At 59.6% G+C, this 56,443-nt stretch carries 51 protein-coding genes and 3 tRNA genes (2 of these 54 cut by a window edge); 35 read left to right on the top strand and 19 right to left on the bottom strand.

Going from position 1 to position 56,443, the window contains the following annotated elements:
- On the bottom strand, window positions 1-67 hold the start of the coding sequence (locus HMPREF3149_RS03555; RefSeq protein ID WP_070536646.1) for a 3'-5' exonuclease. Its footprint begins 605 nt before the window's first position; 67 of the gene's 672 nt are visible here — the first part of the coding sequence; the start codon lies at window positions 65-67; the stop codon falls past the left edge of the window.
- A gap of 146 nt (window positions 68-213) precedes the next feature.
- Here HMPREF3149_RS03555 and HMPREF3149_RS03550 point away from each other — a divergent pair, with 146 nt between their 5' ends.
- Genes HMPREF3149_RS03550 through HMPREF3149_RS03535 form a run of 4 tightly spaced genes read left to right on the top strand, consistent with a single transcriptional unit; the run spans window position 214 to window position 5,077 of the window.
- Window positions 214-1,473, top strand: coding sequence for an ATP-binding protein (locus tag HMPREF3149_RS03550; RefSeq protein ID WP_070536726.1), 1,260 nt, complete (start codon window positions 214-216; stop codon window positions 1,471-1,473).
- Window positions 1,474-1,527: 54 nt separating this feature from the next.
- Window positions 1,528-3,552 carry an NAD-dependent DNA ligase LigA gene (gene ligA / locus HMPREF3149_RS03545; protein WP_070536644.1) on the top strand — a complete coding sequence of 675 codons (2,025 nt, stop codon included), beginning with the start codon at window positions 1,528-1,530 and terminating at the stop codon, window positions 3,550-3,552.
- On the top strand, window positions 3,549-4,319 hold the full coding sequence (locus tag HMPREF3149_RS03540; RefSeq protein ID WP_070536642.1) for an HAD family hydrolase: 771 nt from the start codon (window positions 3,549-3,551) through the stop codon (window positions 4,317-4,319). Before ligA ends, HMPREF3149_RS03540 begins: the two co-directional genes overlap by 4 nt.
- Window positions 4,316-5,077, top strand: coding sequence for an HAD family hydrolase (locus HMPREF3149_RS03535; protein ID WP_070536641.1), 762 nt, complete (start codon window positions 4,316-4,318; stop codon window positions 5,075-5,077). The genes HMPREF3149_RS03540 and HMPREF3149_RS03535 overlap by 4 nt, the downstream gene beginning before the upstream one ends.
- Here the strand turns inward: HMPREF3149_RS03535 and HMPREF3149_RS03530 are convergent.
- Window positions 5,074-5,733: an ACT domain-containing protein gene (locus tag HMPREF3149_RS03530; RefSeq protein WP_070536639.1), complete on the bottom strand. Its 660-nt coding sequence runs from the start codon at window positions 5,731-5,733 to the stop codon at window positions 5,074-5,076. The genes HMPREF3149_RS03535 and HMPREF3149_RS03530 overlap by 4 nt on opposite strands.
- Window positions 5,734-5,932: 199 nt before the next feature.
- Here HMPREF3149_RS03530 and gatC point away from each other — a divergent pair, with 199 nt between their 5' ends.
- Together gatC and gatA are read left to right on the top strand one after the other, a co-directional pair.
- Complete coding sequence (gatC, locus tag HMPREF3149_RS03525) at window positions 5,933-6,235, top strand: Asp-tRNA(Asn)/Glu-tRNA(Gln) amidotransferase subunit GatC (protein ID WP_042530563.1); 303 nt, start codon at window positions 5,933-5,935, stop codon at window positions 6,233-6,235.
- A 2-nt stretch (window positions 6,236-6,237) separates the two neighbouring features.
- Complete coding sequence (gatA, locus tag HMPREF3149_RS03520) at window positions 6,238-7,722, top strand: Asp-tRNA(Asn)/Glu-tRNA(Gln) amidotransferase subunit GatA (protein ID WP_070536637.1); 1,485 nt, start codon at window positions 6,238-6,240, stop codon at window positions 7,720-7,722.
- 712 nt (window positions 7,723-8,434) lie between these two features.
- Here the strand turns inward: gatA and HMPREF3149_RS03515 are convergent.
- Complete coding sequence (locus tag HMPREF3149_RS03515; RefSeq protein WP_070536635.1) at window positions 8,435-8,758, bottom strand: hypothetical protein; 324 nt, start codon at window positions 8,756-8,758, stop codon at window positions 8,435-8,437.
- 48 nt (window positions 8,759-8,806) lie between these two features.
- On the opposite strand from HMPREF3149_RS03515, the gene HMPREF3149_RS03510 reads away from it, so the two are divergent.
- The 6 genes from HMPREF3149_RS03510 to HMPREF3149_RS03485 all read left to right on the top strand — a co-directional run bounded on the left by HMPREF3149_RS03510 (window position 8,807) and on the right by HMPREF3149_RS03485 (window position 17,142).
- Entirely contained in the window at window positions 8,807-10,180 is a 1,374-nt protein-coding gene (locus HMPREF3149_RS03510; protein WP_070536633.1) for an MFS transporter, read from the top strand.
- Window positions 10,181-10,202: 22 nt separating this feature from the next.
- Window positions 10,203-11,234, top strand: a complete 1,032-nt coding sequence (locus tag HMPREF3149_RS03505; RefSeq protein ID WP_070536631.1) for a 6-phosphofructokinase — start codon at window positions 10,203-10,205, stop codon at window positions 11,232-11,234.
- 32 nt (window positions 11,235-11,266) lie between these two features.
- Window positions 11,267-12,865 carry an aspartate:alanine exchanger family transporter gene (locus tag HMPREF3149_RS03500; RefSeq protein WP_070536629.1) on the top strand — a complete coding sequence of 533 codons (1,599 nt, stop codon included), beginning with the start codon at window positions 11,267-11,269 and terminating at the stop codon, window positions 12,863-12,865.
- Window positions 12,866-12,908: 43 nt separating this feature from the next.
- The gene (gene gatB / locus HMPREF3149_RS03495; protein ID WP_042530574.1) at window positions 12,909-14,414 is read left to right on the top strand and encodes an Asp-tRNA(Asn)/Glu-tRNA(Gln) amidotransferase subunit GatB; all 1,506 of its coding nucleotides are present in this window, start codon (window positions 12,909-12,911) and stop codon (window positions 14,412-14,414) included.
- A 55-nt stretch (window positions 14,415-14,469) separates the two neighbouring features.
- Entirely contained in the window at window positions 14,470-15,525 is a 1,056-nt protein-coding gene (locus HMPREF3149_RS03490; RefSeq protein WP_070536724.1) for an NAD(P)-dependent alcohol dehydrogenase, read from the top strand.
- 204 nt (window positions 15,526-15,729) lie between these two features.
- Entirely contained in the window at window positions 15,730-17,142 is a 1,413-nt protein-coding gene (locus HMPREF3149_RS03485) for a YkvI family membrane protein (RefSeq protein ID WP_042530578.1), read from the top strand.
- On the opposite strand, the gene HMPREF3149_RS03480 is transcribed toward HMPREF3149_RS03485, so the two are convergent.
- On the bottom strand, window positions 17,139-17,828 hold the full coding sequence (locus tag HMPREF3149_RS03480; protein WP_070536627.1) for a LysE/ArgO family amino acid transporter: 690 nt from the start codon (window positions 17,826-17,828) through the stop codon (window positions 17,139-17,141). The genes HMPREF3149_RS03485 and HMPREF3149_RS03480 overlap by 4 nt on opposite strands.
- Before the next feature lie 70 nt (window positions 17,829-17,898).
- On the opposite strand from HMPREF3149_RS03480, the gene HMPREF3149_RS03475 reads away from it, so the two are divergent.
- From HMPREF3149_RS03475 to HMPREF3149_RS03450, 6 genes are all read left to right on the top strand, one after another.
- The gene (locus HMPREF3149_RS03475) at window positions 17,899-18,783 is read left to right on the top strand and encodes a LysR family transcriptional regulator ArgP (protein WP_070536625.1); all 885 of its coding nucleotides are present in this window, start codon (window positions 17,899-17,901) and stop codon (window positions 18,781-18,783) included.
- 28 nt (window positions 18,784-18,811) lie between these two features.
- Window positions 18,812-19,843, top strand: a complete 1,032-nt coding sequence (locus HMPREF3149_RS03470; protein ID WP_070536622.1) for a DoxX family protein — start codon at window positions 18,812-18,814, stop codon at window positions 19,841-19,843.
- 93 nt (window positions 19,844-19,936) lie between these two features.
- Complete coding sequence (locus tag HMPREF3149_RS03465; RefSeq protein ID WP_070536620.1) at window positions 19,937-20,374, top strand: hypothetical protein; 438 nt, start codon at window positions 19,937-19,939, stop codon at window positions 20,372-20,374.
- Window positions 20,371-20,691, top strand: coding sequence for a transcriptional regulator (locus HMPREF3149_RS03460; protein ID WP_042530587.1), 321 nt, complete (start codon window positions 20,371-20,373; stop codon window positions 20,689-20,691). The genes HMPREF3149_RS03465 and HMPREF3149_RS03460 overlap by 4 nt, the downstream gene beginning before the upstream one ends.
- An 83-nt stretch (window positions 20,692-20,774) precedes the next feature.
- Window positions 20,775-22,982 carry an acyltransferase family protein gene (locus tag HMPREF3149_RS03455; protein ID WP_070536618.1) on the top strand — a complete coding sequence of 736 codons (2,208 nt, stop codon included), beginning with the start codon at window positions 20,775-20,777 and terminating at the stop codon, window positions 22,980-22,982.
- A complete protein-coding gene (locus HMPREF3149_RS03450; RefSeq protein ID WP_070536616.1) occupies window positions 22,945-24,192 on the top strand; it encodes a glycosyltransferase family 87 protein in 1,248 nt (415 codons plus the stop codon). Before HMPREF3149_RS03455 ends, HMPREF3149_RS03450 begins: the two co-directional genes overlap by 38 nt.
- Here the strand turns inward: HMPREF3149_RS03450 and ilvD are convergent.
- Window positions 24,126-25,979, bottom strand: a complete 1,854-nt coding sequence (ilvD, locus tag HMPREF3149_RS03445; RefSeq protein ID WP_070536614.1) for a dihydroxy-acid dehydratase — start codon at window positions 25,977-25,979, stop codon at window positions 24,126-24,128. The two genes, HMPREF3149_RS03450 and ilvD, sit on opposite strands and share 67 nt — an antisense overlap.
- Before the next feature lie 2 nt (window positions 25,980-25,981).
- Window positions 25,982-26,515, bottom strand: coding sequence for a PH domain-containing protein (locus HMPREF3149_RS03440; RefSeq protein WP_070536612.1), 534 nt, complete (start codon window positions 26,513-26,515; stop codon window positions 25,982-25,984).
- 312 nt (window positions 26,516-26,827) lie between these two features.
- Between HMPREF3149_RS03440 and HMPREF3149_RS03435 the strand changes: the two genes are divergently transcribed.
- The 10 genes from HMPREF3149_RS03435 to HMPREF3149_RS03390 all read left to right on the top strand — a co-directional run bounded on the left by HMPREF3149_RS03435 (window position 26,828) and on the right by HMPREF3149_RS03390 (window position 39,284).
- On the top strand, window positions 26,828-28,648 hold the full coding sequence (locus HMPREF3149_RS03435) for an acetolactate synthase large subunit (RefSeq protein WP_070536610.1): 1,821 nt from the start codon (window positions 26,828-26,830) through the stop codon (window positions 28,646-28,648).
- Between the two features lie 5 nt (window positions 28,649-28,653).
- Window positions 28,654-29,169: an acetolactate synthase small subunit gene (gene ilvN / locus HMPREF3149_RS03430; protein ID WP_042530597.1), complete on the top strand. Its 516-nt coding sequence runs from the start codon at window positions 28,654-28,656 to the stop codon at window positions 29,167-29,169.
- Window positions 29,170-29,253: 84 nt separating this feature from the next.
- Complete coding sequence (ilvC, locus tag HMPREF3149_RS03425) at window positions 29,254-30,267, top strand: ketol-acid reductoisomerase (protein WP_042530599.1); 1,014 nt, start codon at window positions 29,254-29,256, stop codon at window positions 30,265-30,267.
- Window positions 30,268-30,388: 121 nt separating this feature from the next.
- A complete protein-coding gene (locus HMPREF3149_RS03420) occupies window positions 30,389-32,182 on the top strand; it encodes a GmrSD restriction endonuclease domain-containing protein (RefSeq protein ID WP_070536608.1) in 1,794 nt (597 codons plus the stop codon).
- Window positions 32,172-33,071 carry a hypothetical protein gene (locus HMPREF3149_RS03415; protein ID WP_246819930.1) on the top strand — a complete coding sequence of 300 codons (900 nt, stop codon included), beginning with the start codon at window positions 32,172-32,174 and terminating at the stop codon, window positions 33,069-33,071. Before HMPREF3149_RS03420 ends, HMPREF3149_RS03415 begins: the two co-directional genes overlap by 11 nt.
- 44 nt (window positions 33,072-33,115) lie before the next feature.
- A complete protein-coding gene (gene serA, locus HMPREF3149_RS03410; protein ID WP_070536606.1) occupies window positions 33,116-34,702 on the top strand; it encodes a phosphoglycerate dehydrogenase in 1,587 nt (528 codons plus the stop codon).
- 164 nt (window positions 34,703-34,866) lie between these two features.
- Window positions 34,867-35,886 carry a 3-isopropylmalate dehydrogenase gene (locus HMPREF3149_RS03405; RefSeq protein ID WP_070536604.1) on the top strand — a complete coding sequence of 340 codons (1,020 nt, stop codon included), beginning with the start codon at window positions 34,867-34,869 and terminating at the stop codon, window positions 35,884-35,886.
- A gap of 17 nt (window positions 35,887-35,903) precedes the next feature.
- Window positions 35,904-37,760 carry a DUF294 nucleotidyltransferase-like domain-containing protein gene (locus HMPREF3149_RS03400; RefSeq protein ID WP_070536602.1) on the top strand — a complete coding sequence of 619 codons (1,857 nt, stop codon included), beginning with the start codon at window positions 35,904-35,906 and terminating at the stop codon, window positions 37,758-37,760.
- On the top strand, window positions 37,761-38,384 hold the full coding sequence (locus HMPREF3149_RS03395) for an exonuclease domain-containing protein (RefSeq protein WP_070536601.1): 624 nt from the start codon (window positions 37,761-37,763) through the stop codon (window positions 38,382-38,384).
- Between the two features lie 90 nt (window positions 38,385-38,474).
- On the top strand, window positions 38,475-39,284 hold the full coding sequence (locus tag HMPREF3149_RS03390) for a fumarylacetoacetate hydrolase family protein (protein WP_210385398.1): 810 nt from the start codon (window positions 38,475-38,477) through the stop codon (window positions 39,282-39,284).
- A gap of 2 nt (window positions 39,285-39,286) precedes the next feature.
- Here the strand turns inward: HMPREF3149_RS03390 and HMPREF3149_RS03385 are convergent, their stop codons facing one another.
- The 8 genes from HMPREF3149_RS03385 to HMPREF3149_RS03350 all read right to left on the bottom strand — a co-directional run bounded on the left by HMPREF3149_RS03385 (window position 39,287) and on the right by HMPREF3149_RS03350 (window position 49,256).
- Window positions 39,287-40,390, bottom strand: coding sequence for an isochorismate synthase (locus HMPREF3149_RS03385; protein ID WP_070536597.1), 1,104 nt, complete (start codon window positions 40,388-40,390; stop codon window positions 39,287-39,289).
- 80 nt (window positions 40,391-40,470) lie between these two features.
- A complete protein-coding gene (locus tag HMPREF3149_RS03380) occupies window positions 40,471-41,799 on the bottom strand; it encodes a choice-of-anchor M domain-containing protein (protein ID WP_070536595.1) in 1,329 nt (442 codons plus the stop codon).
- Window positions 41,796-42,683 carry an anchored repeat-type ABC transporter permease subunit gene (locus tag HMPREF3149_RS03375; protein ID WP_070536593.1) on the bottom strand — a complete coding sequence of 296 codons (888 nt, stop codon included), beginning with the start codon at window positions 42,681-42,683 and terminating at the stop codon, window positions 41,796-41,798. The genes HMPREF3149_RS03380 and HMPREF3149_RS03375 overlap by 4 nt, the downstream gene beginning before the upstream one ends.
- The gene (locus HMPREF3149_RS03370; RefSeq protein WP_070536591.1) at window positions 42,680-43,408 is read right to left on the bottom strand and encodes an anchored repeat-type ABC transporter ATP-binding subunit; all 729 of its coding nucleotides are present in this window, start codon (window positions 43,406-43,408) and stop codon (window positions 42,680-42,682) included. The genes HMPREF3149_RS03375 and HMPREF3149_RS03370 overlap by 4 nt, the downstream gene beginning before the upstream one ends.
- Window positions 43,401-44,318, bottom strand: a complete 918-nt coding sequence (locus HMPREF3149_RS03365; RefSeq protein WP_070536589.1) for a choice-of-anchor M domain-containing protein — start codon at window positions 44,316-44,318, stop codon at window positions 43,401-43,403. The genes HMPREF3149_RS03370 and HMPREF3149_RS03365 overlap by 8 nt, the downstream gene beginning before the upstream one ends.
- A 20-nt stretch (window positions 44,319-44,338) precedes the next feature.
- A complete protein-coding gene (locus tag HMPREF3149_RS03360; RefSeq protein ID WP_070536587.1) occupies window positions 44,339-45,826 on the bottom strand; it encodes an anchored repeat ABC transporter, substrate-binding protein in 1,488 nt (495 codons plus the stop codon).
- Window positions 45,826-46,890, bottom strand: coding sequence for a choice-of-anchor M domain-containing protein (locus HMPREF3149_RS03355; RefSeq protein ID WP_246819929.1), 1,065 nt, complete (start codon window positions 46,888-46,890; stop codon window positions 45,826-45,828). Before HMPREF3149_RS03355 ends, HMPREF3149_RS03360 begins: the two co-directional genes overlap by 1 nt.
- 14 nt (window positions 46,891-46,904) lie before the next feature.
- Entirely contained in the window at window positions 46,905-49,256 is a 2,352-nt protein-coding gene (locus tag HMPREF3149_RS03350) for a choice-of-anchor M domain-containing protein (RefSeq protein ID WP_070536720.1), read from the bottom strand.
- 163 nt (window positions 49,257-49,419) lie between these two features.
- On the opposite strand from HMPREF3149_RS03350, the gene gltX reads away from it, so the two are divergent.
- From gltX to HMPREF3149_RS03330, 4 genes are all read left to right on the top strand, one after another.
- Window positions 49,420-50,919, top strand: coding sequence for a glutamate--tRNA ligase (gene gltX, locus HMPREF3149_RS03345; protein ID WP_141741441.1), 1,500 nt, complete (start codon window positions 49,420-49,422; stop codon window positions 50,917-50,919).
- 173 nt (window positions 50,920-51,092) lie between these two features.
- Window positions 51,093-51,164, top strand: a tRNA-Gln gene (locus HMPREF3149_RS03340).
- A gap of 56 nt (window positions 51,165-51,220) precedes the next feature.
- Window positions 51,221-51,296: transfer RNA gene (locus tag HMPREF3149_RS03335), tRNA-Glu, on the top strand.
- A gap of 55 nt (window positions 51,297-51,351) precedes the next feature.
- Complete coding sequence (locus tag HMPREF3149_RS03330; protein ID WP_070536585.1) at window positions 51,352-51,915, top strand: RBBP9/YdeN family alpha/beta hydrolase; 564 nt, start codon at window positions 51,352-51,354, stop codon at window positions 51,913-51,915.
- Here HMPREF3149_RS03330 and HMPREF3149_RS03325 read toward each other — a convergent pair.
- Entirely contained in the window at window positions 51,910-52,239 is a 330-nt protein-coding gene (locus HMPREF3149_RS03325; RefSeq protein WP_070536583.1) for a transcriptional regulator, read from the bottom strand. The genes HMPREF3149_RS03330 and HMPREF3149_RS03325 overlap by 6 nt on opposite strands.
- Window positions 52,232-52,636, bottom strand: a complete 405-nt coding sequence (locus HMPREF3149_RS03320; RefSeq protein ID WP_070536581.1) for a hypothetical protein — start codon at window positions 52,634-52,636, stop codon at window positions 52,232-52,234. The genes HMPREF3149_RS03325 and HMPREF3149_RS03320 overlap by 8 nt, the downstream gene beginning before the upstream one ends.
- Window positions 52,637-53,334: 698 nt before the next feature.
- On the opposite strand from HMPREF3149_RS03320, the gene HMPREF3149_RS03315 reads away from it, so the two are divergent.
- Window positions 53,335-53,407: transfer RNA gene (locus HMPREF3149_RS03315), tRNA-Glu, on the top strand.
- Between the two features lie 87 nt (window positions 53,408-53,494).
- Here the strand turns inward: HMPREF3149_RS03315 and HMPREF3149_RS03310 are convergent.
- Together HMPREF3149_RS03310 and HMPREF3149_RS03305 are read right to left on the bottom strand one after the other, a co-directional pair.
- Window positions 53,495-54,259: a hypothetical protein gene (locus tag HMPREF3149_RS03310; RefSeq protein ID WP_070536579.1), complete on the bottom strand. Its 765-nt coding sequence runs from the start codon at window positions 54,257-54,259 to the stop codon at window positions 53,495-53,497.
- Window positions 54,260-54,364: 105 nt separating this feature from the next.
- Complete coding sequence (locus HMPREF3149_RS03305; RefSeq protein WP_042530652.1) at window positions 54,365-54,655, bottom strand: hypothetical protein; 291 nt, start codon at window positions 54,653-54,655, stop codon at window positions 54,365-54,367.
- Window positions 54,656-54,749: 94 nt separating this feature from the next.
- On the opposite strand from HMPREF3149_RS03305, the gene HMPREF3149_RS03300 reads away from it, so the two are divergent.
- On the top strand, window positions 54,750-55,532 hold the full coding sequence (locus HMPREF3149_RS03300) for a chymotrypsin family serine protease (protein WP_070536578.1): 783 nt from the start codon (window positions 54,750-54,752) through the stop codon (window positions 55,530-55,532).
- A 40-nt stretch (window positions 55,533-55,572) separates the two neighbouring features.
- Here the strand turns inward: HMPREF3149_RS03300 and HMPREF3149_RS03295 are convergent, their stop codons facing one another.
- The gene (locus HMPREF3149_RS03295; protein WP_070536576.1) at window positions 55,573-56,271 is read right to left on the bottom strand and encodes an IclR family transcriptional regulator; all 699 of its coding nucleotides are present in this window, start codon (window positions 56,269-56,271) and stop codon (window positions 55,573-55,575) included.
- Between the two features lie 48 nt (window positions 56,272-56,319).
- Between HMPREF3149_RS03295 and leuC the strand changes: the two genes are divergently transcribed.
- A protein-coding gene (gene leuC / locus HMPREF3149_RS03290; protein ID WP_070536574.1) for a 3-isopropylmalate dehydratase large subunit crosses the window boundary here: on the top strand, window positions 56,320-56,443 show its 5' end (the start). Its footprint extends 1,301 nt past the window's final position; only the first 124 of its 1,425 coding nucleotides appear in the window; the start codon lies at window positions 56,320-56,322; its stop codon lies off the right edge, out of view.

The following is a 56,443-nucleotide window of genomic DNA, read 5'->3' as shown; positions in this document are numbered from 1 at the left end:
CTTCTTTAGGGTTCACGGAGGTGGTCTCGAGGTCGAAGGAGAGCATACGGGTGGCGTCGAAGTTCATGGACAACACTCTAGCGCCCGGCTCGGACATGCACTGTGGAAGTACTGCAGAATGACGGACAAGGCCTTGCAGAATGACGAATGGACTCCTGCAGAATAACGGATCAAGTCTTGCAGAATGACCAACTGCAGGTAAAATACTGTTTTATGGAGCGCTATATTAGGCGAGGCATGGAAGGGTTTGCTCGAGAGGCGTTGTCTTTTTCTCCCGTTGTGCACGTCACGGGAGCACGGCAAGTGGGAAAATCGACGCTGACAAGGCATCTCGGTATTGAGCGTGCTGTGTATGTAACGCTGGATGACCCCGCAGCTTTTTCATTGGCAGAAGAAGATCCGATGACCTTTGTCCAGCAGGGTGGCAATGGAACGTTGATTATTGATGAGATTCAGCGGCTTCCGGAACTCACCCTGCCGTTGAAGGCTGAGGTCGATAGAGACCGCCGGCCAGGTCGCTTTGTCATTACTGGTTCATCTGACTTTGCTCGGGGGATAGGGAAGAAGGATTCGCTAGCGGGAAGAATCATCGATCTCCATCTGCATCCGCTGAGCCAGCAAGAAATCTGCGAAACAGTAGGCGACGGAGCCTTTGTAGATAGGATTGATGATCTTATCGGTTTACCTGCGCGTTCTACTCCTGAGGAATACGTAGACCGGGCTAGCCTCGTTGACAAGGTACTCAAGGGTGGTTACCCAGTAGCGCTTGAACTACAGGATCGGATGCGCCGAGCCTGGTTCGATTCGTATGTATCGCATGTGACTGTGGTTGAGGAAACGCTTTCCCGGGAAAGCGCACAGCCGGGAAGGCTGCAATCATTGTTGCGTTTACTTGCAGCGCATCAGGCAGGGGAGTTGGTTCCGGCAAAGCTTGCGCGTGAAGCGGAAATCCCAGCATCCACTGTCCGCTCGTACCTTGATACTTTGTCAAGGTTATTTCTTTCCTCACAGGTGAAGGCGTGGAAATCGAATCTGACGTCGAGGGAAATTTCCAAGCCTAAAAGCTGGGTCACTGATTCCGGTTTGGCTTCATGGCTAGCGGGGCAAACTCGAGACATGCTTCTGGACCCTCTGGCCCAGTCCCACTTGGGGCACGTGGTGGAAGGGTTTGTGATCCAAGAGCTTTCTGCCCAGCAAGGGTGGGCAGAAAGCGAGCATCAGCTTTTTCATTGGCGTGATAGTACAGGGATGGAAGTGGATATTGTCATCGAATTCGCTGACAACTCCATCGCTGCACTCGAGGTCAAATCCGGGGCAACCGTGAAAGCAGGGCAGGTTCGGCATGTGCGCACACTGAGCGAAAAATTAGGTTCGCGATTTCGCGGAGGATTTGTTCTGGCACCTATTCCTCACGTGCAGCCCTTAGGCGAAAAAATATGTGCGCTTCCGATATCATATCTGTGGCGTAAATAGGATGTTTGGGCAGGTCACGTACCATGTCCAGCTGCCCCGCTACACTGGTTAACCGTGAGTGATGCAGTAGATATCCAACGCGAATGGTCCGAGCTTGCCCAGGAAGTGCGCAAGCACCGCGAGCTGTACTACAACGGTGAGCCGTCGATTCCGGACGCGGACTTTGACGCGCTCTTTCAGCGTTTGCTGGCACTGGAAGCAGAACACCCAGAGCTTCAGACTCCGGATTCGCCTACCCAGCAGGTGGGCGCAGCCCCGGAGGGTGCTGTAGACATCGAGCACCTTGAGCGCTTGTACAGCTTGGACAATGTCTTCAGTGCGGATGAGCTGCAGGACTGGCTCGACCGTACGCCGGCGGAGTCCTACCTCACCGAGCTGAAGATCGACGGGCTGTCCATTGACTTGGTGTACCGCGATGGCAAGCTTGCCTCGGCCGCTACGCGAGGCGATGGCCGTGTCGGCGAGGACATCACTGCCAATGCGCGCGTCATTCCTGATATTCCACACGAGCTGACCGGCACCGAAGAGTATCCGGTGCCCTCCGTGGTGGAGGTTCGCGGCGAGGTGTACATGCGCCCGGATGAGTTTGAGGAGATTAACTCCGCACGCCGTGAAGATGGCAAACCCACGTTTGCCAACCCGCGCAACGCGGCCGCAGGCGGTTTGCGCATGAAGAACCCGGAAGACGTGAAAAAACGCCGCCTTCACATGGTCTGCCACGGCATCGGTGCGCGCGAAGGCTTTGAACCTTCCTCGCAACACGATGCTTACCTGGCACTAGAAGCGTGGGGATTCCCCGTTTCGCCGTACACCAAGCGCGTGACCAGCGCCAAGGAAGTCCAGGAGCAGGTTGCACATTGGGCTGAGCACCGCCATGATGCCTATTTCGAAATGGATGGCCTTGTGGTCAAGGTTGATGACTTGGCCAGCCAACGCGCGCTGGGAGCAACCTCTAGGGCACCACGGTGGGCTATTGCGTACAAGTACCCGCCGGAAGAAGTGACCACCAAGCTGCTCAACATTGAGGTAGGCGTTGGCCGCACGGGACGGGTGACGCCCTTTGCCATTATGGAGCCGGTGTTTGTGTCCGGTTCAACCGTGTCTATGGCTACCCTGCACAACCAGTTCGAGGTCAAGAACAAGAACGTCCTCATCGGGGATACCATCATCATCCGCAAGGCTGGCGAAATTATTCCGGAGGTCCTCGGCCCGGTGCTGGACAAGCGTGATGGTAGCGAGACCGAGTGGGTTTTCCCAGAGAACTGCCCGGCCTGCGGCACGAAGCTGGCTCCGCAGAAGGAAGGTGACCAAGACTGGCGTTGCCCGAACACTCGCAGCTGCCCTGCTCAGCTTTCTGCCCGCCTCGAGTATCTGGCATCCCGCAAGGCGCTTGACATAGGCGAGTTAGGGGAGAAGGCTGCGGCAGACCTTATCGCCTCCGGCGTGCTTAAAGATGAAGCGGATCTCTTTGACCTTGATGAGGAAGCACTGCTGAAGTCTTCGATGTACACGACGAAGAGCGGTAACCTCAATGCCTCTGGCAAGAAGCTGCTGGAGAACCTTAAGACCGCCCGCGAGACTGATTTCTGGCGCGTGCTCGTGGCCTTGTCCATTCGCCATGTGGGTCCCATCGCGGCTCGTGCGTTGGCGACTCGCTTTGGCTCGATGGAGGCGCTGCGCAAGGCTTCCGTCGAGGAGCTCGCCGATACCGATGGCGTGGGCGGAATCATCGCGGAATCCTTTAAAGCCTGGTTCGAAGTGGACTGGCACGACAACATCGTCGAGAAGTGGACTGCAGCGGGTGTGACCATGGCTGATGAAATCAGCGATAAACCGGAACAAACCCTAGAGGGTCTCACCGTGGTGGTCACCGGCACGCTCGAAAATTTCACGCGTGATTCCGCCAAGGAGGCCATCATTACCCGTGGTGGCAAGGCTTCTGGCTCGGTATCTAAGAAGACCAACTATGTTGTTGTGGGCGAGAACGCTGGATCCAAGGAACAAAAAGCCCGTGACCTGGGGCTCACCATCCTTGATGAAGCGGGATTCCAGCGTCTTCTGGAAACGGGCGAGGCATGAAGCTAGCCGCCTGTGACCTTGATGGCACCATCTTTTTTGATGGGCATATGCCTGCGGATGTCCCCGCAGCCATTGCTAGGTGGCGTGCCGCGGGCAATCTTGCCGTCGTGGCCACAGGTAAATCCCCGTACGCCATGCGTCGCGCTCTTCAGCCCTTTGACATCGAATTTGATTATTACCTCTTGTGCAATGGCACGGTGATCCTCGATGGCGAGCAGAGCATCCTCTATGAAAGTCACGTTCCGCCACAGGCAGTTCGCGCCGTATATGACCGCGTGCACGACACCTCCGGGCTTGATCTCTACTGCACACGTCTCAAGGGGCCAGATGGCTACCTCGTCCGCAACGTCGCAGGCGTGCATAATCCAATCATCACGGACCCAGTTGCGGTTGCTCCGAAAGCCATCGAAGAGGAAGTCTTCCCACTTGTTGCCGCCTGGACTCCGGATAATCAGGAACTTCAACGCGAGATTGCGGAGTGGGTCACCTCCCGTTTCGATGTTGGGACCGCGATGAATCGGAACTTTTTCGACATCACCCCGCCCGGTCACGACAAGGGCTTTGCCTTGACGTGGCTGTTGGATCATCTCTCCTTGGCTCGCGGGGATGTCCAGGTTGTCACGTTGGGTGACGGCTATAACGACCTGCCCATGCATGCGCTTGCCGACGTCTCCCTAACCTTCCCCTGGGCACATCCCGCTATCCAGGAAGCCTGCGACGTGGTTGTCGAGTCGGCCGTGGATGGGCTACTACGCTATTCATCATGAAGATTGCAGCCTTGGACATGGACGGCACTGTTTATGTCAACGAGACCATCAGTGATTCCGTGAAGCAGGCCATTAGCTCGTGGCGTGCCGCCGGAAACCTCGCGGTTTCCGCAACAGGCAAGTCCATCTCGAACGCGCGCACAACTCTTGAGCCGTTTGGCGTGGAGATGGACTATCACGTGCTGTACAACGGCACAGTGATCACTGATGGTGATTTCACCGTGCTGCACGAAGAACATCTGCCTACCGAAACCGTTCGGGCTATTGCGGAACGATTCATGGGTGAGAAGCTCAATATCTACACCACAGGCTTGACTGGAGCCGATCAGATTGTGTGGGACGGGCTTGCAGGCAGGGAGTCTTCGATGGTGGCAGGGGCGCAGTCGGTGGAGCTGGGGGACGTCGTCAAGCGCGACACCGTGCTCATGTCCCTGTGGATTCCTGGTGACTTGGCGCTGCGCCGCGAGGTCGATGAGTGGGTGAGCGCGAATTGTGATGTGGAATCATCCTTCAACTGCGATTTCTATGACCTCATGCCGCCTGGCCACAATAAAGGCGAAGGCTTGATGCGTCTGAGGAAACGCTTGGGGCTTGTCGACGTTCCCCTCTACACCTTCGGTGACAGCTTCAACGACCTCTCCATGCATGCCATTGCCACTGAATCCTTTAGCTTTCCCTCCGCAGAGATCTGCGGCGACGTTGACCATGTTGTACCCGACGTCGCCGCTGGATTGAATCGCCTGCTGGCAGAATCCTAGGTGAGGAAAGCCCCCAAAATGGCTCCCAGGTCACCGAGGTGCTCAACCTCCGATGCCAGGTAGTCTGGCCCGCCGACGCGGCCCATCACGACGACGTACTTGGTGCCCACGAGGGGAGCGGCAGCCAGTGCCGAATCGAGAAGAGCCCAGGACTCCGGAATCCAGGTGTCCTTCTCCGGGTTGAGTACACGGGCGGACGTGATGTTGAGATCGGTGGGGATCGTGCCGTCGTCGGCAGGCGCGGCATCGGAGGATGCAATGCGCTTGATGGGATCGTCATTAGTGATGACGATTGCCCAGTTTGAGGTCAACGCCTTCGGGATCGCGGCGCAGACCTCTTCCATGGCGGCGGTTACGCTTCGGCGGGACGCCACTTTGGCTAGTAGGTGAATCTGTCCACGACGATCCACGCGTCCACTAAAGGGGCGAATGGAATCAATCTCCACGCCGTCGACCGTTTGTGCTGCGGTAATTATCTCATCTGCCATGGTGGTTTTAGGCAGGTCCAGCACGATGTCATCCATGACGGTTCCGTCGGGGAAGTTTTCCACGATGTCCACAGAGCGAATATCGGCCTCGATTTCTCCTAAAGCATTGGCTAAGAAGCCGAGGCTGCCAGGGGTGTCGGGGAGAAGGACACGGACGAGGTACGACATTTCTTTTCCTAAGGACGGGTCTGTGAGGCGGGATTAATAGGTTTACCTAACGTGACCTATGGTACACAACCGGGCGAATACTATTCAATGGGTGCCATGCTTTACACAGGGAGGAGTGGTGGTGGCGGCGCACAAGGCGTGCAGTACCATGGGGGCTTAGCTAGTAACCGTCTCGATGAATAATAAGGATGGAGTTCGCGTGTCTGATATTTCGCGTGACGAAGTCGCGCACCTGGCAAAGCTGTCGCGACTGGCCCTGAGCGAGGAAGAACTGCAGCAGTTCGCCACTCAGATTGATGAGATTGTGGACTCTGTGTCCGCGGTAGGCAAGGTCGATGCAGAGGGCGTGGAGCCGATGTCGCACCCGCACTCCGTGGTCGCGCCGATGCGTGAGGATGTCATCGTCCGCACGCTCACCGCCGAGCAGGCCCTGGATCAGGCCCCGGCGTCCGAGGATGACCGCTTCATGGTTCCGCAGATTCTGGGTGGAGGAGACGAATAAACATGGCACAGTTCATCGCGCCCGCTGAGGGCCTTACCGCTCTGACCGCCGCCGAGTTGGCTCAGAAGATCCATTCCCGCGAGCTCACTTCCCGTGAAGTTACCCAGGCTTTCTTGGACCGCATCGCGGAAACCGATGGCGAGCTCAACGCCTTCTTGCACGTGGGTGCTGAGGAGGCACTTGCGGCTGCCGACGCCGTTGATAAGTCTCTCGATGCTGGTGAGGAACCTGCATCCGCCTTGGCCGGTGTGCCGCTGGCGCTCAAGGACCTGCTCGTGACGACGGATGCTCCAACGACCGCCGCCTCCAAGATGCTCGAGGGCTGGGTTTCGCCTTATGACGCAACGTTGGTGAAGAAGCTGCGTGAGGCTGGCATTCCGATCCTGGGTAAGACGAACCTCGATGAGTTTGCCATGGGTTCCTCCAACGAGAATTCTGCCTATGGCCCCGCCCATAATCCCTACGACACTGAGCGCACCCCGGGTGGCTCCGGCGGCGGCACCGCGGCGGCACTGGCTTCCGGCCAGGCTCCACTGGGTATCGGTACCGACACGGGCGGATCTATTCGTCAGCCCGCCGCTCTGACCAATACCGTTGGCGTCAAGCCAACCTACGGCACCGTCTCTCGCTATGGCCTCATTGCTGCCGCGAGCTCCCTGGACCAGGCGGGCCCGACCGCCCGCACAGTCCTGGATACCGCGCTCCTGCACGAGATTATTGCCGGCCATGATTCCTTTGACGCGACCTCTGTGGATAAGCCGGTCGCACCGGTCGTCGAGGCCGCAAAGGAAGGCGCAAACGGTGACCTTTCCGGCGTCAAGGTCGGACTCATCAAGCAGTTTGAGCGCGATGGCTGGCAGGCCGGCGTCATGGAGGCCTACCACGCCGCCGTTGAGCAGCTGAAGTCCCAGGGCGCCGAGATTGTTGAAGTTGACTGTCCGCACTTCGATGACGCCTTGGCTGCGTACTACCTGATCATGCCGTGTGAGGTCTCTTCCAACCTGGCCCGTTTTGACGGCATGCGCTACGGCCAGCGTGTCGGCGATGATGGCACCCACTCCGCCGAAGAGGTCATGTCCCTGTCCCGTGCCGCTGGCTTCGGTCCTGAGGTCAAGCGCCGCATCATGCTGGGTACCTACGCACTGTCCGTTGGTTACTACGACGCCTACTACCTTCAAGCACAGCGCGTGCGTACCCTCATTGCCCAGGACTTTGCTCGCGCCTTCGAACAGGCCGACGTCCTGGTGTCCCCGACCACCCCGACCACCGCCTTCAAGTTGGGGGAGAAGGTCGAGGACCCGATGGCGATGTACAACTTCGACCTGTGCACCTTGCCGCTCAACCTCGCCGGTCTGTGCGGCATGTCGGTGCCGTCTGGCCTAGCCTCGGACACTAATCTGCCGACCGGCCTCCAGATCATGGCCCCTGCCTTCCATGACGACCGCCTCTACAAGGTAGGCGCCGCTTACGAAGCAGGCCGCGAGTAATACGCTCTGTCCTCTCTGCATCCGGGCGCTATGCTGTAACACGCAAGAAGCCGGTGGTCTCTTACAGAAATGAGAGGCTGCCGGCTTCTTTGTGCTAGGTCATAGTGCTAGCGTTGCAGCTATTACGCCCGGAAAAATCCTTGTCGACGTTTCAGATCCCACGCTCCGTACGGCTGCTTCTCGTAGTAGTACCAAAATGAGTTAGACACGAAAAGGCTCCTTATGCATTTGGTGGTTGCTTTAGCAAAAATCGAAAAAGCCGCTCGTTCCTAGCGTAAATCGAGTTATTCGTGCAGGAGCCCGTTGTGCGGTCCTCACGTGCGCTGGGGGAGTAAGTGCGGCACTGCAGTCAATTCACGGCGGGTGCCGCGGCCCGCCCAGGAGTGAACACATTGCATAGACGGATCAAGATTTTCGTCTCAAGGAAGTTGGGGAAGCGATGTGCCTGTAAGATCTGGCGGGCTAGGGCTTATATTTTCTCAGGGAGTGAATATGTGTCAAGAGCTGGGCAAACGCAGTTTATAAAAAATAAAATTGCTTAAGACTTTACATTTGCATAGTCGTGGGTTAGAGTGAACTTAGTGATTGCATCTGCTGGGTGCGGATCACACTGTGAGAGAGACAAAATAAAACGCCCTTCGCGCGCTTACCCCTTTCCGGCGCGCGTCGGGCGTTTTATTTATGTAGGTTTGCAGGATTTTGCCTGGCGCTTTTACTGGGCGTCGGAAAGCGCGTAGGCGGCACCGGCACTGGTGGCAGTAACGGCGAGGACCGAGGGCCAGGCGCCGATTTTCTTAGCAAGCGGGTGGGAGAGGCCAAAAGCGCCTGCGTAGAGCACAGACAGGCCGGCGGTAGTGGCAGGGTTTGTCTTAGCCCACCAGCTGCGACCCGCCCACACGCCAGCGGCGGCGAGGATGACGCCGCCGAGAGGGCGGATGCCGGTTTCTTTCGCGGTTACCCAACCGCCGATAAGGCCGAGAGTCACGGTGGTGGCAGTGGATACGTCCTGTGGTTTCTTAATATCAATCATTCCCATGCCGCCCAGTGTAGGCCCGTGTCCGAAGCGGTGGCTAGACTTCGCTGCATGAATCAACCCATTGCGCTTCCACCTGAACGTCAGGCCTGGCGGGCCATGGCCGCGCTGTCCCTGGGATTCTTCATTTCCTTGCTGGATCAGACGATGATTGCCGTTGCGCTACCTGAAATTCTTCGCGCATTCGATGCCAACGTGAACCACGTCCTGTGGGTTTCAGCCATCTATCTGTTGGCGGTCGTCGTACCGCTCTTGTTTACCGGCAGGCTCGGGGATATCTATGGGCAAAAGAAGATGTTTCAGCTGGGCGTAGGGCTGTTTGGTGTGGGTGCGCTGCTGTGCGCGTTGGCACCCAGCGTGGAGTTTCTCATCGCGGCACGTGCTGTGCAGGGCTTCGGCGCCTCGATTCAGATGCCCCAGACAATGGCGGTGATTAATAGGGTCTTTGCCCGTGAACGACGTGGTCGTGCCCTTGGCGTGTGGGGCATTGTTGGCTCGGTAGCGTCGCTGGCGGGACCGCTATTGGGCGGCTTTGTGGTGGCCAGTTTTGGCTGGCAGGCCGTGTTCTGGGTCCATATTCCCTTTGTGGTCCTAGCAATTGCGCTGGCTGGCGCGTGGGTGCCTGCGTTGCCAACGACTGGGAGGAAGATTGATTATGTCTCCGTGGCGGCGTCGTTTGTTGCGCTGAGCTGTCTTGTCTTCGCCGTACAGCAGGGGCCGGAGACGGGGTGGCCATGGTGGATCTGGGCACTTCTCGTGGTAGGCATAGCAGGAGTTGGTGTCTTCATCGCATTGCAGCAGCGTAGTCGTGAGCCGCTTGTTCCCTTGGAGCTTTTTGCTGATCGCAATTATTCGGCCGGGTCAGTGGCGATTGTGGCGATGGGATTCATGGCTGCTTCGATGATGATTCCCATCATGATGTGGCTGCAGGGAACGCAGGGACTTTCGGCCCGGGATGCCGGACTCATTGTCACACCGATGGCGCTGGTCTCCTTGTGTGTTTCACCCTTGGCGGGAATTCTTGCGGACAAGCTCGACCCGCGGCGGCTTGCAGCAACTGGTTTCGGCGTCCTTATCGCGACATTTATTGGGATGTGGTTCCTGATGCACGCGGGTGTAGCGGCGTGGTGGCTGAGTGTGCCGTGTGCTGCGCTGGGCGCTGGGCAGTCCTTCATTTGGGGCTCGAATGCCGCCACGTCGATGCGGGACATTGAGCCGCAGCTCATGGGTGCTGCGTCAGGTGTCTACAACACCTCGCGGCAGGTGGGATCAGTAATTGGCGTGGCCGCGGTTTCTGCCGTCATGCAAGTGACCGGGGTGGCGAACTCCCTGGTTGTCATTATCGCCATGCTGGCGGTGGGGTGGGGCGCGTCACTCTTCTTCCGAGACACCCTGCATGTAGTCCCCGAAACTGCACACCTATAGGGAAGCGAGTAGATTGGAAACCATGCGTCTTGCTGTACTGACATCCGGTGGTGATTGCCCCGGTCTGAATGCTGTTATCCGCGCGGTCGTTCGTACCGCATCCAACGAGTTCGGCGACACGGTCGTCGGTTACGAGGACGGTTGGGTTGGTCTTATGGAGGATCGCCGCCGGGACCTTTACGACGACGCTGAAATCGACCGCATCCTTTTGCGCGGCGGCACCATTCTCGGTACGGGTCGCCTGCACCCAGACAAGTTCAAAGCAGGCCTCGATACCATCAAGACCAACATGGCCGATGCAGAGGTAGACGCCCTTATCGCCATTGGCGGCGAAGGCACCCTCAAAGGCGCGAAGTGGCTCTCGGACAATGGCATCCCTGTAGTTGGCGTACCGAAGACGATTGACAATGACGTCAATGCCACGGACTACACCTTCGGATTCGATACCGCAGTATCTGTGGCTACCGACGCGATCGACCGCCTTCACACCACCGCGGAATCCCACAACCGCATCCTCATCGTTGAGGTCATGGGCCGCCACGTGGGCTGGATTGCATTGCACGCGGGTATGGCCGGCGGTGCGCACTACACCGTGATCCCCGAGGTTCCTTTCGACATCGCGGATATCACCAAGGCCATGGAGCGCCGTTTCCAGATGGGTGAGAAGTATGGCATCGTCTGTGTGGCTGAGGGCGCGCTGCCGAAGGAAGGCACCATGGACTTCGAAGAGGGCGGAGTGGATCAGTTTGGGCACAAGACCTTCAACGGAATCGGCCAGGTTATTGGTGACGAGATTAAGAAACGCACCGGCTACGACGTTCGCACGACGGTCCTCGGCCACATTCAGCGCGGTGGTACCCCGACCGCCTATGACCGTGTCCTCGCTACCCGCTACGGCACCCATGCAGCGCGTGCAGCCCACAACGGTGAGTCGGGCATGTGCGTAGCCCTGCATGGCGAAAACATCGACCTCGTCCCGCTGGAAGAGGCCGTCGGGCAGCTCAAGGTGGTTCCGGAGAAGCGCTACGCCAACGCGCAGGCCCTGTTTGGTTAAACCCCGGTCCGGACCACAATTTAAAGGTAGTGATGACGAGCGTTTTAGCGTACTTTGCTGAGCAACCAGTCCTCTTGGTATTCCTGCTCATCGGTGTAGGAATGGCCCTCGGCAGTATTAAAACCCGCGGCATCAGTCTCGGCGCGGCTGCTGTGCTTTTTCTGGGCATCGCCTTCTCCGCGGCAGCCGCGGCAGTCGGGGTAGAGGCCTCAGTTCCTCCCATACTGGGCATGTTTGGCTTGGTGCTGTTTGCGTTTGGCATCGGCAACAACTCTGGTGTGTCCTTTTTTAAGTCTCTTAAGACCGCGACGGGCCCAGTCCTCTCCATGATCGCGGTATTCATCATTGCCGCGATCGCCGCATGGGGCTTGGGTACATATGTCTTTGATCTGTCGACTGCAACCATTGCCGGTGCATTCGCTGGTGCTGTGACAAACACCCCGGCGCTGGCAGCGGCGTCCGAAGCCACGGGCGATCCAAGCGCAGCCACGGTGGGTTATGCCGTAGCGTACCTTTTTGGTGTCATCGGGATGTTGGCGGCGACGGTGCTGGTGCTTCGGGACGCCGGCAATGACGACGACACCTTGTCTCCTGTCACGCGCCAACACATGCAGTTGCAGCGCGAGACCTCGATTGCTGAGCTCGCAGACTTCGGTAATGGGGAAGTGCAGGTTACCCGCCTGCGCCGCGTGGGCAGCAATGACATCGTCATCCCAAAATACTTTGACGTCCTGCATCCAGGCGATGTGGTGACGCTGGTGGGAGCACCGGAGGTCCTCGACAACATCATTGAGTATGCGGGGCGTGAATCGCCGCAGATTCTTAATGATGATCGCCATGACCTGGATTTCCGCCGCATTACGATTTCGGAACATAACCTGGCGGGCCAGACAATTGCGGAGCTCAACAACCAGCTCGCAGATGGATGGGGAGCCCGAATTTCTCGAGTTCGTCGCGCTGATAATGACCAGGTGGCTATCCCGGAGCACATCGTGGAGCTGGGTGACCGCGTGCGAGTGGTCGGCCCTAAAGACGCGTTACGTGACATCTCAAAGTTCCTCGGTGACTCTTCCCAGGGTTTGACCGATATTAACCCTGTGTCCCTCGGGTTGGGCCTGGCCTTGGGCATATTCTTAGGCCACATTGACATTCCGATTCCCGGTGGCTCATCCTTCAACCTGGGTGCAGCGGCGGGCGTGCTCATCGTGGCCCTCATCATGGCCCGAATTGGCCGTATTGGAAACACGGTGACTGCTTTGCCGCATTCGGCGAATACCATCTTGGCTGAACTGGGCCTCCTGCTGTTCCTTGCCCAGGCCGGCACTAATGCCGGAAGTGAGATTGCGAGTGCGTTTACCGGCGGCTCGTGGTGGAAAATTCTCCTCCTCGGAGCCATCGTGACCACCATTGTGGCGGCGGGGTATGCCTTCGTCCTCCGTTGGTTCCTCCATGTTGGTGCTACAAAGACCGCTGGTGCCTTGGCGGGCGCGCAAACGCAGCCTGCTGTCCTGGCTTTTGTCAATAACCGCACGAACACGGATCAGCGCGTAGCGTTGGGCTATGCCATGGTCTATCCAGCGGCGATGATTGCCAAAATTCTCATTACCCATGCCATCACGGTGTTGGGCTAGCCGGTTGCGCACGGAGTCGTGCTGACATACTAAGATGGCACGCATGACTGCTGCGATGTATGACCTGATGGATTATGACGAGGTCCTAGAAAAGTTCGAGCCCGTTATGGGCATGGAAGTCCACGTGGAGCTCAACACGGAGACCAAGATGTTCTCCACGTCGCCCACCAACTTCAACGCAGCCCCCAACTCCAATGTTGATCCGGTCTCTCTCGGCCTGCCGGGAGCCCTGCCCGTCGTCAACTCCAAGGGTGTGGAAGGTGCCATCAAGATTGGCTTGGCCCTGAACTGTTCCATCGCTGAGTCTTCGCGCTTCGCCCGCAAGAACTACTTCTACCCGGACCAGCCGAAGAACTACCAGATTTCCCAGTACGATGAGCCGATTGCGTACGACGGATACCTGGACGTCGTCCTCGATGACGGTACCGAGTGGCGCGTTGAGATTGAGCGCGCACATATGGAGGAGGACACCGGCAAACTGACGCACCTGGGCGGTGCGGATGGTCGCATCCACGGTGCCACCTCCTCGCTCGTGGACTGCAACCGTGCGGGCATTCCGCTCATTGAGATTGTGACGAAGCCGATCATTGGTGCGGGCGAGCGTGCGCCCGAGGTTGCCCGCGCCTACGTATCCGCGCTGCGTGAGCTTGTTGCGGCGCTGGGCGTGTCCGATGCCCGCATGGATCAGGGTTCGATGCGTGTGGACTCCAACCTTTCCCTGCGTCCGGTGGGCCAGGAGGAGTTTGGTACCCGCACGGAGACCAAGAACATCAACTCGTTGCGCTCGGTAGAGCAGGCCGTGCGTTTTGAGATGCAACGCCAGGCGCAGGTGCTTGTCGATGGCGGCTCGATCGTCCAGGAAACCCGCCACTACCAGGAAACGGACGGCTCCACCTCGAAGGGCCGCCCGAAGGAGACCGCGGAGGATTACCGCTACTTCAACGACCCGGATCTTCCACCGGTCATCGTGTCCCGCGAGTGGGTCGAGGAGATCCGTGAGACCCTACCGGAGATGCCGTGGATTCGCCGCGCCCGCATCCAGGAGGAGTGGGGCCTCAAGGATGAGGAAATGCGTGACCTGGTCAACGCTGGTGCGCTTGACCTCATCATTGAGACCGTCGAGGCCGGCACTACTCCGGACGAGGCTCGCTCCTGGTGGGTGTCCTACCTGACGGGCAAGGCTAACGAGTCCGGTGTGGAGCTTAACTCTCTGAGCATTACCCCAGCACAGGTTGCCCGCGTGGTCGAGTTGGTCAAGGAAGGCAAGCTCACCACCAAGCTGGCGCGCCAAGCCGTGGATGGCGTACTGGAAGGTGAGGGTGACGTCGATGAGGTCGTCGCCAAGCGCGGGCTCGAGGTTGTTCGCGATGACGGCGCCATTGAGAAAGCAGTTGATGACGCGCTTGCAGCCAACCCGGACATTGTGGAGAAGTACAAGGCCGGCAACAAGAAGGTGACCGGAGCCATCGTTGGTGCCGTGATGAAGGCTACCCAGGGTAAGGCTGACCCGGGCCAGGTGAACAAGCTCATCGCAAAGAAGCTCTCCTAATTGGGAGTAGTTTCCGTTATGCGAGGTCAGGCGGCCACGGAGTACCGTGGTCGCCATGACTATTCAAGCGAAAGTACTGCAGAAAACCGGACCCACTGAGCCTTTCAAGGTCGTAACGATTGAGCGCCGCGACCCCCGCGCCGATGACGTCGTCATCGACATCAAGGCGGCCGGTATCTGCCACTCCGATATTCACACCATTCGCAATGAGTGGGGCGAGGCGCACTTTCCGCTCACCGTTGGCCACGAGATTGCCGGCGTCGTGTCCGCCGTGGGGGAGGACGTCACCAAGTTTAAGGTCGGGGACCGTGTGGGAGTTGGCTGCTTGGTCAACTCCTGCGGTGAATGCGAGCAATGCCGGGCCGGTATGGAGCAAAACTGCCTCAACGGCAACGTCGGTACCTACAACTCCAAGGACGTCGACGGCACCATTACCCAGGGGGGCTATGCCGAGAAGGTTGTCGTTAACGAGAACTTCGTTCTTTCCATCCCGGATGCCCTTGATTTCGACGTGGCCGCACCGCTGTTGTGCGCAGGCATCACGACGTACTCCCCGCTGGCTCGCTGGGATGTCAAGGAAGGCCACAAGGTGGCCATCGTGGGACTCGGTGGCCTCGGCCACATGGGTGTGCAGATCGCAGCCGCCAAGGGGGCGGACGTCACCGTCATTTCCCGCACCTCCCGCAAGGCCGAAGAAGCGAAGGAGCTGGGTGCGTCTCGAACTTTGGCAACCACGGAGGAAGAGGACTTCTTCAAGAACCATCGCGGCGAGTTTGATCTGATTCTGTCGACCATCTCTGCTGAGTACGATCTCGAGGCCTACTTGGGCATGCTCAAGCCGCGCGGCATCATGTCCGTCGTCGGCCTTCCGCCGGAGGCGCTTCCGCTGCGCCTGCGCAGCATCGTCGGCGGCGGCAAGGTTCTGACCGGTAACAACATCGGTGGTATCGCAGAAACTCAGGAGATGCTTGATTTCTGCGCTGAGCACAACCTCGGTGCGGTCATTGAAAAGGTCGGCGTCGATGAGGTTGATGACGCTTACGAGCGAGTTGTAGCCGGCGAGGTGAAGTTCCGCTTCGTTATTGACACAGCAACTTTCGCCGACCACTAAGACAGGTAGCCCTGGTGTGATCTATGCCTATGGCTGCGGTGACTTTGCTCATGCATGAAAGTAAATTGGAGCAAAATCTCGGCAGCCCGATACAGGGTTTCCTATCTAGCCCGCGTACCGTGGGATTAGTCCTGCGCCATACTTCTGACGGGAGGAATGGCGAGCTTTTATTCCCTCAAGAACTAGATAAGAAGATAGGAAAACGTGTCGTATAAAAACGTCGTGGGCATTGCCCTGTCCTTTATCGGCTTGCTCGTGGGAGCGGGCTTCGCTACAGGACAGGAGGTTGTCCAGTACTTTACGTCCTTCGGAATCAACGGCATCTGGGGCATTGTTGTTGCCGGCCTCGTGATGACTCTGGCCGGAACTGTGTTCCTGCAGCTGGGAAGCTACTTCCACGCCAATGAGCACAACCAAGTGTTCCGCAACATTACTCACCCGTTTATTTCGCGCATTCTCGATATTGCGGTGATTCTCACCCTGTTCGCCGTGGGCTTCGTCATGCTCGCTGGTGCCGGATCCAACTTGCAGCAGCAGTTTGGTTGGCCCGCGTGGATCGGCTCGCTCATCATGCTCGTCATGGTTCTCGTGGCCGGCATGCTGGATGTGGATAAGGTCTCGCAGGTCATCGGCATGCTGACGCCGACTATCATCATCGCCGTTTTGTTTGCCGGCGGCTACACGCTGATGCACATGCCGGCTGATGTTTCCGCTGCTATCGATGCTTCTGCTGCAGTAGAGTCCCCGATCTCCAACTGGCTGGTCTCCGCCCTCAACTACAACGGTTTGGCTCTCATCCTCGCAGTGTCCATGTCCCTGGTTATTGGTGGCGATAACATCTCTCCACGTGAGGCGGGCCTCGGTGGCATCGTGGGTGGTGCCGTCTACGCGCTGCTCATGGGTATCGCGGGATTCACCCTGCTCATGAACGCGGAGGACGTTGCGGGTTCTGACATCCCGATGCTGACCCTTGTGGACAATATTCACCCGACGCTCGGCGTCATCATGGCCATCATCATCTACCTGATGATTTTCAACACGGCCATCGGCATGTTCTATGCGCTGGGCAAGCGTTTGTCTTCGGGCAATGAGTCTAAGTACCGCATCATTTTCATCGCTGGCTGCCTTGCCGGTTTCGCGGTTTCTTTCGCGGGATTCAAGTCCCTCATGCAGTACGTTTACCCGGTGCTGGGCTACATGGGCATCGTCCTCGTGGTCATCCTGGTTATTGGCTGGTTGCGTACGCTGAGCACCATCAAGGATGAGGGGCTGCGCCGCGAGCGCATCCGTGCGCTGCTGCATCTGAAGCTGCACCCGGACACTGATTATGATGCCGAGCGCTATGACGACGAAATCGGCCAGCAGATTGCTGATTCCAATGTGGACGATGAGGCTCTATTCGAGGACCTCGTTTCGGAGGTCGTCGAGGAGCTGCACTCCGATGACGACGTGGACTTCGACAAGGAGGAGTGGGAGGAAAACCGTAACGATCACTCCTACTACACCGAGCGCGACGCCGTGGAGCAAGACCGCAGCGAGGAAGAAATCAAGGCGTGGGTCGAGGAAACCGGCGCCGTGGGCGACCCCACTGAGGACGATGAGGCTGCCAAGAATTAGTGCAGTAGCAGCTTGGCGGTAAGCCCCAGCATGACGAAGCCGATGACGATGTTGACTATGCGCCACGTCATCGGCTTCGCCAGTACGTGGGACAGCTTGTAGGCGCCGAAGCCGAGGGAGGGGAACCAGACGGCACTAGCAAGGACAGCGCCTGCAGCAAAGATCCAGCGCTGATCGCCGTACTGGTTAGCAATACCGCCGAGCATCACGAGGGCATCGACATAGGCCAGGGGATTGAGCCAGGTCAGGGCCATCGCGCCCATGACCGGCTTGACCCACGACGTTGAGCGCATCCGGGGGCGGATCTTTGTCAGCACGGAGCCGCCCGGAGCTGTGGTGTCTCCACCGTTGGCTTCTACTGAGGCGGCAACGGGCTCGCTCTTGTGAACGACCAGCGCTTCCTGTTCCTTCTTAAACGCATCACGGAAACAGGTGAATCCGAAGTAGATGAGGTATGCCGCGCCGAGGTATTTCACCACGGTCAGCGCAGTGGGGAAGCGCTCGACAAGGTAGCCCACGCCGGCGGTTCCGGCGTTGATGAGGATGACGTCGGAAAGCAGGCAGGCCAGCAGAATCGCGCCAACATGATCCCGTTTGATGCCCATCTTGATGATGTAGGCGTTCTGCGGTCCGATGGCGATGATGAGGGACAATCCCAGCGCAAATCCTGCGAGCACTACTGACATGGCATTAAGTGTGCGGGCAAACGCATATGAAGTCCAGTTAAGTGTTCTACAGTTGGTTTAAAATAGCTTCATGAACCCGCTCCACACCGAAACTCTGCTGGCCATTGTTGACGAAGGCTCTTTTGAGGCCGCCGCAAGTGTGCTAGGAATCACACCCTCGGCCGTCAGTCAGCGCATCAAAGCCCTTGAGGTCTCCACCGGGCGTATCCTTTTGCGCCGCGGCAATCCCGTGACCGTGACCGAGGCAGGGGAGATTGTGGCCCAGGCGGCGAGGCGTATGGCGCTTGTTCAGGCAGAGGCTGATGCCCGCCTCACAGCAAGGCTTGCGCGTGTGCCGTTGACCGTGGCTATCAACTCTGATTCACTCGCCACGTGGTTCCAACCCGTGATTCAAAAGACCGCCGCGCGTGGAGAGGCTGCCTTGCGCATTCGTATTGAGGATGAGGCGCGCACGTTGGCTATGCTGCGACGAGGCGATGTTTTGGGTGCGGTGACCCGTGAGCAGACTCCGGTGTCAGGCTGCGAGTCAACGTACCTGGGGACGATGCGGTATTTTGCGGTGGCCGCGCCCAGCCTGGCGGAGAGTTTCGAGGACTGGGATACCCTGCCCATCGTTGGCTTTGGTCCGAATGATGCGACCCTCGATGATGCGATGCGCGAGCGCTTCATTGACTCCCGGGTTCTGCGGGCCCGGGTGTCGCAGATTCCCTCGTCAGAGTCCTATGTTGAGGCCGTGCGCTATGGGCTGGGCTGGGGGCTCGTGCCGCGCTTGCAGGCACAACCTTTGTTGAACTCAGGGGCGCTAGTGCTTCTCGACGACTTCCCCCTCGACATCGACCTCTACTGGCAGCGCTGGCGTCTGGAATCTGAGGTGTTGGCGGACCTCACCGCGGATGTTCTTGCCGCTGGCCGTGCGGTTTTAGCTTCGCGCCGCGCCGACGAGAATGCACCATAAGCTCGCCATACTGGCTTAAGTTGGAGGCATGAGCGATAAAACTCCAGATAAAGCATTCGGCATTGATGACGATATTCCCACCTACACCGGCTCTCATTCCGCTTCTGGGACTGGCTCCAATTCTGTGAAGGCGAGCGAGGCTGCCGTAGAATCTGCAGCTGAAGGCAAGCCTGAGCCCAAGAAGAGCCGTCTTTTTCAGCGCGCTGGGCGCGCGGAGCCAAAGGTGATTAAACCTAAGCCTGCTGAGACTGCCACCACTTCTTCTACCACTCCCGCCACCGAACCTGGTGCCGATGCTAGGACTGAGACTTTTGAGAGCCAGTCTTCGGATTCCCTGTCTTTCGACAGCGCTGCTGCGGGCCGCACCGCGGCAGTAGATTCGACGAATGCCGAGACCACCGCGTTCCCGCGGGCAGAGGCCACCGCTGATACAACTGCGATGCCGGAGGCGGCTACGCACGACGAGGTTCCGAGCACGGTGGCTGTCGCCGACTCGGACGTTGAGCACGATGTCACCGAGACAACAGAGGATCCGAAGCCGGCACGCCGCGGCACCATGGACTTTGGCCTTCTCTTTGTGCGCTTGGCTCTAAGCATCTACCTGCTTGTGGCAGGTGCCTCCACCTTCTTTAAGCTTGGTGGCAACGAGGGGCTTGCGGGGCTGGAGAGCGAGTACGGCGAGTACGCCATGTCAGCAGCGCTGGCCATCGGGGTTCCAACGGTTCAGCTTATCGCTGGTGCCTTCCTCCTGCTTGGCCTCGTGACCCCGCTGGCGGCCATGTTCGGCCTCATCGTGACCGGCTTTGACGCGATTCACGGTCTTAATGCTTCCGGTGATGGCCTCGATGTCTTCGCGTGGAACGAGAGTGTCTGGCTGGGTCTTGTCCTTTTTGTCATCGCAGTAGCTCTGCAGTTCACTGGCCCGGGTTTCATCTCCCTCGACTTCAACCGCTCCTGGACGCGCCGTCCGTTGGCGACTTCCTGGGTGTTTGTGATTATTGGCGTCGCGGCGCTGGTTGCCGTTTGGTGGTTTGGCGCCGGTGTTAATCCGCTGAACTAAACACGTCCACGCACCCACCTTGTTGTTTTCCATTGCGTAAAGTAAGTTGATTTCCGTAATGGAAAACAAGACGTGGAAGGGTGAAGACAGCACATGGTGAACCAGGACATTCAGGACGCATTAGCGTTTGAGGAACAACAGCAGGCAGCCGCAGCGAAGCGGCCGCCCATCTGGGTGAGCCTGCTCGTGGCTGCGGCCTACGGCGCCTGGTTCGCCTACATGTGGATTCAGGTCGATGTCCACCCGCTTGTTCTCGTGGGCGGGCTTCTTCTCGTTGTTGGCCTCCTGGTGGGGCTGGCCTTCTTTTACCGCTCAGGGGTGCGGGATTCGATGCGGCAGAAGGTGGATCCGAATGCTGGCCGGGGTGTCAGCCGACGCTACTTTGCGGGCGTAGGTTTTATGATTCTGCCGACGCTCTTCACTCCCTTCGTCGAAGGACACGTTGTTGCCTCGTGTATCGCGGGTGTGCTGTGTGCCGCGGCGACCTTTTGGACGCTGCACACCGGCGCGATGGATCGGATGCCGCGATGAGCGGACTTGATCCGGCTATCCACCCGCTCAACCGCTTTAAAATCTGTGCCACGCTCAACGCGTTCGGGGCCACGCAGGGCGGTGAAGTTAACCGTGAGATGAAATTTGCCGTGCTGCGTGACCGTACGGAGCTCTCGGACGCCACCTTGTCCAAGCAATTGGGGGCTCTAGAACAGGCCGGCTATGTGACCCGCTTTCGGGAATACGGTGCTAGCCGTGCCAAAGACTCGGTGTGGGTTGCGCTCACGGAAGAAGGTAAAGCTGCTTTCGACGGTCACCTGGCGGCGCTGAAGGACTTGGCTGGGGACCGAATGTGAACGCAGTCTTCGATGCGTCAGCGGTCCCGCGCATCATGGCCGATGACGGTTTTAGAGCCCACATGTCCTAGGCTTTAGGGGCTATGCCGAAATCATCGACCTATCGTACAGACATCGACGGCCTGCGCGGCTTGGCCATCGCGCTGGTCGTGTTCTTCCACGTCTTCGTGGGCAAGGTCTCAGCGGGCGTTGACGTCTTCCTACTTATCGGCGGTGTCTTCTTTTTCGGGCCCCAAATCCGCAACGCATTCAACCCTCAGGGGCTAACCCCAGTTCAAGTGGTCATTCGGATGCTGCGTCGACTCTTTCCGGCACTCGTGGTCACTGTCACTGTCACATTAGCGCTGGCTCTCCTTGTCTTCCCGCCAACGCGGTGGGGAAGGGAAGGCAGAGAAGCGCTGAGCTCGTTAGCCTATGTCCAGAACTTCGCGCTCTCGGCTGCCGGGCAAGATTACGCGGCCATCGGCCAGGACGTAAGCACGTATCAACACCTGTGGTCCATGTCGGCCCAGCTGCAAATCTATCTAGGATCCCTACTGGTCATTTTCCTGTGCGCAGGCGTGTACCGGCTGTGTGGGGGCCACGGTGGTGATGTCCAGGGCATCAATTCACGCGTCGCCCCTTGGGGGCTGGGAATTGCTACGCTGGCCAGCTTCTTGTACGCGATTTACCTGCATGGTGTTGACCAAGGCACAAACTATTATTCGCCGCTCAGCCGTTTCTGGGAGATTGGTCTTGGCGGGTTGCTGGGGCTGTGGCTGACGCAGCCCGGAACCCACCGCATGGCCGGGGCTGCTGGGGCTGGTCACCGGCGGACTGACTGGAGCCTTGTTGGCCTAGCACTCATCCTGGCCACCGGCATGGTCATGGATGGCGCACAGCAGTTTCCCGGCCCTGCAACGTTGATGCCGCTTGCGGGTGCGGCTCTCGTTATCGTCGCGGGACCCTCCTCCCGCCTCGGACGGGTTCTGACCACCGCACCTTTCCAATTCTTAGGACGTATTTCTTACAGTCTCTACCTGTGGCACTGGCCATTGCTGGTGTTGGTGACCTATCTACTCAGCGGGGGAGAGTCCAACCGAGACGGTATGGGCATTCTCGCTGCCGTCGGCACGACTCGTGGACTTTTGGCGGGCACGGGCGTCATTATCCTCTCGATGGTGCTTGCCTGGCTCACACTGCGCTTTGTGGAGGTACCCACTCGGCAGAAAGCTAAGCCTGGAGAGCGCTCTTGGCTGCCAGGGCGGTTAGTAGGTACGGAAAAGAGGGCGTCGGCAGGCATCGCGGCGCTGACTGTAGCAGCTGTAGCGCTGGCCGCATGGGCACAGCCTCCTGCGGTATCAGATTCCACCGCGAGCGTGAGCGAGAGCGACATTCTTGACTACCCAGGTCCCGATGCTCTCTTGAAGAGCGTTGAAGTCCCTCCGCGGGATCCTGTGCCGAACGCACGCAATCCGATCGAGTCTTTTTACCCGACCACGCATACCGATGGGTGCACAGCGCTTTATGAACATGAGGAGCCGATCCTGACGCGACAGTGGAACACCGAGGACACGCTGTGCGCTTATGGTGACGTAAATTCCGCTCGCACGATGTACCTGTTTGGAAATTCACACGCGGACCAGATGCTGCCGGCCCTGGATATTGTGGGCCGTGAACAGGGGATTCGAATCATTCCGATGGTGAAGATGGGCTGCTTCCCAGGCGGTGAGCCTAAGCGTTCCGATGGGCACGATTACCCAGAGTGCGCCGTCTGGAGCGAGGCTGCTCTGGACTACATGGAGGCCAATCCAGCGACGGAAGGCGCCTTCCTCATTTCTACCCAGCCAGCGCCAGGAACCATGGGGCCGGAGCAGACTCCCGAGGGCCTGCGTACGGTGGTCGAGCGCCTCAACGGTGCAGGCATGCCAGTGTGGGGTTTGCGCGACACTCCCTGGCCGCACACTCCGGCAGGTCCTTTAGATGTGCGTGACTGCGTGGCTGCGGGCGGATACGTTGCAGGTGATCCTCTGCTTGATTGTGGCGTGGAGCGGGACGACTCACTGCTGCCTGAGAATCCTGCCGTGAACGCACTGGCTGGGTTGGATGTCACTCACCTTGACTTCACAAACGCCATGTGTGGTCCAGACCGTTGCCCCGGCGTTATCGGCAACGTGATGGTGTACCGCGATTCTTCGCATCTCACCAACATGTTCGCAGCCATGCTGAGTGACGAGCTAGAGCGCCAAATGTACGATGGTACGCTACCTAGCGATGAACCTGTTGAAGAACCTGCTTCCCCCGGCCTCTGACCCTGATTGGCGTGTCCCGGCAGTCCGGATGCTCTATTGTGTCGCCGGCGTTATGGTATTTGCTGCCGTAGTGTGGTCCCCAGCTGGGACCACGGGATCCGATTTTGACCCCATCTGGAACGCCGTGGACAAGTACGTCCATGGTCGGCCGGTCTACGATGAGGACTACTCCACGCTCGATCCCCACTACCTGTACTCACCTGGGGCAACATTTCTTCTCGGCCCAATCGGCTGGCTGCCCGGCCGGGACATCGCACGCACCATCATGATGTGGTTGGGCGCGGCCTCCATCTTCATTGCGCTGTGGTTGCTGGCTGCCTCCGTTGCGGCGCGTTATCGGGGCCGTGTCTTCGCCGTGCTGGTCATCGTGGCTTGCGCTTTCGACGAGCCAGTAAAGAGCACGTTGAGCCTGACCAATATCAACGGCTTCCTCTTCCTCTTGCAGGTGCTTTTTGCGCTGTTAACCATCAAGCTGCTGGCACGCGGTTGGCGTGCGGGCCTGAAGTCTTGGGAGGCTGTCGCAGCAGGCATTATTCTGGGCGTGGCCATGACCATCAAGCCACAATTTCTGGCGTTGGGCGTTGTATCGCTGCTATCCGGCCATATCACCGTGCTCGTCGTGGCCGGAGTGTTCATGGTGGGGGTCTTCGCCGCTGGGTGGTTGACAATGTCCCAACCACAGGATTACCTCAACCGTTTGCTGCCCTACCTGGGGCAGGCCCGCGACTATAACAATGGTTCCATCGAAGGCGTGGGCCGGCAGCTGGGCTGGTCGGAAGGAGCCATCACAGGCGCAACCGTGGCTTTCCTCGTCGTGGTGGGGCTAGCGTTGGTGGCACTGTGGCGTTACAAGCGCGAGCAACCGGTGGTGTGGGTGTACTGCTCGCTCGGTGTTCTTTTCGCCGGAGTTCTCATGACTACTGGGCTCATGCAGGGCTACTACTGCATTTGGCTGCTGCCATTGATAGCTACGGTGGTTATCCCCGGCAGCCCAGCGCGGACCCTGCTCATCGTCGTGGTGTGGTGGTGCCTTGTTTCCAGCGCTGCGCCGCCCGAAGACCTGTGGGCACCAGCGGAAGCTATTATCCGCTGGCGCTCGTCCTTGGCCTGGGTGACGCTGCCGCTTATTATGGCCGGGATGGCCTACTGGACGTGGCCATCCACGACGCGCACTGCACCGCGGTCAGCTGAGGTTGCCATGTTGGCGTAGGCACGCAGCGCCTTGGTAACTGGGCGTGTACGGTCCTTCGGTGTCCATGGCTTCTCGCGCTGCTCCTCGGCGGCGCGGCGGCGTTCAAGGACGTCGTCGTCCACGTCGAGGGTGAGCTGGCGCTCGCGAATGTTGATGGTGATGGGATCGCCATTTTCTACGAGGCCGATGAGACCGCCGTGAGCGGCTTCCGGGGAAATGTGGCCGATGGACAGGCCAGAGGTGCCGCCGGAGAAGCGCCCATCCGTAATCAAGGCGCAGGCCTTGCCTAGGCCGGAACCCTTGAGGAAGGACGTTGGGTGCAGCATCTCCTGCATGCCCGGTCCACCGGCAGGGCCCTCGTAGCGGATGACGATGACATCGCCGGGCTGGACTTCTTTTTTGAGGATGATGGACACGGCTTCTTCCTGTGACTCCACGACGCGGGCAGGGCCGGTGAAGGTCCACAGTTCCTCTTCCACTCCCGCGGCCTTCACGATGGCGCCGTTGGGGGCTAGGTTGCCGCGCAGGACAACGAGGCCGCCGTCAGAGGAGAAGGCGTGTTCCGCGTCGTGGATGCAGCCATTGGTAGCATCCGTGTCGAGTTCATCCCAGCGGTTGGACTGGGAGAAAGGCTCGGTGGTGCGCACGCCGCCGGGGGCCGCGAAGAAGAGCTCGCGGGCAGCGTCGGTTGCCGTGCCGCCGCGGATATCCCAATCATCGAGCCACTGCTCGGCATTGTCATAGAGCGCGGTGTGGACTTTCATGTTCACGTGGCCGGCGCGGCGCAGTTCGCCCAGGATGGCGGGGATGCCGCCGGCGCGGTGGACGTCTTCGATGTGGTAGGTGCCGTTGGGGGCCACCTTGGACAGGCAGGGCACGCGGTAGGAAATCTCGTTGATGTCCTCCAAGGTGAAGTCCACCTCGCCCTCCTGCGCGGCGGCGAGGGTGTGGAGGACGGTGTTGGTGGAACCGCCCATGGCCATATCCAACGCCATGGCGTTCGTGAAGGCTTCCTTCGTGGCGATGGAGCGCGGGAGGACCGCGTCATTCTCTTCGCCGTAGTAGCGCTGGCACATGGCCACGATGGTGCGTCCGGCGTCCTCGAAGAGGCGACGGCGGAAAGCGTGGGTGGCCAGCGTGGTTCCGTTTCCCGGCAGGGCCAAGCCGAGTGCCTCAGTGAGGCAGTTCATGGAGTTGGCCGTAAACATTCCGGAGCAGGAACCGCAGGTGGGACAGGCAGATTCTTCTACCTGTGCGAGGCCCTCATCGGAGACGGCTTCGCTTGCCGACGCCGTGATGGCCGTAATCAGATCAGTCGGGGCATGAGCCACGCCGTCGACGACCACGGCCTTGCCGGCTTCCATTGGGCCGCCGGAGACGAAGATGGTGGGGATGTTGAGGCGCAGGGCCGCGTTGAGCATGCCTGGGGTGATCTTGTCGCAGTTGGAGATGCACACGAGGGCGTCGGCAGTATGCGCGTTGACCATGTACTCGATGGAATCGGAGATGATCTCGCGCGAGGGGAGGGAATAGAGCATGCCGCTGTGACCCATCGCGATGCCATCATCCACGGCAATGGTGTTGAATTCCTTCGGCACGCCGCCGGCTTCGCGCACGGCATCAGCGACGATGTCACCGACGTTCTTCAAGTGCACGTGCCCAGGCACAAACTGGGTATAAGAGTTGGCGATGGCCACGATGGGCTTGCCGAACTCGTTCTCTTTAGTGCCGGTAGCCCGCCAGAGAGCGCGGGCGCCGGACGCTTGGCGGCCGACAGTGGTGACTTTAGAGCGCAGCGGGTACATGTTTAGTCCTTCAGTTCGGGGTGTTTATCGAGGTATGCGGCGTATTCCTCCTTGGAGAGGAGGACTTGCTGGCCGTCGCGGTGGACAATGACCACCTTGTCATCGGCGGCGTCGCGTCCAGCGGTGAGTGCATCGGGGATGCGTCCCTGTGAGGATTTAGCCAGACGGGGAAGGGAGTTGAATGTCACGCCAGGGAGGTTGACGTTGTCGCCGCCTGCGGTGCGGGCAAAAGCGCGGGAGCGCTGGAAGCCAATTCCTTTAAAGTCGTTCCACGCAATGTCCTTCGGGCCGCGGAAACCGTAGGTGGTGTGGATGCCTGCGGCGTCCACGGTGGTGCGGGAACGAAGGACCCACCAGATGCCCAGTGCTGGGAAGATGAGGATCCAGAAGAGGTACTTCGGCGCCCAGCCGATGCTGAGCAGCGCGATGGCGGCGAGGAGCCCAATTCCGAGGAGGTGTTCGCGGGTGGGCTTGAACGTTTCGGCCGGGGAGTGGTCGGCGCGGAGGGATGCGTTCTGCGGGTGTGAGGAAGTCATAGTGGGCCATCGTAATTGACTGTGGGGTGCCGTGGCGAACCGCCCCACCTGTGAAATCTCGCAAAATGAGAAAAAGATCCCAAAAATGGGGGTAAAGGCCAGCGTGTGCTTTTCTATCAGTGTACAGTTTATTCCATGATCATTATTCGACTTCACCTCGTAGTACCCGGGCGGCGCGAGCCGTAACGAGTCCACAGTGACGTTGACCTACACGCGCCCCCGCTACCTTCACACCCACGAAGGACAGACGGGGGCGTTAGTCGTAAGAAATGGTCTCTCCGATATCCACCCCATAGAAGGAGCACACCCACCGTGACAGCTTCCACTCCGCCACACCAGGCGCCCGAGCGCATCACGGGCGCACACGCCATCGTCCGCACCCTTGAAGATCTTGGTACTGACCTCGTCTTCGGCATTCCGGGCGGCGCCGTGCTTCCGCTGTATGACGCACTGTTTGAATCGACGAAGCTGCGCCACGTGCTCACCCGCCACGAGCAGGGCGCGGGCCACGCCGCTGAGGGCTATGCGCAGGCCTCTGGCAAGGTCGGCGTCATGATTGCCACCTCCGGGCCGGGTGCGACCAACTTGGTGACGCCGCTTGCTGACGCCAACCTGGACTCCGTCCCCGTTGTAGCCATTACCGGCCAGGTGGGCAGCTCCCTACTGGGTACCGATGCCTTCCAAGAGGCCGATATCCGCGGCATCACGATGCCAATTACTAAGCACAACTTCATCGTCACGGATGCCGCAGACATTCCGGCCGCCATCTCCGCTGCTTTCCACTTGGCTTCAACCGGCCGCCCTGGCCCAGTTCTCGTGGATATTCCCAAGGACGTGCAAAACGCCTACATGGACTACACCGGTCCGGAGATGATGGACCTGCCGGGCTACAAGCCCAACACCACCCCGCACCCGCGCCAAATTACTCAGGCGGTCAAGCGCATTGCCCGCGCCGAGAAGCCGGTGCTGTACATAGGCGGTGGCGTTATCAAGGCGAATGCAGCGCGCGAGTTGCGTGAGTTTGCTGAGCTGACCGGCATCCCCGTGGTCACCACTCTCATGGCCCTGGGATCCTTTCCGGATTCGCACCCGCAACACATGGGTATGCCGGGAATGCACGGTTCGGTTCCGGCGGTGGCTGCCCTGCAGCGCGCAGACCTCATCATCGCGATCGGCGCGCGTTTCGATGACCGCGTCACTGGTGATACCTCTACTTTCGCGCCGAATGCGGAGGTTATCCACGCCGATATTGACCCGGCAGAGGTGGGTAAAACTCGCGAGGTCTCCATCCCGATTGTGGGTGATGCCCGCGAGGTTCTTCTGCGTCTGACCAAGGCCTATGAGAACGACACCGAGATCTCCGCGCCTAACATTGGCGCGTGGATGGACTACCTCACCGACATGCAGCGCCGCTTTCCGCGTGGTTTCGAGCCCACTCCCGATGGCCTGCTCAATCCGCAACATGTCATTGAGAAGCTCAGTGCCATTGTCGGGCCTGAGGCAATCTACTGTGCTGGTGTGGGGCAGCACCAGATGTGGTCGGCGCAATTCCTCGACTTTGAGCACCCGCGTAGCTGGATCAACTCGGGCGGTGCCGGCACGATGGGCTACGCCGTCCCCGCGGCGCTCGGCGCCAAGGCAGCCATGCCGGAGCGCGAGGTGTGGGCGATTGATGGTGATGGATGCTTCCAGATGACCAATCAGGAGCTCACCACGGCCGCGGTGGAAGGATTCCCCATTAAGGTGGCCGTCATTAACAATGGCAACTTGGGCATGGTGCGCCAATGGCAGACGCTCTTCTATGACAACAAGTACTCCCATACGAAGCTGCGTGAGCATGATGAGTACGTGCCGGACTTTGTGAAGCTCAGCGAGGCGCTGGGATGCGAGTCTATTCGCGTGACCTCAGAGGAGGAGATTGTCCCGGCCATCGAACGCGCGCGGGAAATCAATGACCGCCCGGTGGTTATTGACTTCATTGTGGGGCATGACGCTCAGGTGTGGCCGATGATTGGCGGCGGCGCCTCGAACGAGGAAATCCAGTACGCGCTGGGCCTGCGCCCGCTATTCGATGACAACGAGTCCGCGGCCGAGGAACCGGCCGAGATCCACGAATCCCTCGAGGAGGCCTAAGAACCATGGCTAAAGACGACATCACTCGCCACACCCTGTCCGTACTTGTCGAGGATATTGAGGGCATCATTTCCCGCGTGACCGGCATGTTTACCCGCCGCGGCTACAACCTGATCTCCTTGGTGTCCGCCAAAACTGAGACCGAAGGCATTAACCGCCTCACTATCGTGGTCGACGCTTCCGAGGTGATCACTGAGCAGGTGACCAAACAGCTCAACAAGATCGTGCCTGTGCTCAAGGTGGTGGAGCTCGAAGAGGAGAGCACCATCGCGCGGGCCATCATGTTGGTCAAGGTAGCGGCCGATAACACCAACCGGCCGCAGGTGGTCGACGCTGTGAACATCTTCCGCGCCCGCATTGTGGACGTGGCGCCGGAGTCCGTGGTCGTTGAGGCTACCGGTACACCGGGCAAGCTGCGAGCGCTTCTCGACGTCCTCGAGCCCTTCGGCATCCGCGAACTGGTTCAGTCTGGTCACGTGGCGCTGGCTCGTGGCCCGAAGGCGATGGCACCTTCAAAATAAAATCTCACAATGTGGACGTAGCGTCCCAAACTGTGATACAAATTCAGTAGAACGATTTACCATACAAGCAAAGGAACACCCATCATGGCTATTGAAACTCTCTACGAATCCGACGCCGACCTGAGCATCATCCAAGGTCGTAAGGTTGCCGTTATCGGATACGGCTCCCAGGGCCACGCCCACGCAATGAACCTGCGTGACTCCGGCGTTGAGGTTGCCATCGGCCTGCGCGAAGGCTCCAAGTCCCGCGAGAAGGCAGAGGAGGCCGGTTTCCAGGTCTTCACCAACGCTGAGGCTGCCAAGTGGGCCGACGTCATCATGCTGCTGGCTCCTGATACCTCCCAGGCAGCCATCTTCACCGAGGACATCGAGCCGAACCTGGAGGACGGCAACGCCCTGTTCTTCGGTCACGGCCTCAATATCCACTTCGACCTGATCAAACCTGCTGAGAACATCACCATCGGCATGGTCGCTCCCAAGGGGCCGGGCCACCTGGTTCGCCGTCAGTTCGTCGACGGCAAGGGCGTTCCGTGTCTAATCGCCACCGAGCAGGACCCGAAAGGTGAGGGCCGCGAGCTGACCCTGTCCTACGCGGCCGCCATCGGCGGTGCCCGTGCCGGCGTCATCCCGACCACCTTCAAGGATGAAACCGAGACCGACCTCTTTGGTGAGCAGGCCGTCCTGTGCGGTGGCGTGGAATACCTCATCATGAATGGCTTCGAGGTGTTGACCGAAGCCGGCTATGAGCCGGAAATGGCCTACTTTGAGGTGTGCCACGAGCTGAAGCTCATCGTCGACCTCATCGTTGAAGGCGGCATCAAGAACATGAACTACTCCTGCTCCGATACCGCTGAGTTCGGTGGCTACCTCTCCGGCCCGCGCGTTATCGATGAGTCCGTCAAGGAGCGCATGAAGGACGTCCTCACCGACATTCAGGACGGCACCTTTGTCAAGCGCCTGGTGGCCAACGTTGAAGGCGGCAACAAGGAACTTGAGGAGCTGCGCGAGAAGGTCAACAACCACCCGATCGAGCAGACTGGTTCCCAGCTGCGAGACCTCATGAGCTGGGTTAAGAACCCGCTGGATGCGACTGCGTAAGTCATCAACCTGAAGACTCCCTCTAGCTGGCGTGGCTGGAGGGAGTTTCACATGTTTGGTAACGCAGCACACATCGCTCTTAAACGGGCACGTTCCCACATCTGCTAGTAGGCTCGGAGCCATGGGTTTTTCTACGCCAAGCTATGACCTCTCTGACCTCTTCGCTCGCATCGACCGCGGGGATATTCAGCTTCCGGATTTCCAGCGCGCATACTCCTGGGATGAAGACCGCATCCGCTCTCTCATCGTGACCGTGCTGCGCGGTTATCCGCTTGGTGCCTTCCTCGCGTTGGACACTCGTAACGAGACCATGCGCTTCCGTCCCCGTGTACTGGCTGGTGCGCCGGACACTGGGGTAAATCCAGGTCTGCTGCTCCTTGACGGTCAGCAGCGCCTCACCTCTCTCTATCACTGCTTCCGGGGCGAGGGCTGCGTGGACACCACGGATTTCCGTTCCAAGAAGGTCTCCCGCAAGTTCTACGTGGACCTGCGAAAAGCGACGAGCGAAGACATCATGCCAGATGAGGCCGTGTTCGCCGTTAACCGGCATGGCGAGCTGCGCTCCCATTTTGCCCCGGAAATTGAAGGCTCCCTGTCAGATCGCGATGCTGCCATCAACGCGTGCTGCATCCCGGTCTCGGCTCTGCTCAGCGAAGAAGGCACCAGCATGCTCTTCGAGCTGGCCGCTGCGAACAACGGCACAAACCGCGATGTCGTCGCGGCCTTCAACAACCGCATTCTGCGGCCGTTGTCGGGCTACGCCGTGCCGATGATCCGTCTTTCCCGCGAAACGGCCCGCGCCGGTATCGGCTCAATCTTCGCCCAGGTCAACTCTGCCGGTCTTCAGATGGATGTCTTTGACCTGCTTACCGCAGTGTTTGCCTCGGAGGATCCGGATTTCCACTTGGCGGAGGAGTGGGCGGACGTCGAGAAGCAACTGCGTTCTTTCCCTGCTCTGGATGGTATTGGCCGCAACGAATTCCTCTCTGCCGTATCCCTATTGGTCTCGGGGAAGAAGGGCAATGCCGGAGGCCAGCGCGAGGACATTCTGCAGCTGTCACTTGCGGATTACCGCGCGGCATCGGAAACGCTCGTTAGCACCTTCCGGGAAGTGGCAGAGTTTTTGGCGGAGCGCTGCATCCTGTCGCTTGAGCAAGTTCCGTACTCCGAGCAGATTGTTCCGCTTGCCGTCATCCTTGCCCGCTTGGCCGAGAGCAGCGGCGTTCTGGCCAGCCAGGATGCTAGGGACCGACTCAACCAGTGGTTCTGGAGCGGCGTGTTTGGTGAGCTCTATGGCTCCTCGGCGGTGAAATTGCGTGCCGCGCGTGACGTCGATGAGGTCACCGCATGGGTAGCAGGGGAGACTGATGCGATACCTAAGACGGTGCGTGATGCTACCTTCCGTGAATCCCGTCTGTTGTCGGTCGGGGAACACGATGGCGTGTGGCACGGCCTATATGCCCTGCTCATGGCCCGCGGTGCTCAGGATTGGCGCACTGGCCAGCCCTTCAACCGCCGCACGTTCGAGGAACTGAAGCCGGGATTCTTCCCCATTTTCCCGCTCTCGTGGTGCCAGCGTCACGGTGTGAGCCCGGTGCTGGCGAATTCCGTGCTCAACCGCACTCCCATGGGCAAACGCACAGAGGTGGTTCTTGATGGACATTCTCCGGAACGCTATTTGCCGCGCGTGCAGTCCAAGTCGATCATGGAAGATGCCGAGTTTGATGCGGTACTGGGCTCACACGACCTTCAACCGTCATTGCTGACTTCGACGACCGCGCATCAGTTCTTTGCGGATCGCCGCGAACGCTTCGTGGGCATCGTCGAATATGCACTCAACAAGTCCGTGGTGCGTGATGTGGATGAAGCGAACTTGTCCGGTGGTGAGGAGGGCCCGCAGGCCTTTGCGCACTAACGCTTTATGGGTAGTGCTCGCGGTGGGCGGTCTTGCCGTGGGTGCAACGGGCTGTTCATCCTGGGGCCGCGGCGAGCCTCTTGTGACGCAAGAGATTACTGCGGTTCCCGATGCCGAAATTGACCTCGAGCGCGCGAGTGAGGAAAACCGTCTGCGACTTATCGATCCCAAATTTGATCACGTAGTCGCCGTTCTCGACGACCCGTCGGGGGTGGAATCTGCCCGGCTCTTTTTCAATCAGACCAATGCTCTCATTGTTGCGGAGAATACTGACGCCGCGGCCTTGCGCGCAGCCTCGCTGAGTGTGTCTCAGCGCATTCCTATGGTGACGTATGATGAGTCGATTCGCGGGCAGATTTCTGAGCTGGCCACGGACTTGGGCGTGGACCAGATTGTGGTGGTCGGTGATGTCCCTTGGGCTAGCCAGTATGGCTTGCGGGAGGTTATCCATGATCCCGGTAATACCAAGGCATTAGGGGAGTATACGGCGTTTCGTTTCACCTCTAAAGTGGTCAAGGATCCTAGCCGCATAGTGGATAACGTGGCGCACCTTAATTCTTCGGAGAAGACTGAGCTTAAGGCAGCGTGGGAGCCGTTGCCCCAGCGCATCACCAAGGAGAAGATGCCCGCCATCCCCGCAGAAGCCCGGCGTGACTCACAGATGGCGCCGGTGATCGTCGCTACCGTGGATAGCCCTGTGGCAAATGTCGCCAACGCTAATGCCTACGGTGGTACCGTCATGGTCATGCCGAATCCCGATCCGTCGGCAACAAAGGTCGGAGCGGCGATGACGGCGGGGCTAGAAAGGGGACCGATCGTGGCGCTCGGACCGGAATTCGGTTCAGTGACAGAATTCACGCATAAAATAGCTCAGGGCTGGAAAGAATAAACTACACTTCACGGCATCAACTCGTTAGCCTAGTGAAGGAAGTTATGTCGAAGCCGGTCGTACTTATCGCCGATAAGCTTGCAGAATCCACCGTATCTGCTTTGGGGGACAGTGTTGAGGTTCGCTGGGTGGATGGCCCTCATCGTGAGGAGCTGCTCGCGGCAGTTCCGGAAGCTGACGCCCTCCTCGTGCGTTCTGCCACAACAGTGGATGCTGAGGTTTTGTCTGCTGCCGAGAAGCTGAAGATCGTGGGACGCGCCGGCGTGGGCTTGGACAATGTTGACATCCCTGCGGCCACCGAACGCGGCGTTATGGTAGTGAATGCCCCGACCTCTAATATTCACTCGGCCTGTGAGCAGGCCATCGCCCTGCTGTTGGCCACCGCGCGCCAGGTTCCGGCAGCAGACCAGTCTCTGCGTCAGGGTGAGTGGAAGCGCTCCTCCTTCAAGGGCGTGGAAATCTTCGGCAAAACCATCGGTATTGTGGGCTTCGGTCACATCGGTCAGCTCTTTGCGCAGCGTCTCCTTGCTTTTGAGACCACGGTTATCGCACACGATCCCTACGCCAACCCGGCTCGCGCGGCGGCACTCGGTGTGGAGCTGGTCGGCCTCGAAGAACTCATGTCCCGCTCCGATTTCGTGACCATTCACCTGCCCAAGACTCCGGAGACTGCCGGAATGTTCGATGCCGAGCTGCTGGCCAAGGCTAAGAAGGGGCAGATCATCATTAATGCTGCGCGCGGTGGCCTTGTCGATGAGGCGGCGCTTGCGGAGTCCATTAAGTCCGGCCACCACCGCGGTGCCGGCTTTGACGTCTATGCTACTGAGCCGTGCACGGATTCCCCGCTCTTCGAGCTTCCGCAGGTCACCGTGTCTCCGCACCTGGGCGCTTCCACTGTTGAAGCCCAAGATCGTGCCGGTACCGATGTTGCTGCGTCCGTTCTCAAGGCTCTGGCCGGTGAGTTCGTGGCGGATGCCGTCAACGTAGAAGGCGGCAAGGTGGGCGAGGAAGTTGCCGGCTGGTTGGAGCTTGCCCGCAAGCTCGGTCTCGTCGCTGGCAACCTTCTTCACTCGGCTCCGGTGGCTGTTGAGGTTGAGGCCTGTGGTGAGCTGTCCACCGAGGATGTCTCCGCACTCGGCCTGTCTGCTGTCCGTGGTTTGTTCTCCGGTGTGGTCTCGGAGACAGTGACTTTTGTGAACGCGATGCAGATTGCGGAAAGCCGCGGCGTGAGTGTTGATGTGAGGACTGAGGTGGAGTCGAAGGGCCACCGCTCCTCCGTCGTGGTGAAGATTATTGGCTCGGACGGTGAGGTATCTCAGCTGACTGGTGCGCTGACCGGTATCGATGGTGTGGAGAAGATTATTCGCATCAACGGCCGTGGCGTGGATATGCGAGCAACCGGCCGTAACCTCTTCTTCTCCTACAAGGACGCTCCAGGCGCACTGGGTACCGTAGGCACCAAGCTGGGTGCCGCCGGCATTAACATCGTGGCTGCTGCGCTCACCCAGGGTAAGGAAGTTGATGACGCTGTCCTCATCCTGCGTGTTGAGCGTGAGGTTCCGGAGGAGCTCATTGAGGAAATCAACGCTGCGCTGGGTGCGAGCTGCCGCCAGCTTGATCTTGACGCCTAAAGGAACAAGGCACCAAGGCCGTTCGTGCTCACTGTGAAGGGAAACCTTCGCCAGCGCGAGCGGCTTCGCTGCTTTCTTGCGGGCATACTTGGGTTCGGCCTACGGGGAGGGGTGAACGTGGTATTCTCACAATTATCCAATATGTGAGAAAGGAATCCCGCAATATGAAACTGGCAGTGATTGGCGGCGACGGCATCGGACCCGAGGTAACCGCAGAGGCTCTTAAAGTGCTCCGCGCTGTGCGCGACGACGTTGAGGTCACAGACTACGACCTCGGCGCCCGTCGCTACCTGCGCAATGGGGAATTGCTCACCGAGAATGATCTGGCCTCCCTGCGCGAGCACGACGCCATCCTGCTTGGTGCTATCGGCGCGCCAGGAGAGGTTGCTCCGGGCATTCTAGAACGTGGATTGTTGCTGAAGATGCGCTTCGCGTTGGACCACCACGTTAACCTGCGCCCCGCCAAGTTGTACCCGACATCGACCTCGCCGCTGGCTAATCCAGGCCAGATAGATTTTGTCGTCGTGCGTGAGGGCACCGAAGGACTTTACTGCGGCAACGGCGGCACGCTGCGTGAGGGAACCGAGCATGAGGTTGCCTCCGAGGTCTCGCAGAACACTCGCTTTGGTGTCGAACGAGTCGTGCGCGATGCTTTTGAGCGCGCCATGGGACGCCGCAAGCACGTCACCCTTGTCCACAAAACCAACGTGTTGGTCAATGCTGGTGGGCTGTGGCAGCGCACCGTCGACGAGGTTGCCGCCGAGTACCCCGAGGTCACTGTGGACTACAACCACATCGATGCTGCGACCATTTATATGGTTACTGACCCAGCCCGCTATGACGTCATTGTGACCGATAACCTCTTTGGCGATATCCTCACTGACCTCGCAGGCGCCGTGACCGGAGGCATTGGCCTAGCTGCCTCCGGCAATATCGATGCCTCTGGTAAGAATCCGTCCATGTTCGAGCCTGTTCATGGTTCAGCCCCGGATATTGCTGGGCAGGGTAGTGCCGACCCCACAGCTGCTATTTTGTCGGCGGCAATGCTGCTGCGCCACCTCGGCGATGAGGAGAATGCGGCGCGCGTGGAAGAAGCAGTGGCTGCGGATGTGTCCTCGCGCGGTGATGCCCCAGTGCGTACGACCGAGATTGGTGACCGAATCGCCTCCGCACTGCACTCGTAGCCCTGTAATCTTGGCGCATGAGCGTCGAATTAGATGAGGTCACTAGCTTCCTCGCCCAGCACGAGCCCTTTTCCCACCTGCCGGAGGAAGAGCTCGCCACGCTGCCCGCCAACTTGAGCATTGTGTACCTGCGCCGCGGTGACACGCCCGTGCAGCGAGGAGAGACGAACGAGTTCCTCCACATCATTCGCGCTGGTGCCGTAGATGTTATCGGTGAAGACGGCGTGTTGCTCGATCGACGCGAGGCTGGCCTGACCTTTGGTTATTCCACGCTGCAGGGCGAGCCAACCTCCGCGTATGAGATGGTGGCAGTCGAGGACAGCCTCGTTTACACTCTCTCGCGCGAGGCGTTTGGCGCCTTGGCTGCGCGCAACCCTGATCTCGCCCGTTTTTTCTCAGCGCAATCACGTCAGGTGCGCGCGGCAGCCCGTGAGCTTGCTGACGCTGCTCCGACCGACGTCTTGCGTACCCCTCTCGGCGAGCTAGCCCGTACCGATGTGCTCACCGCTGCGGCGTCGACCACTATCGCGGATGCTGCCCAGCTTATGACACAGCGTGGGGTGTCCTCGCTGCTGGTTACCCGTGCACAGAACCAGCTAGAAGGCATCGTGACTGACCGCGATTTGCGCTCCGGGGTGCTGGCGGTCGGGCTCAGTACCACGCGGCCGGTGGGAGAGATTATGACTGCCGACCCAGTCACTGTGTCCGCGGATGCCCCCGCCATGGAAGCCCTCCTCCACATGGCTGAGCGCGGCATCCATCACTTGCCGGTGGTTGATGAAGGTCGCCTTCACGGCATCGTCACCCAATCTGATGTCACAAGGTTGCTGCACAACGATCCCGTCTACCTTGCGGCAGATCTATCGCGCCGTGGCAGCCGTGCGGAGCTGGCGGATGCCTTCACCGAAGCAACGCGGTTGGCCGGGCGCTTCGTGGAACGTGGCTCCACACCGGCGGAAGCAGCAAGTCTGGTGACCTTGGCCGCAGATGCGGTGGCTCGGAGGCTGTGCACGTTGGCGGAGGATGAGCTAGGCCCGCCACCGGTGGACTATTCCTTCGTCGCCGTCGGTTCCCAAGGCCGCCGCGAAATGGCCTTGGCCTCGGACCAAGATAATGCGCTTGTTTTATCTGATGACTACGATGCTGCAGCCCATGGTGAGTATTTCGCACAGCTCAGCACATTCGTGTGTGAGGGCCTGGCGGAGGCGGGGCAGGTGTTGTGCCCTGGGGAGATGATGGCTATGACACCGGAGTGGAGGATGACCTCTTCGGAGTGGGTTGAGACATTCCGTCGCTGGATCCGGGATCCGCAGCCCGAAGCTTTGCTCAATGCCCAAATCTTCTTTGACTTCCGAGTGCTGTACGGAAGTGAGGAACTTGGCCGCCTGGTGCACACCGCCGCGGTGGAGATGGGTAGGGGAGCCACACGCCTGCATGCACATCTGGCCAGTCTTGCCGCTAGGCGTGAGCCGCCCCTGACCTTCTTCCGCGGACTCGTCGTGGAACGCGATGGCGACTATGCCAATACCCTGGACATCAAGAAGGGCGGGACAGCCGGCATCGTGCAGATGGGCCGCCTCTTCGCCTTGGCTTCTGGTTCGGCCGTGGTGGACACTCGTCAACGCCTCACGGAAGCCGCGGGTGGCCCGGTGAGCCGCCAGGGAGCACAGGAGCTTCTCGACGCCTTCGACTTCCTCCGCGCCCTCTCCTTTCAACACCAGGCCCGCCAGCTCCGTGAAGGAATTAAGCCGGATTATCACATTGACCCCAAGAGCCTTGGGCGCTTGGAGCGCGAGCGACTGCGCGATGCTTTCCGTGCCATTAAATCCATGCAGAATGCCCTAGCCACCAAGTATCCAGTGAGGAGCATCTAGATGTGGGGAAGCCTGGGGCGACGTGGGAGGCGCGCTGATTGGGGTGCCCCGCCAGCCTCGACGCGCCTGGATGAGCTGAAACTACTGGCTGTGGATATGGAGACGACGAGTCTTGATCCCCGGACAGGTAACATCGTCTCACTTGGCTGGGTGCCGATTAACGGTGCACGGATTGATCTCTCAGGCGCTGGCTACAGCGTCGTTCGCGGAGCCCGCGTCGGTGAGGATGCCCACGTCCACCTGCTTACCCAGGAAGTGGTAGACAGTGGCATCGAACTGGAGGAGGCCCTTTCGGCTTTGCGCACGGCACTCCACGGCCGCGTGCTCCTCGCACACTTTGCACAGCTGGAAGTGGGGTTCATTGAGAGGGCTTCGCAGCACGTTTTCGGGGAAAAACCGCGCCTAACGGTGGTCGACACTTTCGCCCTTGAGCGCCGCCACATGGAGCGCATGGGAACCTATCCGCGCGGTGAGGATTTGCGGCTCGCGCGCGTGCGTGAGCGTTATGGCCTTCCGCGATATAACAACCACAATGCGTTGAGCGATGCGCTTGCCTGTGCCGAGCTTTATCTGGCGCAGCGGCGGGGCACGCGCGCGGAGACACTGCGCGATGTAGCTGTGTAATCACTTTTCTCCATAGAGAGCAAGATTTAACAGGATTCACAACACAGCCTGGCTGCTGTGTGAAAGATCCTTGCGAGTAGTATGTCCGTTATGCGTTTAGGACGAATTGCTCACACCGAAGGAATCTGTTTCGCCATCATCGACGGCCCGGCTGATGCGCCGATGGACCAGCTGGTGGCCAAGGAAATCGCTGGCACCCCATTCACGCCGCCGGAGCCTACCGGGCGTGAGTGGCCGTTGAAGGAGGTCCGCCTTCTGGCTCCTACCTTGCCCACCAAGGTCGTGGCCCTCGGCCGTAACTATGCTGACCACGTCGCGGAGGTCTTTAAAGAATCTGCAGAGCACCTGCCGCCGACCATTTTTATCAAGCCCTCCACCGCTGTTATCGGCCCGGGCGCACCGATTAAGATTCCGGAGTTTGCCACCAACGTCGAGTTTGAAGGCGAGCTTGCAGTTGTGATCTCCAAGGTGTCGAAAAATATTGACCCGGACAACTGGCGTGACCACGTTGCCGGATACACCATCTGCAATGACGTGTCCTCCCGCGACCTGCAGTTCAAGGATGGCCAGTGGGCGCGTGCCAAGGGTATTGATACCTTCTGCCCGCTGGGCCCGTGGATTGAAACCGACCTTGACTGCATCAACCTGGATGACCAAAAGATCAATGCGTACCTAACCCACGATGGTCAACGTGAGCAAAAGCAGGATTCCAACACTGATCAGATGATCGTGAAGATGGGCGGCATCATCGCGGAGATCTCTCAGTCCTATACCTTGCTTCCAGGTGATGTCATCACTACTGGCTCCCCGGCAGGCACCGCCCCGATGGTGCCGGGTGACACCATCGAAATCGAAATCCCGGGAGTGGGAAGCCTGACCAACCCGATTACCCGCGCGTAGCTTTAAAGATTAAGCGCGCGCAAAATGGTGCGCAGCTTCGCCGTGGTCTCCTGTAGCTCAGCCTCAGGCTCGGAATCCACGACGATGCCACCGCCTGCCCATGCGCGCGCAGACAAGCCATCGCCGGCCACTTCTGCGCAGCGGATGGCCACCATGTATTCGCCATCGCCGGAGCTATCGCACCAGCCCACCGCACCTGCATAGAAACCGCGGTCAGTTTCGGCTGTCTCAATGAGCGCTTGTGCGGCTTCTGTCGGTGTGCCGCAGATAGCCGGGGTGGGGTAGACCAGCTCGGCGAGCTCGAGCGCCGTGATGTTTTGGTTCTTGAGTGTTCCTGCAATCGGGGTGCCTAGGTGCCACATTTCATTTGTGGAGGTCAGTTCCGGCGACGTTGGAGCATCCAGGCTCTCACACAGCGGGGCCAAAATTCGGCGAATGTGGTCAACCACAAAAGCGTGCTCGCGTAGATCCTTGCCCGAGTTGTGGAGATCCTGCCCCGCCACGATGTCGCGTGCCCTGTCGGCGTGGCGCGGCGCGGAGCCGGCGAGGGGGAAGGCTGTGACCGTTGAGCCCTGCTTCTTGATGAGTACTTCCGGGGAGGAGCCCACGAGCATCGCGCCTGGTCGTCCTGCTGGGCTCAGATCGGCGATAAAACCATCGCGGTGCGAGGAAAGATCGATCAGGCGTGCTGCCACGAGTAGTGGGTCGACAGGGTTAAGGAACTCGATATCGACTGCTCGGGCAAGCACTACCTTGTCCAGCTTGGAGGCCTCAATCGTGGCGATTGCCGCTTCAATGCGCCGCAAGTGTTCCTCAGGTTCCGGATCGAAACCGATGACGCGAGCCTCCAGTGCACCACTGCGGTAGTACGCGTGTGGCTCCAGCGGACCGTCCTCGCGGATGATGCTCTTCGGCACAGTGAGTGCGGCGGCCTCGCCTTTGTGGAAGGGTAGCGCGCCTACGACCATGTCTGCCTCGCCGTTGCGCAAGGCAGCAACAGCAGCGTCAACCTCGGTAAACGTGGCTGCTGTTCCTTGGGTACGCACAGACCCCGTCGCACGGGACAGGAGAAAATCTGGGGCGGAGGAGGGTCTGTGATCACACATAAGGAACAACTCTAGTTCCTTCGCCTGTGCCTGCTAAAACCAGATCGCCCTCTAGGTCTTCACAAGACAGGTGTGTGAAACTAGTCGCGCGTGCGTGGGCGGAAGAACTGCACCGCAATGAAGAGCCCAATTCCCAGCAACAGTGCCAAGGCTCCCATGCCGGCAAGGAAGCCCGCCCAAAAGCCCACCATTGGCGCGCCATAGCTTGTGGCCTCGATGTTTTGGGCATTAGCTAGAGTGTCCGTTCCGTGGGAATCGTCCTGCGCGGAGGCGTTCCGCGAACGGGTCGTGCGTTCAGCTGAGCGTTGGCGTTCCCGTGCGGAGTCCTTGGAGCCCTTCGCTTCGTTGCGCCCCGCCCCCTCACGCTGTGTCGAATCTCTCGGTGTGCGCTCATTGTGGGACGCTGCGTTCTGCCGATGAGAGTTCTGCCGGTCATCCTGGCGCTGCGGTTGGGGGTGGTCGGCCGCCGGCTCACGGTGTTCCGATGGCTTTTCGGTTCGTGTGGACTCCTTCGTGCGTGTTGAGTCCCGGGACTGTCGTGGTGCTCGTGACTCAGAGGGCTTTCCGCCGTTGAGGAAGGTGTCCGCTTCCTTGAACGTCTTGTCCATCGTCTTATCTAGCTGGGCGATGGCCTTAGACGTGTCATTGATGTCTTTAGCTAACTGCTGCGGACGGTTCTTTGCGCTTCCTGACTCGGATGCGCTGCCAGAACCGGAGCCCCATTCCAGCTGGCAGAGTTCGCCGGTATCGGCCCCACCGACGAGAAAGGGAACATCGATGGAATGCTCTGAGCCATCGTTGAGCGAGAACGTGAATGTGACGGCATAAGCCCCTGGTTCGGTGAAAACGATTCCAGTATGGCTGTGGAAATGATCCGGATAATCCCAGTCCACATCGGGATCCTCTGAGTCGAAGAGCACGGTGGGGGCACCTCCGAGGGAGTTCTGGAAACCGACAACTCGTCCACCATCGGGGCCACTGTGCAGCGTCATCGACAGCGTCGCATCCTGTGCTGCGTCTTCATCGATATAGCTCGTATTGAACCCTAGCCAGGGAATATCCGGGTTTTGGGTCTGAGGAATCTGCCAGCCGTGCGAGGGGATATCTCCGCCGGCAGCATCGTCGAAGGCCGCGTTAGAACCAACCTCCACGTAAAAATCGCCGGAGGAGTAGTCATCTCCAGATTCGTCGTCGCGTGCTACGAAGCGCATGTCACCGGAGTTGCCCAGCAGGGCTAAATCTTGGTGGCCGCGGGTAAAGGCATGCTGCGAGTCGGCGTCACAGGAGGCAGTATCGCTGGCGGTGTCTGCAGCCAACGCCAGTGGGGCAGACGCGCCAGTGGTTGGGATAGACAAGGCTAGGGTTGCCGCAGCGGTGAGGGACAGCGGGCGGAGGATGAGGCGGTTCATGCGGACAAGGACTCCTTAGTTGTCGGGGTAGATGATGCGGATCGGCGGGAATGAAGAATTGGCGCGGCAATCCATGCCAAGAGGAAACAGGCAGTGAGTAGCAGGACGATGGTGGCGCCGGCAGGAAGGTCAATGGCCCATGCCAGGTATATGCCGAAGAAACTTCCCAAGGAACCAATGGCGGCGGAGACGGCCATCATGGTTCCTAGGGAGTCACACAGCAATCGCGCCGTTGCTGCGGGGGTGATGAGCAGTGCGAGAACGAGGATGTTGCCCACCGTGCCCACCGAGATCACTACCGCACCCGTAACACACAGGTACAGCACGATGTCGAGGGCAAAGACCGGAAGGCCCATTGCCCGGGCAGTTTCCTTGTCCAGGCACGTTGCTGTCAGCTGTGGGCCGAGGAGGACGATGATCCCCACAATGAGCACGGTGACCACGAGCGCGGTGTAGAGGTCCGTGTGGGAAACACCGGTGAGCGAGCCAAAAAGGAAGCTCGTCAGCGACGCGGTGTAGCCCTCAACACGAGAGATGATCACCATTCCCAACGCGAACGAGGCGGCGAAAAAGATACCGATGACGGAATCCTCGCGCACCGTTCGGCGCTGCGAGAAGCAGGCGATGAGTAAGGCCACGGTGCAGCCGGCCACGGCGCCACCTAAGAGAACCGAACCTTGGAGCACGAAGGCAATGGCGAGGCCTGGGAAGACAGCGTGGGAGACGGCATCACCAATGAAGGCCATGCCGCGAAGAACGACGTAGCAGCCCACGACGCCGCACACGATGGCCGCCAGGACTGAAATAGCTACGGCGCGGGCAAGAAAATCGAGGTGCGGGTTGGTGAGGTCCTGGAAGAACTCAATGAGTGAAATGTCGATCATGCTGCCACCCCAATTGCGGACAGCAGCGGGGACGTGGTGGATACCCCGAAGGTGTCGCTCCACGGTTGTGGGTTCAAGCGCAGCTCTGCAGCCGGGCCATCGGCCACGATGCCACGATTAAAAAGCACCAGACGCGAGCAGGAGTGAGCTGCTTCGGAGAGGTTGTGGGTGGACATTACGACGCTGGTTCCCTGAGCAGTGAGCTCATCGAAAAGGAAGAGAAGCTCCTCCGTATTAGGTGCGTCGAGGCCGGTAAAGGGTTCGTCGAGAAGCAGCACCTCCGGTTCGGTGGCCAGGGCACGTGCAATGAGAACGCGCTGGCGCTGACCGCCCGACAACTGCGCGATGGGGCGGCGCGCGAATTCTTCCAAGTTGGTCAGGCTCAGCGCGCGATTGGCGGCCTCGTGATCAGCGCGTCCGGGACGGCGCAGCCACCCGACGAGTCCGGTGCGCCCGCTCAGAACCGCCTTGGACACGCTGATAGGGAAGTCCCACTCCACGTCGTGACGCTGCGGAACATAGCCCAAGGACGCGGTGACATCGATTGTCCCAGTGGAGGGAATAAGGCCGAGGATGGCCCGGAGAAGCGTGGTCTTGCCTGCGCCGTTGGGGCCGAGCAAGCCAATGAACTCGCCCGAGCGCACGGTCAGCGACGCAGTATCGATAACGCGGCGCCCCGCTAGGGTGACGCTGAGGCCTTCGACGGAGATGAGCGGATTAGCCACGTCGCCCGCCCTTCGTGCGCACGACGGCGACAACCGCTGCGACGAGCACAAGGACGCCGAGGCCCGCCAGTGCCCATACCCATACTGGGACGGCTGCCTGCGAGGCTCCGGATGCTGAACCAGAGGATTCGGCAGTTTCATCCCACACGGTTGCTTGCGCTTCATTCAGGTCGGTTCCCTCACCCACGGCAAACGTCAGTGTGGCCTCTGCGGAAACCTCGGAACCGGCGCTTTCACCACTACCGTCACCGGTCATACGCACGCGTACCTGGTGGATACCCGGTTCGGTGAAGACCCAGTTGGCGTGAGTATGGGTGCCGAGGTCAACCCAGAAACCATCGGTGGCGTCGTTTGCGGTGGACCACAGCAGCTGCGGCGGTTCGAAGCCACCATTCTGGAGGAAGAGGGAAAAATCGCCGGGACCCTGGTGGCCCACGTACTCCATGGTGAGACCGCGATCCACGTTGTCACCCAGGGAAGGGGCCTGCGTATTCCAACCTAGCCACGGGACCTCAGCCTGCTCAGTCTGGGGGACGACCCAGACGTGGTCACCTGGGTCGGCACCCACGAAAGAGAAGGCCTCATCGTCCGGAAGTGTGAGTTGGGCATTGTCGCCAACGGTGAAAACGACGTCATCTAGCTCACGCCACACCGGCTTTTCGGCGGAGTCATCGCGCGCCAGGAACTGAGCTTGGCCATCGATGACCTGGAGCCCGAGGTCCACGTGCCCGTGATCGACGGTGGCCTCAGTACCAGGTGCGGCAACTTCCTCGTCGGCGCTGACTACCTGTGCCAGGTCTCCTGCCCAGGCAGTCGAGGGAGCACACGCAAGGGCCGCTGCGGTTATCACGGAGGCAAGCGTGGTAGTCAGGCGCGGCAGACGGTGGCGGTAGGTGGTGTGATGAGTCATATGCTTCTTTCTTTTTGTGCTTAGTTTTCTGCAAGGCAGCGGTGTAGAGATTCCGCGTTGAACCGCATGAGGTCTAGATAGGAAGGGACAGATTCATCGAGTGTGTCGCCGTAAATGGGGCACACTGCGATACCGAGGGAGTGCGCGGTCTCCCGGATGACATCGGCGCTGGCTTCTTGGTTTGGCTCGATGAAGACGGCAGGTAGCCGCAGATTCTCCAGCGTGCGTCGTAGCGCGATGACATCGCGAGGCGAAGGCTCGATGGCGGGGTTCGGCGTCACGAAGCCGGCGATGTCAATGCCATAACCTTGTTCCAAGTAGGCGTAGCCGTGGTGCGGAGTGACCAGATGCCGTTTGTCCTCGGGGATATCCTCAATGAGGTCGCGGACAAAGGAGTCTGCCTCGCGCACTTGCAAGGCGTAGTCGTGGGCACGCCCGCGGTAGTCGGCACCGTGGGAGGGATCCGCCAGGGCCAGCTGGTCGGCGATGACCTCGGCGTAGGTGATGACGTTTTTGGCGTTGTGCCACAGGTGTGGATCGACCTCACCGTGCAGATGCTTGCCCAGCACTGCCTGGGGCAGCAGATAGGTTTCATCCCCCGGGCGCCCGAGAAAACGATAGGCCGGGGATGGTGGGATTTCCTGCAGAGTCGAGTTTGGAATGCTCAATGCGGTGGTCGTCGGGTCAAAGCGCTCGCCTTGATCCTCAAGGTCCAGTGTTCCGTTGGCTATGTCTGCGGTGATGTCGACGTGACCCTCGCTCAGAGAGCGCATGCCCTCTGGTGGGTTGACGCCGACGGCGACGGTGACCTCCTGCGGCCCTGCATTCGTTGCTGTGAAGGTCAGGCGGTAGATACCGGGTTTGCTGAAAGCCCAGGACACGTGTGTATGTGCATTGGCCGGAAGCGTGGTGGAATCCGCGCGGTCATCAATGCCGTCGGCGGTGTTGAAGAGCGGTTCGGGGGTGCCGAAGGTGGACACAACGTACGCGGCGACGTCACCTGGTCCTTCGGCGGACTGCAGACGCATGTCCACGCTGTTCGTACCGGACGGAGCGTTGCGCACACGCAGTCCCAGCCAGATGGCGTCGAGTGCCACATTCTCCACCAGCGGCACGAGAGTGGCACCACGCGTCGAGGCTTCGTCCGCGACCTCCGTCACGGGAACGTCGGAGGATTCCCGCAGTGATTTCATGAGGTTCTGCGGCTCCAGCAGGAGGCCATTGGCCAGGAGCACATCGGCGTTGGCGATGTCCCGCACGGTGCGCAGACTCGGCTCGAAGGTGTGGGGGTCCTTGCCTGCCGGAATGAGTGTTGTCACCTGGGCGTTGGGGCCTGCCACGTGCTTGGCGACGTCCCCCAGGATCGGCGTTGTCGCTACCACCTTCAGGCTCGCACCGTTGCCGTCCTCGCCTGCGGCTGTGCTCGTACAGGCAGTGAGAGCTGCCGACGTGGCAACGACAATGAGCAGCGCGGCGCAGTGTACCGCCCGGAAAGCTGATGGCGGCATTAGTCGCGGCCCTTGAGCAAGGCGAGACGAGCGATGGCCAATCCCAGCACGAGCATGCCGAGGCCGAGGATGCCGATGCCCCACGGCAGGAGACCCTGACCGCTGTCGTAGTAGCCGGATGCGGCCACGGCATCGACATTATCTGTATCCGCCTTAGACGTGGCGTCGCGGGACGGTGTGCGGTACTTGCTCGCCTTGCCCTCCTTCTTCTCTTTGTTGGCAGCGGTGGCCTTGGTCTTCGCAGAGTCCTTGGCTTGTGCTGCCGGTGCTGGGCCGGCCGCCGCGTCCGGTGCGGCGTCGGCGTCAGAGTGGGAAGAAGAGTGGGAGTCGGACGAGCGAGGGGCATCGCCAAGCGCTGCGTCATCGCTGCCATCCGGCGCGAGTTCAACAGCCTCGGAGTCAGCTTCTTCGTCCGACTCGAGGGGCGCGGCGTCCGCATCACCGACGTTCCAGGTATAGGTGACCTGGTTGCTGACATCGCCGTTGGAGACCGCCTGAACGGTCATGGTGTACATGCCGGGATCCGTGAACGCCCAGTTGACATGGCGATGGGCAGGGTAGGCCTGGTTGATGACATCCCCGCTCACCAAGTCCATGGCGCCTTCCTCGGTGACCGGCTGGATGTCGCCGAACCCGGCCGTTTCGAAGACGAAGATGTCGCCCGGGCCGGTGACCTCCACGAACTCGAAATCAACGTCCTTGTAGCCAGCAGACTGCGCCGGCTGAGTGTCCCAACCTGGCCACAACAGCGCGCTGTCCTGGGTCTGCGGAAGATAATAGGTGGGAACGCCGATGCCATCGATGCCTGCGGTGGCGTCATTCCACGCCTCTTCAGCGACTTTGAGGGTGACATCGTCGCCGGAGTGGATGACGCCGCTGCCAGTAATGTCCTCCTTCAGGGATAAGTTGAGCTCGCCGCCGGGCGCGGTGACATAAAAAGCGTCGACGTGTCCGGTATCGAAAACCTCTGCGTGGGCTGGCGTCATTGGTCCGTGCATGAGCACGAGGGCCAGTGCGCCCAGTGCGGCCACCGGCCTAGCAGCACGATGCGAAACGATGGTCACGGTGCAACTCCTTTCTAGCGGCCGAAGAGGCCGTTGAGTCGTGCCTCAATCTGCTGGCGATGGTCGTTGAAGAAATTGAGGAAGCCCTGGAAGATAATGGCGAGGACAACGGGGAGAACGAGCCCCCACAGACGTTCGAGCTTGGGCTTGGAGGACGTGATGTCCTTCGACGAGGAACCCGGCTTGCTGGAGTTTTCTGGAGCTTCTGTGGCGTCAGGGCTCGTGGGTGCGTCTTTCCCGCCCTTCGCGCTCACACAGTCAGCAAGAGCGGCGTCACCGGCAGCCACGGTGAGCGTCTGGGGAGCGGAGGTGATGGTCTTGCCGTCCTTGGTGGTGGCGGTGTAGGTGACGTCGAGCTTGTAGATTCCCGGTGTGGTGAACGCCCAGTTGGCGTGGGTATGCGAGGCGAAGGTGGTCTCGATGGAGTAATCGCCCTCGGCAGAATTCACCAGTGGGGTAAAGGTCTTGCCCAAGCCCTCAGTGGTGAACAGACCAAACGCCGCGCCTTCCGGCATCTCAGTCGGCTTGATGGTGAGGGTGACCGTGCCGTCCTTGTAGTCGTCGTAGTTTAGGGACTGGGTGTTATAGCCCGGCCAGATGATGCCCTGGTCCTGGGTTTGGGGCAACAGATAGAACTTGTCCGTGCCCAGGTAATCAAATTCTTTGCCCTTGAGAACGTCGGGGCGTGCTCGCAGGGCATTGTCGTGGACGGCGAGGACGACGTCATCGAGCGGACGCTCGACTGTTTTCTTGTCCACAATAGCGGTGTCGTCCTTGAGGCGAGTGGTGAAGGAATCGCCATCGCGGGTCGCGGCGATGTCAACGTGGCCGTGATCCAGGACCTTCTTCGTCGTGCACAGGCCAGTGTGCGGTCCAGCTTCGGTCTGTGGAGGTTCGTTAGCACCAGGTGCGGTGCTTGGAGCGGTCGACGCTGTGTCTAATGCGCCCTGTGCCTCATACTTCTGTCCGAAGGCGAAGGAATCGGTCAACGTGATGGACCCGGAATTGTGGGTGACCGTCGGGTGCGGGAGGATATCGAGGCGGATGCGGTTGCCGTTGAAGTTCTTATCGGCGCCGACGACAAAGTCGGCGCGGCCGTTCGTCATGACACCATCGAAGGGGATATCGGCGTACGTGCTCTCGCCGTTGAAGAAGCCTCCGTGGACGTAGCCAGTGAGTTTCTTGTCCGCGGCCTCAACGATGATGCGAGTGGCATCGTCGCCCTCCGGCACTGCACGGGCGGTGATTCCCGGATCGGATATGGAGATCTCCTCACCTGAGGACAACTCACGTGGGTGGGAGGTTTCCGTCCAGGACTCTGCGGAGGTCTTCGACGTGGTGGTCAGCTGCGAACCCTCGGAGTAGGCGAGTTCCTCCGAGATCCACCGAGGGGAGCCGTCCTGCGGGGTATAGACAGCTTGAATTGTTGCGTCTTCTGGGCCGAAGAACTCGTCGAAGTGTGCTGTGCCATCTGTGACGGGGAGATCGGTGAGGAAGTAGCCGTCGATAAGCAGCGTGAGCGTGCCGTTGGTGCCGCCAGAAAAGTCGATCGAGGACAGGTTCTCGTCACCGTCCTTTTCCTGCTTCTTTTTCGGGGCAATGCTGAGCTTGTAGTTCTTAGCGGAGGCATCGCCGGAGGCTGCCTTGTCGAAGCGCTCATGGAGGGAGGGAGTTGCTTCCTTCAGCGGACGCTCACCACCGACCTGAATGGAGGTGGTTACCGGTTCGGAGGCGATGAGTTGTCCGTCCTTGTTGCGGGCAGTGGTGCGGTAGGTGAGCTCGTAACGGCCTGGCTTGGAAAAGACCGTGTAGTTGTGGGTATGCGTGCCGCTGGTGAGCCACGCTGAGTGGGGAGCGCCCTCGGTGGTGCCGAAGAAACGCTGAAGACCGCCAGGGCCGGGGTAGTAGCCGAACATGTCGACGTCGCCAGGGCCGTCGACACTCAGAAGGTCAAGGGAGGCGATGTTGTCACGGAAATCGTCGACAGGCAGCTCGGTGTCCGCACCGAAGCCCATCCACACCGGATCCAGGCTGCCATTAACGCTGGCAGGGGCCATGTAATAGGTTTTTCCTGCCTGGCCAGCAAAAGCGAGGGCAGGGTCGTCCGGAACGGTGAACTGGTACTGATTAGCGCCGTTCTGGTCCCAGCCTTTACCCACCCATGTCACGGTGTCCTCGAGGTCATGGTCAGAATCCGCCGAGTGCGATTTGAGGGTGAGGGAGTTGTTCTCCCAGAAGGACTTGGGGGAGTCGATGTGGGTTTGGGTAGCTACGTGCTTGCCATCGTCTGGGCCAGCGACTGCGGTAGCAGGAGAGGCGAGGAGGGCGGCGCAGGTAATCAGCGCTATGGGACGGAATCGTGCCACGATATAGGGAGACCTTTCTTGAGTTTTGGGGAGAATCTCACTATAGGTAATGATTTCCATTCTCTTTATTGGGTTCCGAAAAGTCCTGCATATAGTTAGTGGATACAGCTTTCATTTACCCCCATGTGGGGCGTCCGGTGCGGCGAAGCAGCCCTGAACTACGATGGGAGTCATGACTGAAACAACTTCCGACGTCCGCGTACGTTTTTGTCCTTCACCTACCGGTACGCCCCACGTGGGCATGGTCCGCACAGCGCTGTTCAACTGGGCTTACGCTCGCCACACTGGCGGAAAGCTCATCTTCCGCATCGAGGACACCGATGCTGCTCGCGACTCTGAGGAGTCCTACCAGGCCATCATCGACTCCCTGAACTGGCTAGGCCTGGGCTGGGATGAAGGTGTCAACGTGGGCGGCCCCGATGAGCCCTACCGCCAGTCCCAGCGCATGGACATTTATGCCGATGTCCTGCAGAAGCTTAAGGATGGCGGCTACGTCTACCCGGCTTACTCCACCACTGAGGAGGTTCAGGAACGTCACAAGGCAGCTGGCCGTGACCCGCAGCTGGGATATGACAACTCTGACCGCGACCTTACCCAGGAGCAGATCGACGCCTTTGAGGCTGAAGGCCGCAAGCCCGTGTGGCGCCTGCGCATGCCGGATAAGGACTGGTCCTGGACAGACCTTGTCCGTGGGGAGATGACGTTCAAATCAGAGACTCAGCCGGACTACGTGGTTGCCCGCTCCAACGGTGCTCCGCTCTATACGCTGGTCAACCCTGTCGATGACGCCCTCATGGGCATCACGCACGTCCTGCGTGGTGAGGACCTGCTGTCCTCCACGCCGCGCCAGCTTGCCCTCTATGAGGCACTCATTGAGCTGGGTATTGCTAAGCAGACTCCGGAGTTTGGCCACCTTCCCTTCGTGATGGGGGAGGGCAACAAGAAACTGTCCAAGCGTGACCCACAGTCCAACCTGTTTAACCACCGCGACGCCGGCATTATCCCGGAGGGCATGCTCAACTACCTGTCCCTTCTGGGCTGGTCTTTGTCTGCGGACCAAGACATCTTCTCCGTCGATGAACTCATTGCCAACTTCGATGTCCACGACGTGCTGGGCAACCCAGCTCGTTTCGACCAGAAGAAGTTGGAGGCCATCAACGCCGATCATATTCGCCTGCTTAAGCCGGAAGACTTTGCTCAGCGCCTTCGTGAGTACCTGAGTGAATACACCGACTTCCCGGCAGATTACCCCGAGGATAAGTTTGCATTTATCGCAGACCTGGTGCAGACCCGCATCAAGACCCTCTCGGATGCCTATGGCCTCATGTCCTTTCTTACCACTCCGGATGCGGAGTTGAAGCTCGATGAGAAGGCTGCAAAGAAGAATCTCAAGGATGACGCCGTGCAGCCGCTTGAGGTCTCTATTGCCAAGCTGGAAGAGCTCGGGGAGTGGAAGACGGAGGAGATTGAGAAGGTTCTCTCCGCCGCGCTTATCGACGACCTCGGCCTCAAGCCCCGCAAAGCCTACGGCGCCCTGCGTGTAGCTATCTCGGGCCAGCAGGTATCTCCGCCGCTGTTTGAGTCCATGGAGCTTCTGGGCAAGGAGTCCACGTTGGCACGCCTTAAGGCGGCTCAGGCGGTCACCCCGTGGAGTGCTGAGTAACAGCACGGAAACAGTCTCACAGGGCTGTAATTTCGGGGCGTGAGGGTTGTTTCCAGGCGCCCCGAAAAACGCATCTGGCCTGGCGATTTGTGTGGATCGGTAGTGCTGGATATAGTTATAAACCGTTGCAGCGAGCAGCGAGGGGAAAATCCCAAGCACGTTCAGCGCAATGATGGCCTATGGTGTAATTGGCAACACAACGGTTTCTGGTACCGTCATTCTAGGTTCGAGTCCTGGTAGGCCAGCAGTGATAACTGCGCACAGCACTACGGTGCTTTGTGAACAGTGGTCACAGTTCTATGCCCCGTTCGTCTAGCGGCCTAGGACGCCGGCCTCTCACGCCGGTAACACGGGTTCAAATCCCGTACGGGGTACCACGTAGAGTGGCAAGCTTTCGACGCTTGCCACTCTTTCTGTTTTACTATCGACGGCATGCACTTCTACATCGTTCATGGATATCAAGCCAGCCCCGAGAGCCACTGGTTTCCGTGGTTGGAGCACCAGTTGACCGCCGATGGGCACACGGTTCATACCGTTGCGCTGCCGGGCCCACATTCACCGAAGCTGGAGGAGTGGGCAGAAGCGTTGCGCAGAGATATCGGCCGTCCGGACTCCGATACCTGCATTATCACGCATAGCCTGGGTGGCATCGCGGCGCTGCACTATCTCACGGCATTGGGAGGCGAGTGGGAACTTCCCGGTCTCTTTATCGTCTCCGGTTTCATTGAGAAGCTTCGCGTCATTCCCGAGCTCGATGACTTCATTAGCCAAGCACACGTTGACGTGTCCGGCATTAAACCCCAGATCGCTCACGCTGAGGTCTTCGTGTCCACAAATGATGTCCTTGTGGATCCAGCCCTCACAGAGCAGCTTGCCGACGTTTTCTCCGCCCCGCTCACTACCATTGAGAACGGTGGGCACTTCCTGGGGAGTGACGGCTACCTCGAATTTCCGCAGTTGTGGCAGCACATTACGCAGTGGCTGCGCAGTCTATGAGCCTTCTGTCATGGCTTTAAGTGCGGCAACGTGCTGTGTATAGGCTCCTGTTCCAGTCTGGGTCAACGCGACCCAGACGGCGTCTTTGGCGCGCGTGGAGCCATATTCGCGGGTGCGGCTGATATAGCCGCTGTCCTCAAGATGTTTCAACTGTTTGGAAAGCGTATCGGCGGGAAGCTCGGTGAGCTCTGCAAGCACGGCGTATTTCATCTGCCTGCCGTCGGTTGCGCCCGAATGGAACAGCGTGGCACAAATTTTAAGCCGATTGATGGGGTGGATGACCGGATCTAGCTTGGCTGATTGGTGCGTAGACTCCTTAGACATTGACGCCCTTAACGGCGGCGTTGCGGTTCTCATACAACATCCACGCGGTAGCTGCAGTGACTACCGCTCCGGAGAACACCATCCACGGCCAAGTATCAGGCGTCGGCACGGTGGAGAACATCATGGCACCTCCCAGCAGTACTCGTGACCAAGTCGCGCGATCATTACTCGGCCCCATATTGGGATTGACCCGAACGAAGGGGTTTGCAATCTTATCCTTGAGGAGATAACCCAGAACGAACGTCGGTACAAGAACCGCGAGGCCGTACCACCATGACAGCTTGAATAGCGCGATACCGCCGCCGACGCCAAGCGCCACTATCGCCACCGCCCACCAGCTCTGTTTCCACGTGGTGCGCTTTTGAACGTCGTGAATGATCTTAAGGTCGTCGCTCATCGTACTTCTCCTCAACGTCAACTTCCCTGGTTTGCAACTAAGGCAAGTGTAACACTTGCCTTAGTTGCAAGTCCAATGCTTGCCAAGTATGCAAGTGAGGGACTGTGCATAGAGGGGATGTAGCTACGCATGGGGTCTAACGGGGCTGGTGGTCTGTTGCTACCCCATACCGGGACGCATCACAGCCGTGGTTCGCAGGGTGCGACTAGGCATACCAGGGGGTAAACCGGTGTCCAATTGGTCTAAGTGCTTCCGGTGTGCCTTGGGGAGGCTTACACTGCAGGTACAACACATTCCCGGCAAGAAAGGAGAGCGGATGGCGGAAGTAGATAATCATCACTATCGCCGACGCGACTCTAGCAGACGGTAATGGGCGGCACTGCCATAATCCATAACTTCTCAACACCAACATTCGAGCGAAGTAGGAGCCTTGCACCACATGCTGTTAGCGCACGCGTCCTCCCGAACCTCCAGCGATGCGCACGAGCATTCCGGCCCCAGCTGCCCACGGCACGCCCGCGGAATAACCACTGATTCGATCCGCCCAGGGTCTTAGAGAATGCTAGCTGGCATCGCAGCCGCAACAGGGCGACGAGGTTCGGGATTTTATCTTTGTAAAGGTGCTTTTAGCAGCCGATTTGTGCAAACTTTCGGGGATCCTATAGTGTTTAGCAAGTCCGCAACGGACAGCTAAACGAGCCCCGTTCGTCTAGCGGCCTAGGACGCCGGCCTCTCACGCCGGTAACACGGGTTCAAATCCCGTACGGGGTACAAGAAACGCGCTAAGCCACAATCATGGCTTAGCGCGTTGTTGTTTCCGGTGAATATTGTGCTGAGCACACCCACCTTTTCGGGCTTCTACACAATCATAACCTCGGCGTTGTTACCGCCGGTGCAGCGGATAATCTCGCGGTCGTCGGTCTTGCAGGCGAGGTTGTAGGTTTGTTGGGTTACTGGACTAGTGACGGATATCTGTGGGGGAACATACCCACGGAGGTCTTCCAGAGAGCTGATGGTCAGCCCCATGAGGTGGCCAGCAGTCGAGCGGGCAAAGTCGCAGCTGGTATTCGGGCCGGCAAGGACGTAGGTGATGTTGTAGCCATCACCTGTCTGGCACACCGTGGCAGGGGTGCCGAACGCATCGACCTTGGCGCCGTTGATCTGGTTCGCAGGAAGCTGTTCGTGTATGTGGTTGATGGAACCAATACGTGCGGATTCTATAGTCTTCCTGCTTCCAGGTGGGGTGACGTACTGTCCAGGCTCTACTCCCTGAAGGTGGGGAGGCGTGGACTGCGGGGCTTGCTGTTGCGCGGCCTGCTGCTCTTGGGCTCCCTGCGGCTGAGCGCTCTGGGGCTGGGCACCGGCTTGTCCTTCTGGGGCGGGGCCGGCAGGAATGGTGGGCTCGGGGCCTGCGGGTACGTCGACGTGGGCATCGTCGTTAAGCGGTTTAAAGGCCGGGTAGGTGTTCTTGAATGATGGCTCTTTCGCCTCGGAGGTGGCCGGGGCGGCGGTCTCGGTGTTGGTGGAAGAGGAGCAGCCAGTTGCGAGGAGGCCCGCGGTGGCTACGGCGGTCAAGGCCGTGAGGAATCGGCGTGCGGAGGAAGGGGTCTGTGAGGAAGTCATAGCCCCACACTAACGCCTGCCTAGCCATATGGTGTGGGAAAACGGGGAACGCTGCCCTGCTCAGTGGAGTGCTGTAGCTGGGCAGCGCGTCGAGGCGACTGGGATTTAGTGATCGTCCCAGTGGCCGTCGTGTGCAGCGTGGCGGTGGCCATCGTGCAGGTAGTCAACGTGATCGCCGTGCGGGATAGCGACGTGACCACAGCCCTCACCGTGCTCGTGGTCGTGGTCCTCGTGAACGTGATGCTCGGAGGGCTCGCATTCATCCCAGTGGCCCTCGTGCTCGCGGTGGATGTGGCCATCGTGGGAGTAGTCGGTGTGGTCGCCGTGCTGGAAAGCGACGTGACCGCAACCCTCGCCGTGGGTGTGGGTGTGCTCGTCATGAATGGTGTGGCTCATGGCTCCTCCTTAGGGAGTTCGAGTGTTTTCAATCTGTTTTCATTTAATCCTATTTTCAGTACGGTTTCAATAGCGGGGGTGCTACAGTAAGTGCATGACAACGAGACTGACGAGCCGGTTCCTGGCTGCCGCTGGGTCTTGCGCACTAGCCTTGGGTATCGCCGCCGCGCCTGTCGCTGCGGAAACTACCGTCCAGCTCACGCAAGGGCAGAAGATCATTACGTCTGACGGTGCAGGATGCAGCGTTGGCTACGTAGAGTCCACTCGCGCATGGACCTCGGCGCACTGTGCTCTCGATGGCGGGCAGGTGTATACCGATTCTGGGCAACACGTGGGAACCCTGCGATGGTTTAGCCCCTCGGGCGCCGCTAGCCACGACCTTGCCTACATTCAGTTTGCAGCTGGTACCTCCTCCGGCGGCAATCCGTTAACCGGTGACGGTATCGCGCCCCCTCCTGGCGAGGGCGCCACTGTGTGTATGGACGGCCGCTACGCGGGGCGGCAGTGCGGACCGACCGTTCGCGGTCCTGGAGTTTTTCCGGGAATGCACTATGCTTCAGGCTTTTCCTTGTCCCCAGGGGATAGTGGTGGTCCCGTCTCCCTAGAAGGGCATGCTGGAGTGGTGGGTATCTATCAGGGAATTACTGAGGCAAACCGCAATGGTCGCAAGGTAATCTTCTCCAACTATGCGCGCATGCCCTACGCCGATGAGTTGGAGCGACTGCCTCATCAGGGCTTTGTGCCGCGCCGTCCGAATCGGGAACCGGCCAACCTTGTTCGTGTTGTGCAGGAGAGGGGGGAGGCGCTCTCTTCTACGAGTAGTAAGGGTCCTGAGGGTCTGCGCGGGCTCATTTTCTCTATCGGCCTAGGGGCGTAGCGTCCCGGTTGCCGCTGCTTCCCTCTTTGAGCTCCCCGTTCTAAGTCGCGTCGTGGGCTAGAGCGTTGCTGAGCCGCTGTGCGGCGTCGAGAAGCATCGGTGCAAACTTCTCCGCAGGAGACGGGCGGAAACGTTCTGCTGAGCCGGACACTGAGAGCACAGCGATGAGGGTGCCCGAACCTTCAAATACAGGGGCAGAAATGGATGCGAGGTTGGATTCGCGCTCCTCAATTGATTCGGAATAGCCATTCTCGCGCGCGAGAGTCACATCCTGCTCGCTAAACAGGGCGTCGGGAACGTGGACATCCGCAAAAGCGGCGAAAATACGTGCGGCGGAACCTGACGTTAGGGGTAGTTGGCGGCCCACCGGCACGACGTTGTGCAGTCCAAATTCCGGCTCACGGGTGGCAATGCACGTGCGTGTCGTGCCGGAGAGCTCATAGAGCTGAACAGACTCACCGGTGGCTGCAAGAAGCTCCTCCATGATGGGCCCGGCGGTCTCGATAATGCGATCGCGGTTGCCCGGTAGGGCTGGGCCAGCGCCCCATTTCCCGTCGGGGGTGCGGGTCAAAATGCGATGTGCTTCGAGTGCTGTCGCGAGCCGGTGGGCTGTTGCCCGTGGTAAACCAGTAGTCTCGCAGAGCTCATTGAGTGTGGACGGCCGGTTGGTCGCGGCCATCATGATGGCGACTGCGCGATCCAATACCTTTATTCCTGATACTGCGCTATACTCTCCCATATAATGAAATCTACGTCCCATTAATTGAGATTTCAAGTGGAGAGGCTTATGACTACGAAACTGACATTGGCAGAGAAGGTGTGGCGCGACCACGTGGTGCGCAAGGGAGAGAACGGCGAACCCGATCTCCTCTACATTGACTTCCAGCTCCTTCACGAAGTTACCAGCCCAC

It is taken from the genome of Corynebacterium sp. HMSC05E07, from assembly GCF_001807225.1.
In the GTDB taxonomy this organism is placed as follows: Bacteria; Actinomycetota; Actinomycetes; order Mycobacteriales; family Mycobacteriaceae; genus Corynebacterium; species Corynebacterium singulare.
This window is presented reverse-complemented; position numbering and strand designations above follow the sequence as displayed.

Excerpts from the sequence above, each read along its gene's own strand:
- HMPREF3149_RS03305 (WP_042530652.1), bottom strand. The coding sequence starts at position 54,655 with ATGAGCCACACCATTCATGACGAGCACACCCACACCCACGGCGAGGGT.
- HMPREF3149_RS03550 (WP_070536726.1), top strand. The coding sequence starts at position 214 with ATGGAGCGCTATATTAGGCGAGGCATGGAAGGGTTTGCTCGAGAGGCG.
- HMPREF3149_RS03480 (WP_070536627.1), bottom strand. The coding sequence starts at position 17,828 with ATGTCAGTAGTGCTCGCAGGATTTGCGCTGGGATTGTCCCTCATCATC.
- HMPREF3149_RS03440 (WP_070536612.1), bottom strand. The coding sequence starts at position 26,515 with ATGACTTCCTCACACCCGCAGAACGCATCCCTCCGCGCCGACCACTCC.
- HMPREF3149_RS03475 (WP_070536625.1), top strand. The coding sequence starts at position 17,899 with ATGAACCCGCTCCACACCGAAACTCTGCTGGCCATTGTTGACGAAGGC.
- gltX (WP_141741441.1), top strand. The coding sequence starts at position 49,420 with ATGGGAGTCATGACTGAAACAACTTCCGACGTCCGCGTACGTTTTTGT.
- HMPREF3149_RS03465 (WP_070536620.1), top strand. The coding sequence starts at position 19,937 with ATGGTGAACCAGGACATTCAGGACGCATTAGCGTTTGAGGAACAACAG.
- HMPREF3149_RS03470 (WP_070536622.1), top strand. The coding sequence starts at position 18,812 with ATGAGCGATAAAACTCCAGATAAAGCATTCGGCATTGATGACGATATT.
- HMPREF3149_RS03325 (WP_070536583.1), bottom strand. The coding sequence starts at position 52,239 with ATGTCTAAGGAGTCTACGCACCAATCAGCCAAGCTAGATCCGGTCATC.
- HMPREF3149_RS03515 (WP_070536635.1), bottom strand. The coding sequence starts at position 8,758 with ATGGGAATGATTGATATTAAGAAACCACAGGACGTATCCACTGCCACC.
- ilvN (WP_042530597.1), top strand. The coding sequence starts at position 28,654 with ATGGCTAAAGACGACATCACTCGCCACACCCTGTCCGTACTTGTCGAG.
- HMPREF3149_RS03320 (WP_070536581.1), bottom strand. The coding sequence starts at position 52,636 with ATGAGCGACGACCTTAAGATCATTCACGACGTTCAAAAGCGCACCACG.
- HMPREF3149_RS03385 (WP_070536597.1), bottom strand. The coding sequence starts at position 40,390 with ATGTGTGATCACAGACCCTCCTCCGCCCCAGATTTTCTCCTGTCCCGT.
- HMPREF3149_RS03505 (WP_070536631.1), top strand. The coding sequence starts at position 10,203 with ATGCGTCTTGCTGTACTGACATCCGGTGGTGATTGCCCCGGTCTGAAT.
- HMPREF3149_RS03300 (WP_070536578.1), top strand. The coding sequence starts at position 54,750 with ATGACAACGAGACTGACGAGCCGGTTCCTGGCTGCCGCTGGGTCTTGC.
- HMPREF3149_RS03360 (WP_070536587.1), bottom strand. The coding sequence starts at position 45,826 with ATGCCGCCATCAGCTTTCCGGGCGGTACACTGCGCCGCGCTGCTCATT.
- gatA (WP_070536637.1), top strand. The coding sequence starts at position 6,238 with ATGGCACAGTTCATCGCGCCCGCTGAGGGCCTTACCGCTCTGACCGCC.
- HMPREF3149_RS03460 (WP_042530587.1), top strand. The coding sequence starts at position 20,371 with ATGAGCGGACTTGATCCGGCTATCCACCCGCTCAACCGCTTTAAAATC.
- ilvD (WP_070536614.1), bottom strand. The coding sequence starts at position 25,979 with ATGTACCCGCTGCGCTCTAAAGTCACCACTGTCGGCCGCCAAGCGTCC.
- gatB (WP_042530574.1), top strand. The coding sequence starts at position 12,909 with ATGACTGCTGCGATGTATGACCTGATGGATTATGACGAGGTCCTAGAA.
- HMPREF3149_RS03365 (WP_070536589.1), bottom strand. The coding sequence starts at position 44,318 with ATGACTCATCACACCACCTACCGCCACCGTCTGCCGCGCCTGACTACC.
- HMPREF3149_RS03390 (WP_210385398.1), top strand. The coding sequence starts at position 38,475 with ATGCGTTTAGGACGAATTGCTCACACCGAAGGAATCTGTTTCGCCATC.
- HMPREF3149_RS03380 (WP_070536595.1), bottom strand. The coding sequence starts at position 41,799 with ATGAACCGCCTCATCCTCCGCCCGCTGTCCCTCACCGCTGCGGCAACC.
- serA (WP_070536606.1), top strand. The coding sequence starts at position 33,116 with ATGTCGAAGCCGGTCGTACTTATCGCCGATAAGCTTGCAGAATCCACC.
- HMPREF3149_RS03535 (WP_070536641.1), top strand. The coding sequence starts at position 4,316 with ATGAAGATTGCAGCCTTGGACATGGACGGCACTGTTTATGTCAACGAG.
- ilvC (WP_042530599.1), top strand. The coding sequence starts at position 29,254 with ATGGCTATTGAAACTCTCTACGAATCCGACGCCGACCTGAGCATCATC.
- HMPREF3149_RS03540 (WP_070536642.1), top strand. The coding sequence starts at position 3,549 with ATGAAGCTAGCCGCCTGTGACCTTGATGGCACCATCTTTTTTGATGGG.
- HMPREF3149_RS03330 (WP_070536585.1), top strand. The coding sequence starts at position 51,352 with ATGCACTTCTACATCGTTCATGGATATCAAGCCAGCCCCGAGAGCCAC.
- HMPREF3149_RS03500 (WP_070536629.1), top strand. The coding sequence starts at position 11,267 with ATGACGAGCGTTTTAGCGTACTTTGCTGAGCAACCAGTCCTCTTGGTA.
- HMPREF3149_RS03455 (WP_070536618.1), top strand. The coding sequence starts at position 20,775 with ATGCCGAAATCATCGACCTATCGTACAGACATCGACGGCCTGCGCGGC.
- HMPREF3149_RS03530 (WP_070536639.1), bottom strand. The coding sequence starts at position 5,733 with ATGTCGTACCTCGTCCGTGTCCTTCTCCCCGACACCCCTGGCAGCCTC.
- HMPREF3149_RS03375 (WP_070536593.1), bottom strand. The coding sequence starts at position 42,683 with ATGATCGACATTTCACTCATTGAGTTCTTCCAGGACCTCACCAACCCG.
- HMPREF3149_RS03420 (WP_070536608.1), top strand. The coding sequence starts at position 30,389 with ATGGGTTTTTCTACGCCAAGCTATGACCTCTCTGACCTCTTCGCTCGC.
- HMPREF3149_RS03395 (WP_070536601.1), top strand. The coding sequence starts at position 37,761 with ATGTGGGGAAGCCTGGGGCGACGTGGGAGGCGCGCTGATTGGGGTGCC.
- HMPREF3149_RS03400 (WP_070536602.1), top strand. The coding sequence starts at position 35,904 with ATGAGCGTCGAATTAGATGAGGTCACTAGCTTCCTCGCCCAGCACGAG.
- HMPREF3149_RS03450 (WP_070536616.1), top strand. The coding sequence starts at position 22,945 with ATGAACCTGTTGAAGAACCTGCTTCCCCCGGCCTCTGACCCTGATTGG.
- HMPREF3149_RS03405 (WP_070536604.1), top strand. The coding sequence starts at position 34,867 with ATGAAACTGGCAGTGATTGGCGGCGACGGCATCGGACCCGAGGTAACC.
- HMPREF3149_RS03510 (WP_070536633.1), top strand. The coding sequence starts at position 8,807 with ATGAATCAACCCATTGCGCTTCCACCTGAACGTCAGGCCTGGCGGGCC.
- HMPREF3149_RS03490 (WP_070536724.1), top strand. The coding sequence starts at position 14,470 with ATGACTATTCAAGCGAAAGTACTGCAGAAAACCGGACCCACTGAGCCT.
- HMPREF3149_RS03310 (WP_070536579.1), bottom strand. The coding sequence starts at position 54,259 with ATGACTTCCTCACAGACCCCTTCCTCCGCACGCCGATTCCTCACGGCC.
- HMPREF3149_RS03295 (WP_070536576.1), bottom strand. The coding sequence starts at position 56,271 with ATGGGAGAGTATAGCGCAGTATCAGGAATAAAGGTATTGGATCGCGCA.